The following is a 57,671-nucleotide window of genomic DNA, read 5'->3' on the forward strand; positions in this document are numbered from 1 at the left end:
CGGCAGCCCTGACCCCACCGGTCCCGAGGCCCTCTTGCGGGGCGCGCGAGAATGGAAGGTGGCCCGCTCCTCCCGGCGGGCAGAAGCGCCACCACGCACGCATGCACCAGGACGAAGGAGAAGACATGGCGGAGCCCACGCCGCGTCGGGACGAACCGCGGCTACGCCCCGCGCCCCTGCTGTTCGAGCCCACGGCAGCGGCAGCCGATCCGGAGCACTTCTTCGACCTGGAGTCGATCGACGATCCGCGGGTGCTGCTGGAGCGGGCGACGGAGCTGACGCTCGCGTTCCGTGCGGCGGCGGACCGGGCGATGGAGTTCCAGGCGATGGCGGCGGCCCAGCTGGCCGACCCCCGGCGCTTCGACCGGCTGACGGTCGCCGACATCGCCGAGCGGGCCGAGTGGACCGAGGACTACGCGAAGAAGATGGTCGAGTTCGGCCGGGACCTGCTGCGCGGGGGCGAGGGCCGGGACCGCATCGACCCCGTGTGAGGGCACCACGCCCTCCCGCTGCGACGCCCCCACCGGACCTCGGGTTCGCCCGGTCGAACAGACGCGGCATATGCCAGGCGGGCACGATACCGCCTCCCCGCCTCCCTGTCCCCGGTTTCCGCAACCCTGGGGGGTCGCCCCCTCACCGCCGGTAGACAGACGGCATGAGCAGTACACGCAAGGCCCCCGACCTGGGCGGCGTCATGGGTGCCACGGGTGTCACCCCGGACGGTGCCGCCTGGCTCGCCTCCGCAGGAACGTATCCGCGCAGCACCCTCTCGCTCTGGGAGGAGCGGCCGGACGCGCCGGTCGTGCTGCCCTGCGGCTCCGTCTTCGACGTGGTGAGCACGCCCTCGACCTTCGGGCGCCGGATGCTGGACCGGATGTGGGACGAGGGGCCGGGCTCCGGCCCGGTGGCCGGGTTCCGCGGCCGGATGCTGCTGTTCGCGGCGCCCGGCACCACCCAGCGGCTCCCCGCGCTGCTGGAGTGGGAGGAGTGGGACGCCCGCGGCAGGGGCCCCGGGGAGGCCGGCCGTACGGGTGAGGTCCCGCCGCTGCTGTGCCACGGCACCGGCGACGCGGTGACCGTGCCGGCCCCGGCTCCCCGCGCCGGCACGGCCCGCTCCGGCTCGCGCTGGCTGGTCGCCCCGGACACACGTCACCCCTGGCTGCCGGGCCCGGAGGTGCTGCTCTGGGCGGCCGTGCGGGCGGCCCGCGCGGCCGTGCGGATATCGATTTTTCCTCCCGCCGACCAGGGTGCTAATGTCTACGACGTCAGCAGGCGCCGCTAGCTCAGTTGGTTAGAGCAGCTGACTCTTAATCAGCGGGTCCGGGGTTCGAGTCCCTGGCGGCGCACGACACGGAAAGGCCTCTTGCCACGGCAGGGGGCCTTTTACGCGTCTGCGCCCACCCCCTCGCCGGCACCCCCGTCGCCGCCCCCGTCCCGGCCCACGCCGATCTGCACCGTCCAGGCCCCCGAGGCGGTACGCCCCTCCACCTCCACCCGTACGCCGTCCTCCGGCACCGTGAAGCTCTCGCCGAGGGCGACCGGGGCGTCCGCGAGGGCCGGGTAGACCGAGTCCCCCCGGCAGGCCTCCGTGTGCGGGTGGGCGTCGATCACCTGGATCGGGCCCTCACCGGACCGGGTCGTGCCGCGCACCCGGTAGACCAGCACCCCCGACCGGCAGGCGTCCGCGTCGTCGCCGACGGGCGCCCGCACCTCGAAGGCGAGCACGCTGTCCGGGCCGGTGCGCACCACCGCGAGCTTGGTGCCCCCGCCCAGCCCGAAGGCCGGCGCCCCGGCGGCGCCCGTCACCGGTACCCCGGGCCCCGCCGCCAGCGGTTCCAGCGTCAGCCGTACCGGCCCCGCGCCCTGTACGCACCGCACCTGCCGGGGCTCCAGCCAGCCCAGCTTCCACTTGTGCCAGCCGAACAGGTCCGGAGCGAGGGCGAACTGGCTGCCCATCAGGTCCCAGTCGCCGACGTGGGTGTCCCAGTCGCCCTTGCCGTCCGCGGGCCGGTGGTAGAGGTCGGGGAGGTCGAAGACATGGCCGGTCTCGTGGGCGAGGACCAGCCGGTCCGGGGGGTGCTCCTCGAACACGGTGACGACCCGGCGGATGTCGGTGCCGTCCGCCCGCAGCGGGGTGTCCAGGTTGACGACCTTCGTGGCGTCGGAGTCCACGCCGGGGGCGTCCGGGTCGGCGACGAAGTAGACGACGTCGTACCGCGAGAAGTCGACCCGCGGGTCGGCCGCGGCGAGCGCGTCGCGCAGATAGGCGGACCGGTGCCGCGTGCTCCAGTCGCGTTGTATGGCGTACGCGGTGGACGGGCGGGGCATACGGATCCAGTGGCGCAGGGCGTGCGGGTGCAGGGAGAAACTGCCGTAGGAGGCCCGGTGGAAGAAGTCGCTGGTGGCGGGGAAGTGGTCGGCGGTCAGCTTCTCGGGGGTGGTCAGGGGGTGGGAGTCCGGGAAGGACAGGAAGACCATGACCGCGTTCAGCCGGCCGGTCGGGCGGGGGTAGGCGGCGTTCCAGGTGTCGAGGCCCTCCGAGTGGTGCGCGTCGGTGCGGATCAGGGCGCACGGCGCCGCGGAGAACGACTCGGCGTCGGAGGGAGCGGTCATCATGGAGGTCGCGGCGAGCGCCGACATGGTGGTGCACACGGCTGCCGTGCCGCGCAGCCGGGGACGCGCCGGCGGACCGCCGGACCACGACCCCGCCCGGAACCCCGGCCAGAACCACGGACGGAACCCCGGACGGCCCAACCCCCTCAGAGCCTCACGACCGAGTCCTCTCAGGGGGAGCTGACGCGGCACGGAGACCTCCGGGAGACGGTTCACGGGACACCGCACCCAGCCTGTGGGGGTTTGCAGTCATACGCCCTGTTTATCTGCACCGGACGGGTGAGGAGGCGTGGAATCCGTTCACGGGCGACACCTCGAACCACTCACGGAACGTCACAACCGGTCGGAGGCCTGAAGAAGCCATCCACCTCCGAGCAGAAACGATCTGGCAGAGATGCGGGACCGTCCTGGACACTGGAGAGTGACTGGAAGGGCTTCAGGGAGACCTCTATGATCGGCACACTTTCCTGAGACATTCCTGAGGCTTTCCGGCACGGACAGCGATCGAGTGCACGGCGGGAGCGAGCGGTGAGCGGAACGTCCGAAGGGCCGACGCCCACAGCAGACACCAACCGACCGACCGTCACGGAGAGTGAGATCACCGCCCCGTGCCGTACCGGATGCGCCGGCCTCCCCCTGCCCCCGTCGTACCGCTCCGTCTTCGCGGCCGCTCCGCTCGCCATGGCCGTGGTCGGCCGTGACGGCCGGGTGATCAGCGCCAACGGCACGCTCGCCGCCCTGCTGGGCCGCGCGCCGGACACCCTGACCGGCGCGGTCGCCGCCGACCTGGTGGACCTCTCCTCCGACGCCCGTGCCTGGCACGCCTACCGCGACCTGCTGAGCGGCCGGCAGGGCCGGCTGCGCTGCACCCGCCGGCTCAAGCACCCCGAGGGGCACTCCCTGTGGGTGCAGGTGTCGGTCGCCCCGCTCCCCCCGGAGGAGGGGGCCGCCCACCGGGAACACGAGGCGCACGACGGACACGGCGCTCCCGGCGTGCTGCTGTCGGTCGCCGACGTCAGCGCCCGCCACGAACTCCAGGCCCGGCTAAGGCACTTGCAGATGCACGACCCGGTGACCCGGCTGCCCAACCGCACCCTGTTCTTCGAACGGCTGACGGCCGCCCTGGAGGCGGAGTCGTACCAGGAGAGCGGCACGGGCCGGATCGGGCTGTGCTCCCTGGACCTGGACGGTTTCAAGGCCATCAACGACGCCCTGGGCCACCGCGTCGGCGACCGGCTGCTGGCCGCCGTCGCCGAACGGCTGACGCTGTGCGCCGAGGAGGCGGGCCGGTCCCGGGGCTGCACCCCGCTGGTGGCACGGCTCGGCGGGGACGAGTTCGCGCTGCTGGTCGAGGACTCCACGGGCACCGAACAGCTCGCCGAGCTCGCCGAGTCGGTGCTCGGCGCGATCCAGGACCCGTTCGACGTGGCCGGCCAGCGGCTGTCGGTGTCGGCGTCCATCGGCGTGGTCGAACGGCACGCGGCCGGGACCACGCCCACCGCGCTGATGCAGGCCGCCGACACGACCCTGTACTGGGCGAAGGCCGACGGCAAGTCCCGCTGGACGCTGTTCGACCCGGAGCGCAACGCGCACCGCATGACCCGTCAGGCCCTCGCCTCCACGCTGCGTCCCGCCGTCGAGCGGGGCGAGTTCGCGCTGGAGTACCAGCCGCTGGTCGGCATGGAGGACGACCGGGTGCACGGGGTGGAGGCCCTGGTCCGCTGGAACCATCCGCAGTTCGGCACCCTGACACCGAACCGGTTCATCTCCATCGCCGAGGAGGACGGCTCGATCGTCAAGCTCGGCCGCTGGGTGCTGCGCACCGCCTGCCGGCAGGCCCGCAGCTGGCAGACCGAGCATCCCGACGAGCCGCCGATCTTCGTCAGCGTGAACGTGGCGGTCCGTCAGGTCTGGGACTCCGACCTGGTGGCGGACGTCGCCGAGACCCTCAAGGAGACGGGCCTGGCACCGCAGCTGCTCCAGCTGGAGCTGACCGAGTCCGCGGTGATGGGCTCCTCGGGCCGGCCGCTCCAGGCGCTGACGGCCCTCAGCGACATGGGCGTACGCATCGCCATCGACGACTTCGGCACCGGCTACTCGAACCTGGCCTACCTCAGCCGGCTCCCGGTGTCGGTGCTGAAACTGGACGGCGCCTTCGTGCGCGGTTTCCAGTACGAGGACCGGGCGGCGGCGCCCAGCCCGGCGGACGAGGCCATCGTCGAGGCGATGGTGCAGCTCGCCCACCGGCTGGGGCTGACGGTCACCGCGGAGTGCGTGGAGACCTCGGCGCAGGCCACCCGGCTGCGCCGGATAGGGTGCGACACCGGCCAGGGCTGGCTGTACTCCCGGCCGGTCCCGCCGGACCGCATCTCCGAACTGCTGGGCGCGCCGGAGGTTCAGACGGACGTCGTCGGCGATCCGGTCGTCGGCAACCCGTAGGCGTCCGCGACGAGTTCGTAGGACCGCAGGCGCACGTCACCGCTGTGCGCGTTGGCGGTGATCATCAGCTCGTCGGCGCCGGTGCGCTTCTGCAGGTCGTCCAGGCCTGCGCGGACCTCGTCCGGGGTGCCGTGGACGACGTTGGCGTTCCACGAGTCGACGAACTCCTGCTCCATCGGCGAGAACGGGTGTGCCTCGGCCTCCTGCGGGGTGGGGACCAGACCGGGGCGGCCGGTGCGCAGCCGGACCATGTTGAGCGCGGCGGCCAGCACCTGGCGCCGGGCCTCCTTCTCGTCCTCGGTCGCGAGCGCGGAGACGCCGATCAGGGCGTAGGGCTCGTCGAGGACGCCGCTCGGACTGAACGACTCGCGGTAGAGGTCCAGCGCGGGGACCGTGTTCTGCGCCGAGAAGTGGTGGGCGAAGGCGAAGGGCAGGCCGAGCATGCCGGCCAGCCGGGCGCTGAACCCGGAGGAGCCGAGCAGCCAGACGGGCGGGCGGTGCGGCGACTGCACCCCGCCGGGCGAGGTCGCCTGGACCGGGCCGGGGACGGCGTGGATCCGGCGGTAGGGGTGGCCGTCGGGGAAGTCGTCGTCCAGGAAGCGGGTCAGCTCGGCGAGTTGCCGGGGGAAGTCGTCGGCGCCCTCGTTCGGCCGGTCGGTGCGGCGCAGGGCGGCGGCGGTGGCACCGTCGGTGCCGGGGGCGCGGCCGAGGCCGAGGTCGATCCGGCCGGGGGCCATGGCCTCCAGCGTGCCGAACTGCTCGGCGATGACGAGCGGGGCGTGGTTGGGCAGCATCACCCCGCCCGAACCGAGCCGGATCCGCTCGGTGTACGCGGCGAGGTGGGCCAGGATCACGGCCGGGGACGAGGACGCCACACCCGGCATGGAGTGGTGCTCGGCGACCCAGTAGCGGTGGAAGCCGCGCGTCTCGGCGAGCCGGGCGAGATCCACGCTGGTGCGCAGCGCGTCGGAGGCGGTGTGCCCGGCGCCGACCGTGACCAGGTCCAGCACGGAGAGCGGAACGGGCGCCGAGCCGTGCGTGACGCCTCGTATACCGGCGCCTGCGGTGTCGTCTGCGGCCACGGTGGGGTGCCTCCTGTGTCGAGTGACGTTCGCCGCACCCGTAACAGGAGGCCGTCCCCGCTTATTCCCGGGCGGGCCGCCCCCTCCGCCCGCCCGGCCCGCGTCCGCCCGTCCCGCTCACGCCTGCACGATCGGCTCCCGCGTGAACAGGGCGCCCAGGCTCGGGGCGTTCACCCGGCGGTCCGCCAGACGCAGGGCCTCCCAGACGGTGACCTGGTTGGCGGTGAGGACCGGTTTGCCGAGCTCCTTCTCGAGGGCCGGGATGTGGGCGGCCGTGTGCAGGGCCGTGTCGGGGAGCAGGAGGGCCTGGGCGTCCGGGCGGTCGGCCGCGCGGGCGAGGGCGAACAGCTCGGCCTCGCCCCAGGTGCCGACCTCCGCCGCCGTGATGATCCCGGAGCTGGTCACCCCGGTCACCTCCACCCCGTCGGCCGCCAGGAACTCCACGAAGAGCGCGGCCACGTCGTCCGGGTAGGTCGCGCCGACGGCGACCCGCCGCGCCCCGATCTCCCGTGCCGCGTGCACGAAGGCGAAGGACGTGGAGGACGCGGGCATGCCCGCCGTACGGGCGAGGGCGCGCACCTGTTCGTGGGCGCCGTCCCAGCCGCGCACGAAGCTGCCGCTGGTGCAGGCCCACACCACGGCGTCGGCGCCGGTGAGCCGCAGTTCCCGGACCCCGGCCGCGAGCCGGTCCGCCGCGCCCATCTCCAGCAGGGCGTCGGCCCGGTGCGCGTCCTCACCGATGTCGGTGTGCACCAGATCCACCCGGACGTCGCTGCCCAGCAGTTGCTCGATGCGCGGGTAGTCGTCCTCGGCGGAGTGTCCGGGGTAGAGGAATCCCAGTGCGGTCATGTCCAGCCTTCCTGCTGCTTCTCGTCCGGCGCACCGGAGACGCCCTGCGCACCCGGCACGCCCTGCGCGTCCGACACGCCGTGCACGCCCCGTACGTCCGACGGCTCCTGGCCCTCCGGCAGTACGGAGCCGGTCGGCACGGAGCCCGTCGGTACGGAGCCGGTCGGCACCACCGGCCCGGCGGCCGGCAGTACGGAACCGGCCGCCGGGCCCGGCAGTGTGCTCCCGGCCCCGGTGCCGGTGCGCGCCGACGTGTCGATCAGCGCCTGATACGGTCCCACCGCCCGGGTACCCAGTCGGCGCAACGCTGCCCACATGGTCACCTGGTTGGCCGAGATCACCGGTATGCGCAGCTCCGCCTCCAGCTGGGGGATCACGTCGTAGGTGGGCAGGTTGGTGCAGGACAGGAACAACGCGTCCGCCGTGCCGAGCCGGCCGCGCACCGCCGCCCGCCGGGCCATGTCGGCCACCTCCCGGTAGGTGACCTTCCAGATCTGCCGGGTCAGGCCCATGTAGGCGCAGCCGGTGACCTCGACCCCGGCCTGCGCCACGTACTCCTCCAGCGCGCGGGTCACCGACCCGGTGTACGGCGTCACCAGTGCCAGCCGCCGCACGTCCAGCTCCACCAGCGCCTCCAGCAGCGCGCCCGAGGTGGTGACCGCGGGGACGGAGCCGGCCCTGCTCATCGCCTCGCACATGGCGCGTTCGCCCATGACCCCGCCGACGAAGCTGCCCGACGTGCAGGCGTACGCGACGGCCTCGGGGGTGACCTCGGTGAGGGTGCTCACGGCGTTGCGGAGGGTCTCGTGCTCGCTGATCATCCGGGCGAGGTCCAGGCTCACCTCGACCGGTACGTACGGCGTCCGGGTGACGTGCAGGGACACGTCGTCGGGCGTCCACCGCCACAGCTCGCGGTCCAGCGCGAAGTCGAAGGGGGCGACCACACCGACACCGCGCTGCGGGCCTGGTCCGCCGAGAAAGGAGACGTCCATGTCAGCACCGGCCTCACGGTGAGGGACGAGCACGCAACGGTTCGTTCGAACGACCGTGTTGACGACGGTAGGTTCGGGGTGCCAGCGTGGTCAATCAGCACATCTCAGACTTCCGGCCCTCCCGGGGAAAAGGCGGCCATGACCTCCCCCCAGAAAACCCCCTCGACGCCCCCCACGGCCGGCCCCGCGACCGCCGTGACCAGCCCCGGCACCGGCCCCGCGGCGCTCCCCACGCTGCTCGTCCTGGACGCCGTTCCGCCGCCCCGGCTGGGCCGGCTGACCGGCAGGGTCCGGATCGAGCACGCGGACGCCTCGACGCTCGCCGAGCGGCTGCCGTCCGCGGACGTGCTGCTGGTCTGGGACTTCGCCTCGCACGCGGTACGCGCCGCCTGGCCGGGCGGGGGGCCGAGGCCGCGCTGGGTGCACACGGCGAGCGCGGGCGTGGACCATCTGATGTGTCCGGAACTCGCCGCCTCCGACACGGTGGTCACCAACGCGCGCGGGGTCTTCGACCGGCCGATCGCCGAGTACGTCGCCGCGCTCGTCCTGGCGATGGCGAAGGATCTGCCGCGGACGCTGGAGCTCCAGCGGGAGCGGACCTGGCGCCACCGCGAGTCGCGCCGGGTCGCCGGGACCCGTGCCTGTGTCGTCGGGTCGGGGCCGATCGGCCGGGCGATCACCGGCACGCTCGAGGCGCTCGGGGTCACCACCGCGCTGGTCGGCCGCAGCGCGCGCGCCGCCTCGCGCGGTGACGGCGTCGGCGCCCCCGCCGCCGTGCACGGCGCCGAGGACCTGGACCGGCTGATCGCCGGCGCGGACTGGGTGATCGCCGCCGCGCCCCTGACCGAGCGGACCCGGGGCATGTTCGACGCCCGCCGCTTCGCCCTGATGCAGCCGTCCGCCCACTTCGTCAACATCGGTCGCGGCCCGCTGGTCGTCGAGGACGCGCTCGCCGAGGCGCTCCGCAGCCACCGGATCGCGGGCGCCGCCCTGGATGTCTTCACGTCCGAGCCGCTGACCCCGGACAGTCCGCTGTGGGACGTGCCGGGGCTGGTCGTGTCGCCGCACATGAGCGGGGACACCCTCGGGTGGCGGGACGAACTCGCTTCCCAGTTCGTGGAGTTGTACGAGCTGTGGGCCGCGGGCGAGCCGCTGCCCAACGTGGTCGACAAGCAGCGCGGGTATGTACCCGGGCACTGACCCGTCCGCCGGACCCCGGCACCCCCGACCTCACGGGAGCGTGGATGACCCAAGGCACCGACCCCACCGCCCTCACGTCCCGCACCGCCGTGCAGCTCCTCGACGGCTACCGCACCGGCGCGTTCGGTCCCGTGGAGGTGACCCGCGCGGCGCTGGAGCGGGCGGAGGCGATCCAGCCGCAGGTGAACGCGTTCGTCCGGCTGCTGTCCGACCAGGCGCTGGAGCAGGCCGCCGCGTCCGAGGGCAGGTGGCGGCGCGGCGAGCCGCGCGGGCTGCTCGACGGGGTGCCGGTCACGGTGAAGGACATCCTGCTGCTGCGCGGCGCCCCGACCCTGCGCGGCTCGTGTGCCGTCGACCCGGCGGGACCCTGGGAGGAGGACGCGCCGTCGGTGGCGCGGCTGCGGGAGCACGGCGCCGTCCTGCTGGGCAAGACGACGACCCCCGAGTTCGGCTGGAAGGGCGTGACGGACTCCCCGCTCAGCGGGGTCACCGGCAACCCGTACGACCCGGCGCGCACCGCGGGCGGGTCCAGCGGGGGCGCGGCGGCGGCCGTGGCGCTGGGCGCGGGGCCGCTGGCGCTGGGGACGGACGGCGGCGGCAGCGTCCGCATCCCGGCGGCGTTCTGCGGGATCTTCGCGCTGAAGCCGACGTACGGGAGGGTGCCGCTGTATCCGGCGAGCGCGTTCGGCACGCTGGCGCACGTCGGCCCGATGACGCGGGACGCGGCGGACGCGGCACTGCTGATGGATGTGATCGGCGGGCCGGACTCGCGCGACTGGTCGGCGCTGGCACCGGCACCCGGCTCGTTCCGGGAGGGGCTGGACGGCGGGGTGCGGGGGCTGCGGGTGGCGTACTCGCCGTCGCTGGGCGGCCAGGTGGCGGTGGCCCCGGAGGTGGCGGCCGCGGTACGCCGGGCGGTGGAGCGCCTCGCCGCGCTCGGGGCGTACGTGGAGGAGACCGACCCGGACTTCTCCGACCCGGCGGACGCCTTCCACACCCTGTGGTTCTGCGGGGCGGCGCGGGTGGTGCAGCACCTCACCCGGGAGCAGCGCGAGCTGCTGGATCCCGGGCTGCGGGAGATCTGCGCGGCCGGGGCGCGCCGGTCGGCGCTGGACTATCTGGCGGCGGTCGACGTCCGGATGGACCTGGGCCGGCGCATGGGCCGCTTCCACGACACCTACGACCTGCTGGTCACCCCGACCGTGCCCCGCACCGCGTTCGAGGCGGGTGTGGAGGTGCCGAAGGGGTCCGGTCACCGGCGGTGGACGGGCTGGACCCCGTTCACCTACCCGTTCAACCTGACCCAGCAGCCCGCGGCGAGTGTCCCCGTGGGCACCGACGCGGCCGGGCTGCCGATCGGCGTCCAGCTCGTGGCCGCCCGCCACGCCGACGCGCTGGTGCTGCGGGCGGCCCACGCGCTGTACGGGTCCGGGGTCACGCCCTCCGGAAGCTGAGGGTCTCCCCCGCCGCTCCGGTGCGCCACAGGTCGTTGCACCCCTCGGCCATCTCCGTGAGGCCCTCGACGACCTGACCCCAGACGATGCCGGGCACCCAGCCCACGTCGCCGTTCAGCAGCAGGTTGTTGCGTTCGTAGAACAGGGCCAGGTCCACGACCGTGGCGCCGGGGCCGACCTCGCGGTCGTAGCCGTAGGCCTTGGTGCCCAGTTCCGCGCCCGCGAAGGAGAAGTAGCAGAGGTCCCCCGGAATGGGCGTGACCGTCGGATTCTCCAGCGGTGGCTCAAAGGACGCGAACGGCGGGAAGAGCGCGTAGATCTCGTTGCGGGCGTATTTGGCGTGGTAGACGTCGCCGGACAGAGGCAGGGAGTCCCAGACGGCCGCGCAGGTGACCGGCGCCCGGTCGTCGAGCAGCCGGGCCGTACAGGTGATTCCGCGTTTGACCAGCGAGACCTTGACATATCGGTCAATCATGAGACCCATCGTCCCGCACCGGTCAAGACCGCACGACCGCCGAAGGGGGCCGAAACCGGCGGGAATACTCGGCATCACTTCGGGTAGCCGCGCCGCCATGGCTCCACCACTGGGAAAACCACTGAGACGACGCGAGGAAGCGTCCGTGTCCGCCGGACCCTCCCGCCGGTCGCTGCTCGCGGGGGTGGCGGCGCTCGGCACACTCGGCGCCGCGGGCTGTTCGCGCGTACCCACCGAAGCGAGCACGAACGGCGGTGACCAGCTCGAACGGCTCAAGGCGGCAGGGGTGGTCCGCCTGGGCATCGCCGGCGAGATCCCCTTCGGCTACATCGACAAGGACGGCGAGCTGACCGGCGAGGCGCCGGAACTCGCGAAGGTCATCTTCAAACGGCTCGGCGTGGACCGGGTCCAGCCCGTCCCCACCGAGTTCGGCTCGCTGATCCCGGGCCTGAACTCGCAGCAGTTCGACGTCGTGGCCGCCGGGATGTACATCAATCCCGAGCGCTGCGAACAGGTCATATTCTCCGACCCCGATTACCAGATGCTCGATTCGTTCATCGTGCGCAAGGGCAACCCGAAAGGGCTGACCAGCTACCAGGACGTCGTCGAGAAGAAGGCGAAGTTCGCCACCGGCACCGGGTACGCGGAGATCGCGTACGCCGTCGAGGCCGGGTACCCGGAGGGCGACATACTGATCGTCCCCGACCAGGTCGCCGGGCTGAACGCCGTGGAGGCCGGCCGGGTCGACGTCTTCGCCGGCACGGCGCTCACCACCCGCGAGGTGGTGAAGAAGTCCACCAAGGCCGAGGTCACCGAGCCGTTCCAGCCGATCGTCGACGGTGAGCCGCACACCGACGGCGGCGGCTTCGCGTTCCGCCCCACCGAGACGAACCTGCGGGACGCCTTCAACGCCGAGCTGGCCAAGCTCAAGGAGAGCGGCGAGCTGCTGCGGATCCTGCGGCCGTTCGGCTTCACGGAGGACGAGATGACGGATCTGACCGCGAAGGAGCTGTGCGGCGGATGACCTCAGGACTCTGGGAACTCGTACTCAAGGGCGTCTGGGTCACGATCCAGCTGCTGGTGCTCAGCACGCTGCTCGCGACCGCGGTCTCCTTCGTAGTCGGCATCGCGCGCACCCACCACTCGAAGTTCGTCCGCTTCCTCGCGGGCTTCTACACCGAGGTGTTCCGCGGCACCTCGGCGCTGGTGATGATCTTCTGGGTGTTCTTCGTGCTGCCCCCGGCCTTCGGCTGGCAGCTGGTGCCGCTGTGGGCGGGCACGCTGGCGCTCGGCCTGACCTACGGCGCCTACGGCTCGGAGATCGTGCGCGGTGCGCTGGCCGCCGTCGACCCGGCCCAGGTCGAGGGCGGGATCGCGCTCAGCTTCACACCCGCGCAGCGGATGCGGCTGATCCTGCTGCCGCAGGCGGTGCCGGAGATGATCCCGCCGTTCTCCAACCTGCTGATCGAGCTGCTCAAGGGCACCGCCCTGGTGTCGATCATGGGCATGGGCGATCTGGCGTTCAGCGGCAACCTGGTGCGCCTGGCGCTGCAGGAGAGCGCCGAGATCTACACGTACATCCTGGTCATCTACTTCGTGATCGCCTTCCTGCTCACCCGGATCATGCGCGGTCTGGAGAAGAAACTGAAGGCCGGCGTCGGAAAGAAGCCCGTGCCCGATCCCAAGACGGACCTGAAGCGGGCCGAGACGACCAACGTGGGGGGTGCGGTCCGATGAAGTGGGACTGGAGCGCCGTCTCCGAATTCATGCCGTACTTCTGGGACGGTCTGCTGGTCACCCTGCAGATCCTCGTCCTGGGCTCGCTGATCTCGTTCGTCCTCGGCCTGGTGTGGGCCCTGCTGATGCGGGTGCCGTCCCGCTGGGTGACCTGGCCGGTCGGCGGCGTGACGGAGTTCATCCGCAACACCCCGCTGCTGGTGCAGCTGTTCTTCCTGTTCTACGTGCTGCCCGAGTGGGGAGTGACCTTCTCGGCACTGACCACGGGTGTCGTCGCCATCGGTCTGCACTACTCGACGTACACGATGCAGGTCTACCGCGCGGGCATCGAGGCCGTGCCGGTGGGCCAGTGGGAGGCGGCGACGGCGCTGAACCTGCCGCTGCGCCGGACGTGGACCGCGGTGATCCTGCCGCAGGCCGTGCGCAGGGTGGTCCCCGCGCTCGGCAACTACGTCATCTCGATGCTGAAGGACACGCCCCTGCTGATGGCGATCACCGTGCTGGAGATGCTCGGTGAGGCCCGCCTGTTCTCCCAGCAGCACTTCCAGTTCACCGAGCCCCTGACGGTGATCGGCTTCGCCTTCATCGTCATCTCCTACCTGGCCTCCCTTGCCCTGCGAGCCCTGGAGCGACGCCTTGTCCACTGACAGCACCCGGCCCGGCCCCCACCCCGTCGAGCCCGAGAGGACCCCCGAGCCGGACGTCGGCACCACGCGCGCCGCGGCGGGTGCCGGCAGTGAGCTGATCCGGCTGGAGAAGGTCACCAAGCGGTTCGGGAACAACACGGTCCTCGACGACCTCGACTTCTCCGTGGACGCCGGCAAGCACGTGACCCTGATCGGGCCGTCCGGATCGGGCAAGACGACGATCCTGCGGCTGCTGATGACGCTGCTGAAGCCCGAGGAGGGGACGATCACCGTCGACGGGGAGCAGTTGTTCCCCGCGCCGGAGAATCAGGTCCGCGAGATCCGCAAGAAGATCGGCATGGTCTTCCAGCACTTCAACCTGTTCCCGAACATGACCGTGCTGCGCAACATCACCGAGGCGCCGGTGACCGTGCTCGGCATGTCCAAGGACGAGGCCGAGGAGCGGGCACGGGAGCTGCTCGAGATGGTCGGGCTGACCGAGCACGTCGACAAGCACCCCTCGCAGCTGTCCGGCGGTCAGCAGCAGCGGGTGGCGATCGCGCGGGCGCTGGCGATGCGGCCGCAGGTGCTCCTCCTCGACGAGGTGACCTCGGCGCTCGACCCGGAGCTGGTCGCGGGTGTCCTGGACGTGCTGCGGGACATCGCCCGCTCCACCGACATCACGATGCTCTGCGTCACCCACGAGATGAACTTCGCCCGGGACATCTCCGACCGCGTCCTGATGTTCGACCAGGGCCGGATCATCGAGTCGGCCCCGCCGGAGAAGCTCTTCAGCGAGCCCGAGCACGACCGGACCCGGGAGTTCCTCAGCGCGGTCCTGTGACCACGGGGGCATCCCCTTGCCGACCGTGCCGGGCCGGCGCCCCGAGGGCGCCGGCCCGGCACGGTCGGAAGCACCCCTCACGAGCGGGTAGTATTTTCCGCGTCGCCGACCGCGGAAGCGGACGGCGGGAGTCATGCGCCGCTAGCTCAGTTGGTTAGAGCAGCTGACTCTTAATCAGCGGGTCCGGGGTTCGAGTCCCTGGCGGCGCACACTGAAGGGCCTCTCGTGGGAGCGAGAGGCCCTTTGACGTGCCCGGAAGCGGTCTCAGAAGGTGACGTCCGAGCAGGCGTAGAACGCGTTGCCCGTGTCGGCGACCGACCACACCGCGAGGATGACGTGGCGCCCGCTCAGCCCGGACGGGAGCGTGCCGCTGTGCGAGAGCGTCTGCGGCGGGCGCTGCCCGTTGTAGGGCACCTTCAGGAACGGGGTGAGGTCGAGGTCGGAGCGGGCCAGGTTGTGGTTCTGGTTCCAGCCCGGCCTGGTGATGTAGTAGGAGAAGTCGCTGGTGGCGTGCATGGCCGTGAACTGCCACCGGAAGGTGTAGTTCTGGCCGCCCGAGACCCTGGTCGTCGGCCAGGCGCCGCCCGAGGGCGTCTTCGGGCCGTCGAGCTGGGCGAACGGCGTGTTGCCGGCCGAGCAGAGCCGGCCGTCGGCGGGGCCCGAGCCGGGGAAGCCCTTCGGCCCCTCGACGCTCTGCGGCTCCCACTGGATGGCGCCGCAGTGGGTCACGCCGCCGCTCTGGCAGAGCTTCTGCCTGCTGACGGGCAGGTCGGTGTAGCCGTGGCCGCTGGCACCACCGGAGGAGAGCACGAGCGCTCCGGTCGTGGCCAGTCCCACCGCGGCTGCGTACAGCTTGGTCCGTGTGCGCATGCTGCCGCTCCTGGAGGACGTGGGGGGAGTTTCAGTGAGCCGGTGCAGGTAGGTCTAGACCAAGTCTCAGAGTATGACCGCCGATTGAGCATGTCCATACCAATAACGCAACCCGTTCGGCACTTTCCCCACCCGGATCACCCCGCCCCCGCATCACCCCGTCCCGCACAGAACGCCACCGTCAGGTCCTTCACCAGCGCCTTGCGCTCGTGGTCGTCCAGCTCCACCAGGCCCCGCAGGGTCAGCCGGGTCACCGTGTCCTCCACCGAGTCCACGACCGAGGTGAGCACGCTCGCCCGGTGCCGGGCGTCCAGCGCGGCGATCCGGCGCCGGTGCATCGCGGCGGCCACCTCGGGGGCGTACTCCACCCGGACCGGCCGCACCGCGAACACCTCGATCCCCACCGGTCCGGCGTCCGCCGCGACCAGCCGGGTCAGCGCGTCGTGCGCCGCGTCCGCCGCCCCGTCCGTCCCGCCCGGCGCCTCCACCGGGACCCGGAGCAGCGCCGCCTCGACGCACTCCCGCACGTACGCCTCGTGGTCCTCGACGCCCAGCGTGGCCCGCGCGGTGTCCCGCACCCGCCACACGACCAGGACGACCACCCGCAGCGCCACCCCGCCGCGGTCGGCCGCCTGCATCGGTTCGCTGCGCCAGTGCCGCAGCCGTACGTCGACACGGCGGCGCAGCAGCAGCGGGTTCACCCACAGCAGACCGGTGCGCCGGACGGTTCCGCGGTAGCGTCCGAACAGGCCGAGCACCCAGGCCCGCCCGGTCCGGCCGCGCGCCAGCCCGCCGAACCCGAACAGGCCGAGCGCCCCGGCCGCCGCGTACGCCGCCCACTGCGCGGGCCCGAGGCCGGCGGCTCCCGCGGCTCCCGTGTACGCCGGGAGCCCGAGCGCGGCGGCCGCCGACGACGGCAGGACGCCCGCCCACCACGAGGTGGCCACGCACCCGGCCACCCCGCACGCCCCGGCCAGCGCCCCCGCACCCCCGGGCAGCACCCGGGCGGGCCGCTCCGCCAGCTCGGGGTCGACCCGCGGCACGGACGGCCGGGCCGGCGCGGCGGCCGGACGCCGCAGCCGCGGCTGCTCCCCCGTGCCCTGGCGGCGCCCGACGACCGCGGACCGCAGCCGACCCGGCGCCGGGTCGGGGCCGTCCCGGAAGAGCAGATGGACGGGGATCTCGGTGGTGCCCTCGGTGCGGATCACCCGCACGGTCCGCCCCGCCGCCGAGCGCCCGCTCGCGGGATCGGCCCCCTCGAACACCGGAGACTCCGTGCGGTCCATGCGAATCCCCTCACAGTTCCGGCCACATGCTCGATCACACACCCTGTGGGATACCTCACATTTGCACACAAATGTCAGCTTCTCAACTGTCCACAGGGCGTGCACTCTGACGGCCCGAAGGATGCAAGCGCGCCGGCGCGGGCGCCGGCGGCGGGCGGAATCCGGGAGCGCGCCCCGGGCGGCGGTCGGGAGCACCCCGCGGGGTCCGGTAGAGTTGCCCCGTCAGTGAGCGCCGCTAGCTCAGTTGGTTAGAGCAGCTGACTCTTAATCAGCGGGTCCGGGGTTCGAGTCCCTGGCGGCGCACCGGCAGGACGGGCCCTTCATGACCGAGGGGCCCGTCGCTTTTTGGCCGGAAAACCTCTCGTTCCCGCTGAACGGTTCCTCTTCGCCGCCCGTATGGAACAAGGGCCCCACGCGACCCTCCCAGCGGTCACAATGGGATCGTATGACCGGTGAGCACCGGATGTCACACCTTGCGATCATGGTGAAACCCGTACAGCCTGGTTCCTTCACGACGCCGCGGGTCCGCGGCCGTTGGGGACCCGGCACCGGTTGCGGACGGTGCGGGGCGGGGGAACCCGTTCCCCGGGCCGTGCCGACGGGGATGCGCCGTGCAACCGGACGGAGCCCTGCGCCGTGTCTATATGGTGTGGATGACGTGGTGACAGCGGTCCGCCACTGACACGTCCGTGAAGGTCGAGGGGGACCGGGAGCGGGCGGAAGAAAGCGACGAAACACGCGGCTGGACCGCGTGTGGGGGGATGACACTCATGACGTCGACGCCGTCGGGCGCCCGGAGGGACGACGACCCGTCCCGGACCACCCAGCTCAGGGTGCCTGCGCACCGGACCGGAAACACGGGCGCTTTCCGCCGGATCAAGAAGACGCTGCCGAAGTACGACTACGAGCACTACAGCCGGCTCTCGGGCCCCCTCACCCAGCCCGATCCGGGCAAGCCGTACCAGGTGCAGTACCGCTCGCTGATCTCGCAGGAGCCGCACCGCATCCGCATCGCGCTGATGCTGGCCGCGGCCCCGCTGCTGTCGGTGGTGCTGCTGGTGTGGCTGCTCCAGCCCGCGCACTGGACGGAGCGCGACTACCCGGCGTTCGACTGGCTGCCCGCCCTCGACGTCGTGATGCTCGTCTCGATCGGTCTGATCGAGCTCTTCCGCTGCATGAACGTGCTGTCCAACGCGCACGCCACGCTGGTCGCCCGCGACCCGGTCCCCGTGGTGCCCGAGACCGGCACCCGGGTCGCCTTCCTCACCTCCTTCGTGCCCGGCAAGGAGCCGCTGGAGATGGTGACGAAGACCCTGGAGGCGGCCGTCAGGATCCGCCACCGGGGCACCCTGCACGTCTGGCTGCTCGACGAGGGCGACGACCCCGAGGTGAAGGAGGTCTGCGCGCGCCTCGGCGTGCACCACTTCTCCCGCAAGGGCGTCGCGAAGTGGAACCGGCCCAAGGGCCCGCACCGCGCCAGGACCAAGCACGGCAACTACAACGCCTGGCTCGACGCGCACGGCGACGACTACGAGTTCTTCGCCTCGGTGGACACCGACCACGTCCCGCTGCCGAACTACCTGGAGCGGATGCTCGGCTTCTTCCGCGACCCGGACGTCGGCTTCGTCATCGGCCCTCAGGTCTACGGGAACTACGACAACTTCGTCACCAAGGCCGCCGAGTCGCAGCAGTTCCTCTTCCACGCGCTCATCCAGCGGGCCGGCAACCGCTACGGCTCCCCCATGTTCGTCGGCACGTCCAACGCCGTGCGCATCAAGGCGCTCCAGCAGATCGGCGGTCTGTACGACTCGATCACCGAGGACATGGCGACCGGCTTCGAGATGCACCGCGCCAAGAACCCGGCGACGGGCAGGAAGTGGCGCTCGGTCTACACCCCGGACGTGCTCGCGGTCGGCGAGGGCCCCAACGCCTGGACGGACTTCTTCACCCAGCAGATGCGCTGGTCCCGGGGGACGTACGAGACGATCCTCAAGCAGTACTGGAAGGGCTGGTACTCGCTGCCGCCGAGCAAGCTCTTCAACTACACCATGATGATCATCTTCTATCCGATGTCGGCCCTCAACTGGATCCTGGCGGCACTGAGCTGTGCCCTGTTCCTGGGCCTGGGCGCCTCGGGTGTGAACATCGACCCCGCGGTCTGGCTGATGCTCTACGGCAACGCCTCCGCGCTCCAGATCGGCCTCTACGTCTGGAACCGCCGCCACAACGTCTCCCCGCACGAGCCGGAGGGCTCCGGCGGTGTGGCCGGTATGGTCATGTCCGCGCTGTCGGCGCCGCTCTACGCGAAGGCACTGATCGACTCCGTCCTGCGCCGCAAGAGCAAGTTCGTCGTCACGCCCAAGGGCGACTCGGCCAGCCCGGACACCTGGTTCGGCACCTTCCGGTACCACTGGTACTTCATCCTGATCTTCGGTGGCTCCCTCGCCGCCGGCTTCGTCTACGGACACTCGCACCCGGCGATGGTCATCTGGGCGACGTTCGCCCTGCTGATCACGGCCGCGCCCATGTTCGCCTGGCGGCACGGCATGCGCCAGGACAGGAAGAAGCCGCCCGGTGCCCATGCGTCGGGCCGGCACCCGGACGACCGGCCGGCGGCGGACCCGCCGAAGGACTTCGCCCACGAACCGGCGACACAGCAGTTGCAGGCACTCCCGCGCGTCCGGCAGCAGCACGCCGCGCACGGCCGGCCGGACCGGCCCGGCCGGTCCGCCTCCCACGGCGGACCGGCGGGACCGGGAGAGCCGGGAGAGCCGGAGGCCTCCGCGGGACCGGAAGGCCCGGGTGGACCGGGTGGAGCGCCAGGTGCCGGGGACGGCTCCGGCAACGACCAGACGATGCAGATCGCCCTTGGTGGACTTGGGGGACGTAAGGAATGAACGACCGTGCAGGCCGCCGTCGTGCCCGTCGGATCGCGATGGGCACGGCGGTGGTGCTCGCGCTGGCCGGCATGAACGGGCCGTGGCTGTACCGCGAGGGGTCCGAGAAATACCACCAGTACAAGATCAACCAGCCGGAGTACAAGGCGGAGAACGGCCGCTGGGAGATCGTCGAGTTCCCGGAGGAGTACCGCCAGAACACCATTCACGCGGCGCTGCTGCGCACCGGCAAGGTGCTGCTCGTCGCGGGTTCCGGCAACAACCAGGACAACTTCGACGCCAAGCGGTACGACACCCGTATCTGGGACCCGGTCAAGGGCACCATCAAGAAGGTGCCGACGCCGACCGACCTGTTCTGCACCGGCCACACCCAGCTCGCCAACGGCAATCTCCTGATCGCCGGCGGCACCAAGCGGTACGAGAAGCTCAAGGGTGACGTGAAGAAGGCCGGCGGCCTGATGATCGTCAACAACGAGAACCCGGACAAGCCGATCACCCTGCCCGCGGGAACCAGGTTCACCGGCAAGGAGAACGGCAAGACCTTCGTCTCGAAGGACCCGGTGCTCGTCCCCCGCGCGGAGAAGAACTTCGACCCGGCGACCGGCGAGTTCCTGGGCACCACCCCGGGCGTCGGCCGGATCTACGTCGAGGCGCAGGAGGAAGGCGCCAGGTACGAGACCGGCACCCAGGACAACTACAGGGTGGCGGGCCTGACCGGCGAGGACGCCAAGAACACGTACGGCATCGCCGAGAAGCTCGCCCTGGACAAGAAGGACTTCCAGGGCATCCGGGACGCCTTCGAGTTCGACCCGGTGGCGGAGAAGTACATCAAGGTCGACCCGATGAAGGAGGCCCGCTGGTACCCGACGCTCACCACCCTGAGCGACGGGAAGATCCTCAGCGTCTCCGGCCTCGACGACATCGGCCAGCTCGTCCCGGGCAAGAACGAGGTCTACGACCCGAAGACCAAGGAGTGGACCTACACCGAGGAGGTCCGCCAGTTCCCGACCTACCCGGCGCTGTTCCTCATGCAGAACGGCAAGATCTTCTACTCGGGCGCGAACGCCGGCTACGGCCCCGCCGACGTGGGCCGCGACCCGGGCGTCTGGGACGTGGAGACCAACAGGTTCACCAAGGTCCCCGGCCTGAGCGACGCCGACATGCTGGAGACGGCGAACACCGTGCTGCTGCCCCCGGCGCAGGACGAGAAGTACATGGTGATCGGCGGCGGCGGGGTCGGCGAGTCCCGGCTGTCCAGCGAGAAGACCCGGATCGTCGACCTCAAGGCCGACAGCCCGCGCTTCGAGGACGGCCCCTCCATGGACAAGGGCACCCGCTACCCGCAGGCCTCGGTCCTGCCCGACGACAGCGTGCTGATCGCGGGCGGCTCGGAGGACTACCGCGGGCGCGGCGACTCCGACATCCTCGAGGCGCGGATGTACGACACGGCGAAGAACGAGCTCAGGCGCGTCGCCGACCCGCTGGTGGGCCGCAACTACCACTCCGGCTCGATCCTGCTGCCCGACGGCCGCGTGATGTTCTTCGGCTCGGACTCCCTCTACGGCGACAAGGCCAACACCAAGCCGGGCACGTTCGAGCAGCGCATCGAGATCTACACGCCGCCGTATCTCTACGGCGAGAACGAGCAGCCCGACCTGTCGGGCGGCCCGCAGACCGTCGCGCACGGCGAGTCCGGCACCTTCACCTCGAAGGACGCCGCGTCGATCAAGAAGGTCCGGCTGATCCGGCCGAGCGCCTCGACCCACGTCACCGACGTGGACCAGCGCTCCGTCGCCCTGGACTTCGAGGCCGACGGCGACCGGCTGACGGTGACCGTGCCCGAGAGCCGGAACCTGGTCCAGGCGGGCTGGTACATGCTGTTCGCCACCACCGCGGACGGGACACCGAGCAGGGCACAGTGGGTGCGGGTGCCGTAGCGGCCGGCCGGTCCGCCCGCATGCGCCGAGGGGCGCCCTCCCTGACGGAGGGCGCCCCTCGGCGTGTGTGCGGCGGGTGGGGGGGTACGGCGGGTGGGGGGGCAGCCTCAGTCGCCGGCCCCGGCGAGGTCCAGCGCGTACTCCTCCCACCACTCGCCGGCCTTCGGGCCGCCCTTGCACTCGCCGTCCGACTCGCCGGGCCGCTTCACCCACAGGTAGGCGTCCACCAGCGGGTCCGCCGTCCTGGTCGTCGGCGGCTCGCCGAGGGCGCGGCCGGGCGGGTTGCACCAGCGCTCGTCCGCGTCGCCCCCGGTGTACGGGCCGTTGCCGTTGCGGCTGGTGTCGATGACGAACGGCTTGTCGCCGACCTTGGCGGAGAGCTGCTTGCCGTAGGCGATGGAGTCCTCGGTGGAGTAGTAGTTGGAGACGTTCACCGAGAAGCCGTCGGCCTGGTCGATACCGGCCCACGTGAGCGGCTCGTGGATCTGGTCGGGGTTGCCCCAGCCGGCGTTGCCCGCGTCCAGGTACACCGTGGTGTTCTTCAGGCTCTTGAGCGTGGCGACCGCACCGCTGAGGACGTCGTAGCGCTCCTCGTGGAACTGCTCCGGCGTGCAGCCGTCGACCAGGTGGAGCACCGCGTCGGGCTCCAGGATCACGGTCGCCGCCCGGTCCCCGATGCCCTTGGCCACCCCGTCGACGAAGGCGCGGTAGGCGTTGCCGTCGGCGGCACCGCCCTGCGAGTACTGGCCGCAGTCGCGGTGCGGGATGTTGTAGAGGACGAGCAGCGCGGTGCGCCCCGCCTTGTCGGCGGCCTCGGTGAACCCGCGGGCCTGCTCCTCCGGGTTCTCCGGGCTGATCCACTCGGCGACGGGCTGCTCCGCTATCGTGCGGATCTGCTCGGCCTCCGCCTTCTTCCCTTCCTTCTCCAGACCGGCCATCTGCCGCGCGGCGGTCCCCTCCGGGTTGACCCAGAAGGGGTTGGCGCCCTTGGGCTGCTGCGTGATCTCCGCGCCGGCCGCCCCGTCCGGGCCGCCGTCGCCCCGGCCGTCGCCGTCACCGGAGGAACACGCTGTCATCAGCAGCGCCGCCCCCAGTACCGCTGCGGACGCCCGCCTCCCGGCGAACGCCCCGACCCCCCTGCTGCCGTACATCCAACCCCCCCTTGGGTGCACTTGTTCCGTGTGTTCCGAGGTGCTCCGGGTCCCAATCCTGACATACGTCCCGCGGCCGTCACGGGGCCGAGCCGTTCTTGTCCGCGAGCTGTTGCCGCCGTCGTACTGTGGTGGGTCACCTGGGGCGATCACCGGACGCGACCGGCAGGAGGCTCGGCCTCGGCCGGCCTCCGGGCCGGGTCCGGGCCACCCTCCGGGCCGGGTGAGCGGGGACGTTCAGGCCGTCGTACCGGTCAGGTAGGCATAGACGACCACGTTGGCCGTGTAGCGGTCGCGTGCCGCGTCGAAGGTGCCGCCGCAGGTGACGATGCGCAGTTCGGCCCGGCCCGAGCGGCGGGGCCCGTAGGCCTGCCGGGCGTCGAACCCGTCCCGGTCGATGACCTGGATGTCCTCGACCGTGAACTCGGCGACCCCGGCGTCCTCGCGGACCACCCGGATCTTCTGGCCGGGCCGCAGGGTGCTCACCTTGTAGAACACGGCGGGCCGGGTCTCGGTGTCGACGTGCCCCACGACCAGCGCGGTGCCGGGCGCTCCGGGCGTCACCCCGCCCGCGTACCAGCCGACCGCGTCCGGCCGGTCGAACGGCGGCGGATCGAGGGCACCCCGCTCGTCCAGGCCGCGGGAGACCACCGGCGCCCGGACGTCCAGGCCGGGGATGTCGAGGCGCTGCGGCTGCGCCTCGCCCAGCGGTCGGTGCGCGGGCGGAAGGTCCACCTGGGGCGGCCGGCCGGCGGCCGCCATGTCACCGGTGGAGGGTCCGGCCCCGCCGGGGCGCAGGCCGGTCACCTCCCGGCCGCACAGCCAGAGCACGAGCAGCAGCACCGCCCAGACCACACCGGTGAGCAGCCGCCCGGGGCGTACCTGTGGGGCCGGGCGCATCTCGTCGTGATCGGACACCGTCGGCCGCCTCAGCCGGTCGTCGTTCCACGGTTCCGGCGTACGCGGCCGCGTACGGCGGCTCCCGCCGCGGCTGCCGCGAGGAGCAGTCCGGTCAGCGTCTGCGCGACGCCCGGCCCGTCCTCGTCGGCGCCGGTGGCGGCCAGCGGGGAGGTGCCGCCACCGCCCGCGTCGACGGGGGCGACGGGCGAAGCGGGCGCGGCCGGCTCGCTCGCTTCGGCCTGCTCGGTGGGCCGGTCGCGGGCAAGGGCGGGGGCGGGGGCGACCGTGATCGTGCCCTGGCGGGCCCGCTCGCCGCAGTTGACCAGCACCGGGTACGTCCCGGCGGTGAGCGTGGAGCGGACCCGGCTCTCGCCGACGAGTACGCCGTCGGCGACGGTGAGCCGGACCTCGGAGACGAACGCCGAGGACACGGCGACCGCCGTCCGCTCGGCACACTCCGCCACCTCCAGGGTGACGTCGGTGCCGGGGGCGGGGGTGGTCGGCGTCACCGAGACGCCCGTGTCGCCGTCCACCGCGTACGCGGTCGGGGTGAGCACGGTGACGGCCAGGACTCCGCCACAGAGAGCGACTCGCAGTGAACCCATCGTGGACCTCCAGATACCGGGAGCCTCCCCCGCCGGGCGGGGCGCCGCACGCCCGAGGGTGCGGCGCCTGCTCCGTACGGGTGACGTCGGAGGGGGCCACTGTGCATAGCATGAGGTCATCCCCCCGGCCCACGAGCGGTACACGAACGGTAGGAGTCCCCCTCCATGACAGAGCGCAAGCCCATCGAATCGTGGCTCACCGACATGGACGGGGTGCTGATGCACGAAGGGGTGCCGGTCCCCGGCGCGGACGCCTTCATCAGGAAGCTGCGCGACTCGGGGCGGCCGTTCCTCGTCCTCACCAACAACTCGATCTACACGGCCCGGGACCTGCACGCCCGCCTGAACCGGATCGGGCTCGACGTGCCGGTCGAGAACATCTGGACCTCCGCCCTGGCCACGGCGACGTTCCTGGACACCCAGCACCCCGGCGGTACGGCCTACGTCATCGGCGAGGCCGGCCTGACGACGGCCCTGCACGACGCGGGCTACATCATGACCGACGCCGATCCCGACTTCGTGATCCTGGGCGAGACGCGTACGTACTCGTTCGAGGCCCTGACGAAGGCCATCCGTCTGATCGACAACGGAGCCCGGTTCATCGCCACCAACCCGGACAGCACCGGGCCGTCCCCCCAGGGCGCGTTGCCCGCGACGGGTTCCGTGGCCGCGCTGATCACGAAAGCCACCGGGAAGGAGCCGTACTTCGTCGGCAAGCCGAACCCCCTGATGATGCGCACCGGCCTGAACGTCATCGGGGCGCACTCCGAGAGCAGCGCCATGATCGGCGACCGGATGGACACGGACGTGCTGGCCGGGCTCGAAGCCGGGATGGAGACCTTCCTCGTCCTCACGGGCCTCACGGCGAAGGACGACATCGACCAGTACCCCTACCGGCCGACCAGGATCGTGGATTCGATCGCGGACCTGGTGGACCTCGTCTGAGACGACGGCAGCGGCGCCGCCGGGACGACGTCAGCGGCGCCGTCGCCCCAGCAGTACGGCCACGCCCCCGGCGGCCAGCAGCAGCGCGGTGGCCGCCAGGGCCGTGTCCAGCCCTCCGAGCCCGGTGCCGGAGAGTTCGTGGGCGGACGGGGGGTCACCGTCACGGGGGGCGGGAGAGGCGGGGTCCGTGCCGTCGGGGCCGGGGCCGGCGCCGGTGCCCGGGGCGTCGGCTTCCGGGGCGGACTCCGTTCCGGCGCCCGCCCCGGCGCCCGTCCCGATGCGGAAGCGGTACTCGTCCGACTGTCCGACCCAGTCGCCGTCGTCCTCGCGCCGCTGGACGACGGCGGCCGTGGCGACGACCTCCCCCGCCACGGTGTCGGACGTGAGGGCGAGCCGCAGTTTCACGGTGAGTGTCCGGCCGGCCCCGACGGTGAACCCCTCGAAGCCGGCGTCGTCGTCGGCGAGGGCACCGACGAGTTCGTCCTCGTCGGTGGTCTCGAAACGGACGGTGTGCGGCAGCTCCCGGTCCTGCGTGTAGAACTCCAGCAGCGGCTGCGAGGCCCGCAGCACCCGGTCGTCGTCGACGAGCACGACGACCGGGTGGATGCCGGCGCAGGAACGGCCGGTGGTGTTGGTGAGCTCGAGGTACCAGGTGCCGAAGCCGCCACCGGCCCGGTAGGAGTCGGGGCCGCCGTGGATGCGGGTGGTCAGCGGGAAGTCGGACTCGCCCGCGGTGGCGCAGGCGGGTGGCGGTGCTTCCGCGTGGGCCGGGGCCGCGCCGGGAAGGACCACGGCCACCACCGTCAGGAACAGGGACGCGGGCGTGCAGAGTCGCATGCCCTGTGGCCTTGCCGTTCGCCCGGCGGACACCACGGCAACGCCTCCGAACACCCCCGCACGGCGGCACGGTTCCCCCCGCTCGGCGGAGCCCGCCGGCCGTCCCTGCCCGCCGGCCGTCCCTACCCGTCGCCCCGTCCGAACACCGGGGCCAGGACGCACTGGGCGGCCCCCTCGGCGACCCGCTGCCCGCTCCCCCGGCGCCCTGTCCGGTTGTCGCCGGGCCCGGCGCCGTGCCCGCCCTCGTGCCCGGCGCCCGAGGCGGTCCGTACCGGGACGGGGGTCTCCCCGGTGCGCCGGGCGCGGGCCTCCAGGACCTCGCGTACGCCCCGTACGAAGGTCTCCGGGGCCGTCTCGACGATCCGGCCGCCGAGCAGGACGCGGTCGATGTCCAGCAGGCCGACCAGGTTCGCCGCGCCGGCGCCCAGGACCCGCGCGGCCTCGTCCGTGTCGCCCCTGGCCACCGCGCCCAGGCACAGGGCCTCGATGCAGCCCCGGTCACCGCAGCCGCAGGGCGGCCCGTCGAGCTGGAGGACCTGGTGACCGAACTCCCCCGCCCCGGTCCGCGGTCCCCGGTGCACGCTGCCGCCGATCACCAGCCCCGCCCCGAGCCCCGTACCGAGGTGCAGGTAGGCGAAGGAGCCGCCCTCGCCGCCGACGGCCAGGCCGAGCGCCGCCGCGTTGGTGTCCTTGTCGACGACGACCGGCACGCCCAGCCGCTTCGACAGCGCGTCCCGCAGCGGATACCCGTCCCACTCGGGGAAGCCGGTCACCCGGTGCAGCACGCCCCGGGTGTGGTCCAGCGGTCCGGGCAGTGCGATCCCGGCACCGAGGAGGGAGAGGCCACGGCGTCCGCGCACGGCCCGACCGTCCCGCAGTTCCTCGACGGCTCCGGCCACCCGGGTCAGTACCGCCTCCGCACCCGCGCCCAGGTCCAGGGGGGTGTTCCGCTCCCCCACGACCGTCCCGTCGAGGTCGACGAGGACGGCCCGCAGTTCGTCCCGGTCCAGGTGCACGCCCACCGCGTGTCCGGCCTCCGGCACCAGGCGCAGCACCGTCCGGGGCTTGCCCCCGGTGGACGCCCGGCGTCCCGCGTCCGCTGCGAGGCCGTCCGCCCGCAGCCGGGCCGTGATCTTGCTGACCGCCTGCGGGGTGAGTCCGGTCCGCTCGGCGATTTCGAGGCGGCTGATGCCCTCCGCTCCCGCGGTCCGCAGCAGGTCGAGCACGAGCGCGGTGTTGTGGCTGCGCAGGCCGAGCAGGTTGACCCCGCCGCCCGTCATGCCCGCGCCGCCCGCCCCGCCCCTGCCGTCCGGTCCGCCGTTCGTCCTGTTCACCCGCCCATTCTCTCCCGCGCTTGCACTTTCGCAACAGCGTTGCGAAAGTGGGGCCATGACTGGTACTCCCCTTCGCGTCGGCCTCGTCGGCTACGGCCTCGCGGGCTCCGTGTTCCACGCCCCGCTGATCGCCGCGACCGAGGGCCTCGCCCTCGACACGGTGGTCACCTCGAACCCCGAGCGGCAGCGGCAGGCCCGCGCCGCGTTCCCGGACGTCCGTGTCGCGGCCACCCCGGACGAACTCTTCGGGCGCGCCGACGAGCTGGACCTGATCGTCATCGCGTCGCCGAACAGGACGCACGTGCCGCTCGCCACCGCCGCCCTGGAGGCCGGCCTGCCGGTCGTCGTCGACAAGCCCGTCGCCGGTACGGCCGCCGAGGCCCGCGGGCTGGCGGCGCTCGCCGAGGAGCACGGCCTGCTCCTCTCCGTCTTCCAGAACCGGCGCTGGGACAACGACTTCCTCACCCTGCGCAAGCTGCTGTCCGAGGGCGCGCTGGGTGACGTGTACCGGTTCGAGTCCCGCTTCGAGCGCTGGCGGCCGAAGCCCAAGGGCGGCTGGCGGGAGTCCGGCGACCCCACAGACATCGGAGGTCTGCTCTACGACCTCGGCAGCCACGTCGTCGACCAGGCGCTGGTCCTCTTCGGACCGGTGACCTCCGTGTACGCCGAGACGGACGTCCGCCGCGACGGCGCGCAGGCGGACGACGACACGTTCCTCGCGCTCACGCACGCGAACGGCGTCCGCTCGCACCTCTACGTCTCCGCGACCACGGCCCAGCTCGGCCCGCGTTTCCGCGTCCTGGGCTCCGGGGCGGGGTACGTCAAGCACGGTCTCGACCCCCAGGAGGCCGCCCTCCGCGACGGCCTGCGCCCCGGGGCCGGTGCCGACGCGGGTGCCGGGTGGGGCATCGAGCCCGAGGAGCTGTGGGGCCGCGTCGGTTCCGGGGAGTCCCCGGTGACCGGTGGCGGCCGCGTGGAGCCGACCCTGCCCGGCGACTACCCCGCGTACTACGCTGCCGTGGCGAAGGCACTCCTGGAGGGCGGCCCCAACCCGGTGACCGCTCAGGAGGCCGCCGCCGCGCTGGACGTCCTGGAGGCGGCCCGCCGTTCGGCCGACGAGAAGGTGACGGTGACCCTGTGACGCAGCCCGGACCGCCCCCCGCCCCCTCCTCCCCCTCCTCCCTCACCGTCGAAGAGCTGGAGGAGCAGGAACGCCGTCTGGTCCTCCGCCGGTTCGGCCACGAGGACGCCTGGGCGCTGGGCTCGCTCCTCGTCGGTCTGGCCCGGGAGCGGCAGGCCCCCGTCGCCATCGACATCCACCGCGCCGGCCAGCAGCTCTTCCACGCGGCACTGCCCGGTTCGACTCCCGACAACGACGCCTGGATCGCCCGCAAGCGGCGGGTCGTCGAGCGGTACGGCTGCGCGTCGTACCTGGTGGGCGCCCGGTACCGGGCCAAGGGGACGACGTTCGAGGAGTCGTCGCGCCTCGACCCGGACACGTACGCGGCACACGGCGGTTCGTTCCCGATCATCCTCGAGGGCACGGGGGTGATCGGCGCGGTGACGGTCTCCGGCCTCCCCCAGCTCCAGGACCACCTCATGGTGGTGGAGGCCCTGACCCGCTTCCTGGACGCCGGCGCCACCTGACCCGTCCGACCGGCCGCGCGCTCCCCGCCCGCCCAGGGAGGGACGGAGGGGAGCGCGCGGCTGTGGGGCTGTACGACTGCGCGGCTACGCGGCGCCGAACACCTGACGCTGCCTGCCCAGTCCGTCGATCTCCAGCTCCACCACGTCCCCGGCCCGCAGGAACGGCTTCGGCTCCGGCTCCCCCAGCGCCACCCCCGCCGGCGTGCCGGTGTTGATGACGTCTCCCGGGTACAGCGTCATGAACCGGCTGACGTACCGGACGACCTCGCCCACCGGGAAGATCTGCTCGGCGGTCGTCCCGTCCTGCTTCAGCTCGCCGTTGACCCACAGCCGCAGCGCGAGGTCCTGCGGATCGGCGACGTCGTCGGCGGTGACGAGCCACGGCCCGAGCGGGTTGAACGTCTCGCAGTTCTTCCCCTTGTCCCAGGTTCCGCCCCGCTCGATCTGGAACTCCCGCTCGGAGACGTCGTGCGCGACGGCGTACCCGGCGACATGCGCGAGTCCTTCCTGCGCCGACTCGAGGTACCGCGCCGTACGCCCGATCACGACCGCCAGCTCGACCTCCCAGTCGGTCTTCGTGGACCCGCGCGGCACGAGCACGGTGTCGTGCGGCCCGACGACGGTGTCCGCCGCCTTGAAGAAGATCACCGGCTCGGCGGGCGGCTCGGCCCCCGTCTCGCGGGCGTGGTCGTGGTAGTTCAGCCCGATGCAGACGATCTTGCCGATCCGTGCCAGCGGCGGTCCGGTGCGCAGCCCCGCCGCGTCGAGCGCGGGCAGCCCACCGGCGTCGGCGGCGGCCCGGACGCGGCCGAGCGCCGCCTCGTCGGCGAGCAGCGCCCCGTCGATGTCGGCGACGAGACCCGACAGGTCCCGCAGGGTCCCGCCGGCGTCGAGCAGCGCGGGCCGCTCCTGTCCCGCCGGACCGACTCGCAGCAGCTTCATGAGACGTCTCTCCCTCGATAGCGGGTCCGCCCGACGGACACGGCCCGGATACGGCGGACGCCGCCAGGCACAGCCATCGGAGGACTGGTCGATCCTCCAAGGACGGCGTCCGGTCCGCAAGCCCCTGTTCACGTACTGGACCGGGCCGGGTGCGGTGGCCGGGGCGGCGTCACCGGTAGAGCACCGCCCGCTCCACCACGCCCCACGCCATGCTGGTGACCACGTACAGCGCGGCGGCCAGCGGCACGACGGCCACGGTGACGAGCGTGAAGAACGACAGGAACGGCATCACCTTGACCACCGCGCCCGTCCCCGGCACGGCGACGGGTCCCGCGCCGGTCGGGGCCGGGTTCGCCGCCATGGACTGCTTGGTGAGCCGACAGCTGAAGGCGGCGACCGCCACCACGACCGCGAACAGCCCGGCGTACACGAGCCCCGCCCCGCCGAGCGGGCCCCCGTCCTCCAACGCGTCGGCCCAGCGGCCGCCCAGCGGCGCGGTGAACAGCTCGTGGCCGAGCAGTTCGTTGGGCCGTCCACCGATCGTGGTGTTCGAGAACAGGTAGAACAGCAGGAAGAAGGCGGGCAGTTGGAAGAGGCTGGGCAGGATGCCGGCCAACGGCGACACCCTCTCCCGGGTGTGCAGCTCGAGGAGGGCCCGCTGGAGTTTCTCGGGGCTGCGGCCGTACCGGCGCCGCAACTCGGCGATCTTCGGCTGGAGCCGGGTCCTCGCCTTCTGCCCGCGTGCGGCGGCCCGGGACAGGGGGTGGACGAGGAGCCGTACGAGCGCGGTGAACAGGACGATCGCGGCGGCGGCCGCGGAGAGGCCGAACAACGGCTGGAGCAGGTCGGCCAGGTGCCCGACCAGGTGGGCGAAAACGGACATGGGTGGTGAGCCCTCCGGGGGTCTCGTCGTGCCGGAACGGAAGAACGCGATGACGGCATGGCGACCCGCACGCGGGCACGCACGGTGAAGGGACGGAAAGCCCTGGAAGGGCGGAAAGCCCTCACGGACGGCCGATGGGCCGCCCCGCAACCGGGTGTGTGTCGTGCCCTTAAGCGGCGGTCGCCAAGAGGGCGTGCCCGGGAGCTCTGGGCCGGGTGCGGCCCCTGGCGTCGGGGTCGCGCTGGGGCAGGAAGGCGGTACGCCGGTCACGGTCGCGTATCGCCGTGCGCACCCGGGTGGGCGGCACGACGGGAGCGCAGCGCGCGAGGACGACGGCGCACACGGTGAGCGTGGCGGCGGCAGCCGTGGTGGCGGCGAGCGCGACGGTGCCGGAGAGCCCGGAGAGACCGCCGGCGACCGGCAGCACGAGCAGGAGGACCTGGAGCAGCGGGAGCAGCACGGCGACCGCGGCGAAGGCACCGCGCAGGCCGCCACGGCCACGCGTCGCGGTACGGATCACTGACGTCCCCTCCCCCTGTCGCCCCGCACCCGGCCGGACCGAGCGCGGTCCTGCCGCCTCCCCCGCTCCAACGTCCGGTACCGGCACAACAGTTCCGCAGGCTTCGCCCACTTCCGTACGCCCCGGCACGCCTCCGCACGCCTCCGTCGGACGCCCGCCTGAACGGCACCTCGGTGGGCAGCTGCGGCGCATCGCCCCGGCGCGACCGCCCGGCCCCGGGCCCGCCCCCGGGGAGGCCTCCGGCCCGCGGCCGTCTCCTCCCATGTCACCGGTCGGCAGTACGGTGTCCTCCATGCGCCCCGACACGCCCGCCGAAAACGTCGACCACACCGCAGAAGCGGCACGCCTGGAGCGGACCGCCGGCCTGTATCCCCAGGACGCCGAAGCCCTGCTGCTACGGGCCGCCGCCCATCTCGAACTCTCCGGCGACCGCCCCGCCGCGGCCACCCTCTACGACCGGCTGCTGGCCACCGACGCGGAGCTGGAGAACCCGTACCTGGTCCGCGCCCTGAAGGCCTCGAACCTCTGGGAGTACGGCCACGAGGCGGAGGCCCGCGCCGTCATCGACGGCATCCGCACCGCGGCCCCGCGCGACCCGGCCCCCTGGGTGATCGTCGCGGAGTCCCTGGAGGCCCATGACGAGCTGGAGCAGGCGCACGAGACGTTCACGGAGGCGGTACGCCTGCTCCTCACCGACGTGCCGGAGCCCCCGGCCGCCGCCCACCCGCTCCTCTTCGGCCGCCACCGCGTGCGCAGGATGCTGGGCGCGGCGCACGACGAGTGGGACGCCCTGGCGGACTCCGTGCACACCCTGCCGATCACCCTGGACGAGCTCCACGACCCGAAGCGCGTGTGGTCGCTGGGCTCGGAGAACCCGGCGGAGCTGGAGGCGGAGATCAGCCGCCTGCGGGCGGAACTGGGCGCGTACCGGACGGCGCTGTCCCGCCCCTTCCCGGTGGCGGTCCTCCACTGGCCGACGGACGAACTGGCCGAGCTCCTGGGGGCGTACCCCGCCCTGGCCGGCGAGTACCCGTCGCACGAGGAGCACCTGGCCACGATAGAGACGGCCCTGCGCGAACTGGCCGCCTCGGGCACCCCCAACCTGGGCATCGTCACGGGCACCGTCCCCTCGTACGAGGCCTTCGCCGCCTCCGAGGGCACCGCCCCCGACGACACCGACCTCCTCCCGCAGTACGCCACCACCCTGGCGGCCCGGGGCCGCGCCCTGCCGTGGCCCCCGCCGCGGTCGGCCGCCTGCTGGTGCGGCTCGGGGCGGACGTACGGGCAGTGCCACGGCACGACGGAGGCGTGAGGGGGCACGACGACGGGGGGCACAGCGACAGAGGCACGGCGACAGGAGGAGCACGGCGCCAGGGGGGTACGGCGCCAGGGGGGTACGGCGCCAGGGGGATCCCATTGACAGGACTGGTTAATGAGATTAGCTTTTAGCTAATCGAGTTAGCCGAGCCTGGAGGCCGCCATGACCGAACACCTCGCCGTCGACGGCGGCACGCTCGCTTACGAAGTGGCGGGGTCCGGTCCGCTGGTCGTCCTCGCGCACGGCATGGGCGACAGCCGCGCCGCGTACCGCGCCGTGATCCCGCAGCTGGTGGCGGCGGGGTACCGGGTCGCCGCGGTCGATCTGCGCGGCTGCGGCGAGTCGAGCGCCGACTGGCCGGCCTGGAGCCGCACCGCCGTCGCCGGCGACCTGATCGCCGTCATCCGCCACCTGGGCGGCCCGGCCGTGCTCGTCGGCCACTCGTTCTCCGGCGGCGCCGCCACCATCGCCGCCGCGCGGGAGCCCTCGCTGGTCACCGCGGTGGTCGAGCTGGCGCCGTTCACCCGGGGGCAGTCGCTCCGCCTCGGTGACCTGCGGGTGCGGCGCTTCCGCCGGGGCATGCTGCGGCTGCTCGGCGCGGGCGTCCTCGGCAGCGTGCCGCTGTGGCGCTCGTACCTCGACGTGGCCTACCCCGGCGCGAAGCCGGCCGGCTGGGCCGAGCGGCTCGGCCGCATCGACTCCCTGCTGCGCGAGCCGGGCCGGATGAAGGCCCTGCAGGGCATGGGCCGCAGCGCCCCGACCGACGCCGGCGCGCAGCTCGGCGACGTCCGCTGCCCGGTCCTGGTCGTGATGGGCACGCTCGACCCCGACTGGGCCGACCCGCACGCCGAGGGGTCGGCGGTCGTCGACGCCCTGCCCTCCGGCCTCGGCCGCCTCGAGATGATCGAGGGCGCCGGTCACTACCCGCACGACCAGTTCCCCGACCGGGTGGCGTCGCTCGTGCTCGCCTTCCTCCGCTCGGACGCCGCCCGTGCCTAGGGCCGGCCTGGACCCGGCGGCCGTGGTCGCGGCCGGTGCCGCCCTCGCCGACGAGGTGGGCCTCGCCCACCTGACGATGGGTCTGCTCGCCGAGCGGCTGGGCGTGCGCACCCCGTCCCTGTACAAGCACGTGGGCGGCCAGGAGGACCTCAACCGGCGCATCGCGGCCCTGGCGTGCACCGAGGCCGCCGACGCCGTCGGCGACGCGATCCGGGGATACGCGGGCCGCGACGCCCTGGCGGCCGCGGCCCGCGCCTTCCGCACCTTCGTCCTGGAGCACCCCGGCCGGTACGCCGCGACGATCGGCGTGGAACCGTCCGGCCCGGACGACCCGGTCGCCACCGCGGGCCGGCGGCTGCTGGACTCGTTCACGGCGGTCCTGCGCGGCTACGAGATCGAGGAGGCCGACGTGGACCACGCCCTGCGCCTGCTCCGCAGCCTCTTCCACGGCTTCGCCACGCTGCAGGTGGCCCGTGGTTTCCAGTGGAGCACCGACGTCGACGAGAGTTTCGAGTGGCTCGTCGCCTTCACCGACCGGGGCCTGCGCGCCCTGTGAGAGCGCCTCCGCCGCCACCCCCGCGGCCGGACCGCCGTGGCGCCCGCCGCCCGCGCCTCGAGCACCGTGTCGGCGGTGCCACCGCCCCAGCCGGTCGGCCCGTTCGACGAGCACGGCGTTGGCCGCCGCGTACGCCTGCCGGCCGGCCGTTTCGCACGGGTGGACGAGGACCTCCCCGGCGGCTTCGAGGAAGTGGCCGAAGAGGGCGGCCCGGTCGGGCCCAGACCGGTCGGGAAGATCCGACTCACCGGCGAGAGCATCACGTCCTTCTGCGAACAAGCGAATTCACACCAGCCGATGGTTCCGGAACGGGTCAGCGTCGGGGGCCGGGTTGAGGGTGCGGAGACGAACGGCGGCTCTCGGGAGAGGCGAGGGGGGCGGGGACAGCGCCGTGGCGGCGTTGGCGTCGGCTGTACTCGGTGATGGCCTGCCACAGGTCTCGTCGGTCGTTGTCGGGCCAGTAGCCAGGGGTGAAGTACCGCTCGGCGTAGGCGGCGTGCCAGGGCAGGAAGTTGGAGGTGCGCTGTTCGTTGCCGGTGCGCCACAGCAGGTCCACGTCCGGCATGTCGGAGTGGGGCAGAAGGCGGGCGAAGTCGTCCTCGCCGAGGAGGTGGGGGTCCACTTCACCTTCTCGGGCTGCCCGGGCCAGTGCCGCGGCGGTCCGGGTGATCTCGTCGCGGCCGCCGTAGTCGAGGCACAGGGCAAGGGTCAGTCCGGTGCGGTTGCGGGTGCGGTGCTGCTCGCGCCTGAGGGCACGGACGAGGTCCTCGGGCAGTTTGTCGGGACGACCGGACCAGCACTGGCTCACGTCCAGGTCGCGGAGGGGCCCCTCGTCGAGTTCGCGTCGGACTGCCTCCAGGATCGTGGCGATCTCCCCTGTGCCGCGTTTCCAGTTCTCGGTGGAGAACGTGTAGAGGGTCAGGTGGCGCAGCCCGATCTCCAGGGCGCCGTGAACCATCTCGTGCACGGCGGCGGTGCCGACGCGGTGGCCTTCGTGCCGGGGCAGGCCGCGCTGCTCGGCCCAGCGGCCGTTGCCGTCCATGATGACCGCCACGTGGCGGGGCATCCGGTCGGCGGCGATCCGCGGGGGCCGAACGCCGTCGCGGTGCGGTGGCGGGGGCCGGAGACCGGCGTCCTCGGGCGCCTGGCCCGGATCGCTCGACTCCACCGCGGGGGGCCGGGGGCCCGGCACGGTCAGGGGGGTCAGGCGCCAGGCCAGGGCCGCGCGGAGGTGGGCGGGGGCCAGTACGCGGGCGCGGGCCACGGCGGAGGGGCGTGGGGAGCGCTTCAGCAGGGTGGGGCCGGCCGCGTTGATGGCGTCGAGTTGGGCGCGCATCAGGTCGGCCGCCGTGTCGAGCACGGTGGCGGGGCCCGGGTGCATTCCTCTCGTCATGGCGGGCTTGGTCACCCGTCGGCGGGCCAGGGCTGTCAGTTCGGCGATCAGGGCCGCCACGGCTGGACTCCAGCGCCCCTCGACCAGATCCGCCTCTGCGCCGGGGAAGGGTTCCAGCGCTTCCTGCGGCAGGAACAGGTGGCCCTGGGCGAGGTCGGTGCTCAGGTCGGTGAGGATGTCGGTGAGCTGGGCGCCGTCGATGAAGTGTTCGTAGTCGGCCTGCCGGTCCAGCCGGAGCGTCATCGGCGCGCCGGCCTGCTCGAACAGGTGCCGTACCTGGTCGACCCAGGGCACGACTCCCTCGGTGCACCCGGCCCGCCACGCGGCCCAGTCGGGGAAGCGCGGACCGTGGGCGTCGTCCCGTGTCCTGGCCATCGCGCCCTGCAGGCTGGTCAAGTCCAGATGCCACCGTCCTGCCGTGTCCACCAGGGCATACCGGACCGGGTCGGTGCTCGTGCCCGCCCGCGTGTCGTGCTTCAGTGCCCTGGTCCACGCCTCGACGCGGGCCGCGCGCCGGGCCGGCCCCACATCCGGTTGGTCCGCCGGGTCGTCAAGGACGCTGGCGGCCGCCCAGAGTGCCCAGCATGCCGGGCGCAGGATGGCCGGCATCAACTGGATGAGGGCGTGGATCCCGGGATCATGCTGCCGTGTGGTGCGGCGGCACAGCCGGTACGCCGCACGCAGGGCGGGGTCCTCGCCCTGCAGCGCACGGGGGGTGACCCGGCTGCGCCGCGCGTGTCCGGCCGTGTCGAGGGGCGCGGGGGCGGGGGCGGGCTGCGGTGTCGTGCACATCTCGGGACGTGGACCTCAGGGTGCTTCCGTGGTGGACGCCGTAGCCGAGGGCGCGGCAGCGTGGCGCCGCGCGGGAAGGCAGGAAGTACCGCCTCCCGGCCCGGGCTCAGTGGGCTGTGGGTCGGCGGGCAGGGTGCTGCGGGTGCTCCGACGAAAGCCCATCAGGGCGATCAGGGCCGCTCCCGCGAACCAGGTGAACTGGATGGCCAGGTGCCGCGGCACCTGGTTGGTGGAGAATCCCGCCGCCGTGCCGGCCTGCATGGCTCCGTAGGAGGGCAGGTAGCGCATGATCGGGTTGTCGGTCCCGGAGCTCGTGATCGGGTTCTGCAGTGCGAGGTCGATGATGCTGGTCATCACGAGGGCGAACATGCCCTCGACCTCCCGGCGCAGCACGGAGCCGAAGCCGACGCCGAGGGCGCCGTAGGTGAGGCCGGCGCTGAACAGCGCGGCGGCGAGCAGCAGAGGTTGCCGGGGTGTCCATACCAGGCAGGTGACCGCGGTGGCGTAGGCGGCGACCGTCGCCGAGATGAGAGCCAGTGCGGTGGCCTTGGCCAGGACGAGATGGATGCGGGGGTAGCCGGCCATCGCGAGCCGGCGGTCGAAGCGGTTGCCGGAGAAGGTGGCGGCGAACATCATGAAACCGGTGATCAGGGTGACCGCGTTGAGTGCGCCGCTGATCTCGGTCAGTTCGTTGCCGTGGGGCGTCAGCGTCTCCCCGGTGGCGTGCAGCCGCATGAGGGCCGGGGTGTCGGGCATCACCAGATAGGCGAGGGTCGTCCCCAGGGGGACGAACAGGATCACCAGGACCACGGCGAACCGGTTGCGGCCGTGCTCGGTCAGCGCGAACCCGGTGGCGAGGGCAAACCGGGTCAAGTGAAACCTCACGCGGCAACCGCCTGGTCCGGGCGGAGGAGCCCGTCGTCCAGACGCCACAACTCATCCAGACGCTCTGTGTCGTACGCCAAGTGGGAGACGACCAGTACGGAGCGTCCCGCATCACGCAGCCGCACGGCAAGGTCCCAGAACCGCTGGTAGGTGTCCCAGTCGAACCCCTGATAGGGCTCGTCCAACAAAAGCACCTGCGGATCGTGCATCAGCGCCAGCGTCACGTTCAGCTTCTGCCGCGTCCCGCCACTGAGGACCCCGGCCCGCTCATCGGCGTAACCGGCGAATCCCAGCACGTCCGTGATCTCCTCGGCATACCGCAGATCTGGCAGGCGGTAGGCCCTCTGGAAGAACGTCAAGTGCTGGCGGACAGTCAGCGCGTCGTTGAGAACCACGTGCTGCGGGCAGTAACCGAACCGGCCACCATGACGGACCGTGCCGCGTGAGGGCCGCAACCCGCCGGAAAGGATCTTCAGCAGCGTCGACTTGCCGGCGCCGTTCTCCCCCGACGATCCCGCACAGCCTCCCTGTCCCGAGCCGCATGTCGATGCCACGTAGGACCACACGCCGACCGTAGGCATGGTGCACGACCTCCACGCCCGCACTTTCCCACACCCGTAATCGGCCCCCTGCACCTGCCACAACGATCACGGTGCCGGAACGACACGGATGAACGACGCCCACGACCCAGCCGTCGAAGGAGTCGGCTGCGCGCCTCCGTGCCGGAGAGCGTCCCTGTCCTGTGCCCAGCCGGGCCCGGGTGGTGATCCTGGCGTACGACACGGGGCTGGTGGCGCGGCCGGTACCGCGGACCCGAGCCGCCGGCCCGCACAATGTCTGCCGGTGCTTCACCGCCGGTGGGCGGGAGGGGTGTTGGTGTAGGTGTGCCCCGTGGGCGCGGTCCAGGTGCTGACCCCTGAGTGCGGATCACGCGTGACCTTCCACCCGGGGTGATGCGTCTTCAGCCGATGATGGCGACGGCACAACGGCTGAAGGTTCTCCGGCACCGTCTGCCCGCCCCGCTCCGGATGCCGGTGGTCGAACGGCCGGACGTGGTCGAGGTCGCACCGGTGAGCGGGCATCCGGCAGCTGGGGAAGGCGCAGTACTGATCCCGGGCGATCACGTGCCGCTCTGTCTCGGCCGTCGGCCGGTAGACCGTCGGGTCGGTCTTGACGAGGAGCCCGGATTTCGGATGCGTCAGCAACCGCCGCCAGACGGTACCCGGCGCGAAGGCGATCTCCCGGGCCTGACCGGCGGTGATGGGCCCATGCCCCTTCAGCTCCGCCGGCCCGTCCTCCGAGCCCAGCAGGATGTCGAACGGCACCGTCACCTGCACCACGGCCGCCGCCCGCCCTTCGCCGCCGCCCGTGACCCCGGGCTGGTTGACGACAAGGTCGAACAGCGCGTCCGCCCGTTTCTGGTCCAGCGTCCGCCCATCGTCTCCGTAACCAGCCGCACGCGCATCGACCGCCTGCTCCATCAGCGCGGCCTGCTGGGCGGGCACCACGGCACCGAACAGCGCCATGCCGTCGTCCTGCGGATACCGCACGACGTGCCGCGCCTTCACCCGCTCCTGATGACGCCGCTCCGCACCTTCCGGATCGGCACGGAGGATCTCGCGGCGCAGCGCGGCCTTGGTCCGCCCCACCGTCTGGGCCGGCATCCTCGCGGCCAGGACCGACTCCACGCGGCGTGCCACCTCGTCATCGAGACACTCCAACTGCTCGGCGACCGCCTGCGCCTGGATGTAGGAAATCCGCCCGTGGGCCAACAGCCTCGTCGTCTCCTCGTGCCGGGCCGCCAGCAAAGTGGCCGCCCTCAGACGCCGCCCGGCCGCCAGATGGGACAACCGCAATGCGCACGCCACCTCCTCCACGGCCCCGTCCCAGGTAGCGGCGAAGACGTCGTCCAGCTTGCCGCCGGCCTCGATGACGACCGCCTCGGGAACATCGCTGTGCTCGGCGATGGCCGCCAGTACCTCGACCTGCTTGGCCTGCAACCACGCCAGGTGCTGCTCCAGCACGACAAGCGCGTCGACCCGCCCACGCGCCGACAGACGCGCCACCTCCAGCCCACCGAGCCGCCCCGCGCTCTCGGCCGCAGGCCCTCGCTCCCGCAGCTCAGCCACCCAGCCGTCCAACGGCCCCTGAAGGACCACTCCTCCCCAAGAGGCAGAGGCCTCCCCCACCAGATCGTCCACGGACACGCCACTCACCCCCAGCACGGCATGAACAAGACAGCCCACACGAACGACAGGGCCGGAAGCCCGCCTCCAGCGGACGGGATCGACCACTCCATACTTGCTCACTCAGAGTGATAGCAACAGGTCAAAGGCCACACTCGATAGAGTGAACCCTCACACCGAGACCCCAGGGACCGCGCCCGCCCGCCCACGCCCGCCTCCTCGCGGACTCCGGCTGGACAGAAAACCCACTCGGCCCCCATGAAGGGGAACACGCCGGCAAAATACTCATGTGGCACAAGCACCTCCCTCCTCTCCCGCCGTATCCGCCCGCATGAGCCGCCAGGGCTCCCGCGACACGGCACCAGAGGTGGCGGTCCGAAAACTGCTGCACGCCGGAGGGCTCCGTTACCGCGTCAACGCACCGGTGATCGGAATGCCCCGTCGCACCATCGACATCGTCTTCCCCAGGGCCAGGATCGCGGTGTTCCTCGACGGCTGCTTCTGGCACGGCTGCCCACAGCACGCGACGAGCCCGAAGTCGAATGCCGAGTGGTGGCGGGCCAAGCTCGACAAGAACATGGCGCGGGACCAGGAGACGTCCGAGCACCTACGGGCCGCCGGATGGACAGTGTTGAGGTTCTGGGAGCACATACCGGCAGAAGAGATCGCGGCGACGGTACGTGCGGCGGTGGAGCACGAGAAGCGGGTCCGGGGACGGCCGACCCAAGGGGGAGCGGATGGTTGATCGACTGGGGTTCGTGGACGTCTGTTCCGGTGCGGGCGGGATGGCGTCGGGGCTGGAGAGTGCGGGATTCTCGCCGGTGCTCCTGCTCGACAACAAGCACCAGGCATGTGAGACGCTCCTGGCCAATCGACCGCACTGGAACGTGGTCTGCGAGGACCTGATCGAGTTCCTTCCGGAGGAGCATCCGGAGACCCTCGACGTCGATCTTTTGTCGGCCGGTCTGCCGCGGGTGAAGTCCTCGGCTGCTTCCTACCCCTCTTCCACGCGTCGGCAGCCACTCCCGCACCTGGGCCTCCGTCCGCTCCTCATCCCTACCGAGAAGCGGACGCCTCCCGCGTGACCTTTAGCGTGTTCGACCAGCGCCCTGCTTCTCCCAGTACGTCCGGTGGTAGCAGAGGTACTCCTGCTGGACTCGGTGACTGTCCTTCAGGGTCAGCTTCGGCAAGAGCCTCACACCCGACGCATCTGCACGCACGATGACAGACCAGTCCTCGCCTATCGTGATCGCACCAATATCGAGCCGCACATGACAGTTCGGGCAGAGGCACAGGATGTTGCGCTCGACATCGGGGCCATGATGAGGCTTCCCCAAAGGCCGTATATGGGCACCCTCGCTGTACGGCTTGCCGTCCGGCCCGACCAATTGGAGACCGCACAGCTGGCACTTGCCCTCGTAGAGCTCCTTGATCCGCTCTGCGGCAGCCGTATCCCGGATCAGACGACGCACCCGCATGCTGCGCGATCGCGGGAACTTCTCCACGTACTGCCGCTCTTGCTCGTCCTCGAGCTCTGCCAGCACATCAACGACGTGACGTTCGAGCGGTGTCTGCACTTGCTCACGATCCAGCAAGCGGCGTAGATCGAACTGACAAATGTCAATCGGTGACCCATCAAGGGCCGGACGTTTGGAGGTGGCCGTACGAACGTCCGTGATCACGTACAGGCCGTCGTACCTGTAGGAGTCGAACGGTGAGTACCTCGGGTCTCCTTCGTATCCTCGGATCACGCGTATGGGGTGCCCCCGCTCGTAGCTGAGCCGGAGCGCAGCGTTGTCCTCATACGACCACGACTGGCTTCGAAGCAGCCTGCCGCTGGGATCCTTGTCCTTGTTTTTGGAGGCCCCGGTGTACCGGATCCAATCCCAGTGATCTTCGTCGTCCTCATACCCTCCATGCAGGACGATCGCGTCTCCGACCTTGCTGCCGTCTTCATCCTCGAGCCAGGAGATGCCTCGCTGGTTCGTTTGGTGCAGTTTCGCCCGCATCACGTCCAATCTCCGATGGAAGACCGCACCCACAGGAACACCGTCTACGTGCCCGATGACTCGTTCGATTCCCATCCACCCATACTTGAACGAGAGTGATCGACTTTGTCAACTACGTTTTGAATAAGCTGTGTTGAGAGCATCAGGATCTACCCTCTCGGACCGACCCTGCCCGGAGGTCAGAGCTCTCTGTTACACAAGAGCTCGCTGCCCCGAGCGCTCAAAGGAGCCCACGTGTCCGAGTTGGAGGACCTGGACCACCCCGCGCCAGGCCTGTACGAGCAACTGATCACGCTCCGCTTCGAGCAGAAGCTGAAGGAGCTCTCCCAACTCGGCTGGCGCCCGGTGAGTGACGCAGTGGGCCCCGAGTCGGCCCCTTACTTGCTTGCGCGACACATCTCTCACACCGTGCGCCGCGTCCTACAGAGCCTGCCCGTTGAGGATCGCGTGCACGCGGCCAATCACATCCTGGAATCCCTCGGCACACTCAAGGGAGCGCAAGAGTGGGTGGACCTCGTCGCGGACGGCCCGCGGCAACTCCTGGCGATCACACAGCAGGAAGCACCCGGAGTCTTCGCCGTGCGCCCCGGCATCCCTCTCTCCGATACCGCTCTCCTGACGAACTCCCCGGAGGACCCAAGCCTCGGTTTTGAACTGCGCGCAGAGCTCGCCACTGCCGACCGCGTGGACCTCCTCTGCGCCTTCGTCAAGTGGCACGGGCTGCGGGTCATCGAGCGGTCCTTGCAAGCAGCCCACGACCGGGGCGTACCGATACGAGTGTTGACCACCACGTACATCGGCGCCACCGAAAGGCGAGCCCTGGACCGCTTGGTCGAAGATTTCAATGCCGAGGTCAAAGTCAACTACGAGACGCGATCGACCCGACTTCACGCCAAAGCATGGCTGTTCCAGCGAAACAGCGGCTACCACACGGCGTACGTCGGGAGCTCGAATCTATCGAAGGCTGCACTCCTTGACGGACTTGAGTGGAATGTACGCCTTTCCTCCGTAGCCACACCCGAGGTGATGCGGAAGTTCGAGGCAACGTTCGAGTCGTACTGGAACGACCCGTCCTTCGAGACGTACGAACCTCACGCCGATGGCGCTCGCCTTCAGGAAGCACTGACAGTGGCCAGTGGCGCATCGTCAGCAGACCGATCCATCACATTGTCCGGCCTCGAAGTGCGACCGTACCCCTATCAACGGGACATGCTTGAGCGACTTGACGTCGAACGTGAAGTACACGATCGCCACCGCAACCTCTTGGTAGCCGCAACAGGCACGGGTAAGACGGTCATGGCCGCCCTGGACTACAAGCGCCTCCGCCAGAAGCACGGCCGCGGCCTACGCCTCCTCTTCGTCGCTCACCGCAAAGAAATCTTGCAGCAGTCCTTGCGGACCTATCAGGACATCCTGCTCGACGCGAACTTCGGAGAACACCTGCACAGCGGGGAGATTCCGGAGCGTTGGACGCATGTCTTCGCAAGCGTCCAGTCACTCAATGCAAGGGCGCTTGATCGCCTCACTTTCGATCACTTCGATGTCATCGTAATCGACGAGTTCCATCACGGAACCTCTCCGACATACCGGAAGATAATTGATCACTTCCAGCCCATAGAGCTGCTTGGCCTGACTGCGACACCCGAGCGTATGGATGGCAAGAACATCCAGGACGAGTTCTTCGACGGCCGTATCGCGGCCGAGATGCGCCTGTGGGAAGCACTGGACAACAAGCTTCTGTGCCCCTTCCACTACTTCGGCATCAGCGACAACACCGATCTGAGCGCCGTGGAGTGGAAGCATGGAGCGTATGACGCGAAAGCGCTCAGCAACGCCCTGACAGGCAACAAGATTCGTGCTGGTCTCGTCGTGAAGGCCGTCGGGGACAAGGTTTTGGACCCTGGCCGTATGCGGGCGCTGGGGTTCTGTGTCTCCGTCGCCCATGCCCACTTCATGGCAGAGTCCTTCCGCTCCGCAGGTTTCAGCGCCGTCGCCGTCTCCGGGGAGACGCCGGCCGACCAGCGGCGGGAGGCTCTCACCGACCTGAAGGCCGGAAAACTACAGGTGATCTTCTCGGTCGACCTCTTCAACGAAGGCGTCGACCTGCCCGATGTCGACACCCTGCTCCTACTCCGCCCCACGTCGAGCGCAACCGTGTTCCTCCAACAACTCGGCCGTGGTCTTCGGCGCTCTGACAACAAGGCAGTGTTGACGGTCTTGGACTTCATTGGGCAACACCGCAAGGAGTTTCGCTTCGAGAACCAGTTCCACGCCCTGACGAACCTGACGCGCAAGAGGCTGTTGGACCACGTCGCGCACGACTTCCCTCAACTCCCCTCCGGCTGTGAAATCATGCTGGAGGAGAAGGCAAAGCACACCATCATCGCCAACATCAAGGGCCAACTCGGTGTCAATGTCACCACGCTGGCTCGTGAAGTGGCTGACTACGCAGAGCCCGATCTGAACCTCTATCTGAAGGAAAGCGGACGGGAGATCAATGAGGTCTATCGAGGGAACGGAAACTCCTGGACCGGGCTGCTCCGCCGTGCCGGCTTGATGGACCGCGAGACGCCCGAGGGAGAAACCGCACTCCTCAATCGAGTACCTGCCTTCCTCCACGTCGACGATCCGCTACGCGTGGCCGCATACACGCGCATGCTGAAAGATGACGCCCCTGCCTACAGCGACCTTGATGAGCAGGGGAAAGCGTATGCACGCATGCTTTTCTTCCAGCTATGGCCGCTGGGTGGCGTGACGAGAAAGGGTTTCGCGAGGTACGACACTGGCTTTACTGCCCTCCGTAAGCAACATGCTGTTCGCAGCGAACTGCGCCAAGTACTGGCATACAACATCGCCCACACCGAGCACGTACCCATCCCTCTCCTCGGCGCTGCCGGCGACCCTGGCATCCCGCTGACTGTGCATGCCTCCTATAGCCGCGAAGAGATCCTTCCCGCCCTTGGCCAAGCCAATATCGGAGGCTTCATGCCGGGCGACTTCCGCGAAGGAGTGAGATGGTGCGAGTCCGCAAATACTGACGCTCTCCTCATCACGCTCGAAAAAGACGAGAAGGACTTTTCACCACAGACTCGCTACCACGACTTCGCGCTGAGCGAGACCCAGTTCCACTGGGAGTCCCAAAACCAGACCTCAGAAACATCCGCTACGGGGATGAGATACCGGCATCACGTCGCCCAGGGCAGCCAGGTGTTGCTGTTTGTCCGCCGCTACAAGACCACAGACATCGGCGGCGCTCAGCCGTGGATACTGCTAGGCCCTGCTGAGTACGAGAAGCACGAGGGCAGCAAGCCCATGGCTATCACTTGGAAGGTGAAGCACACCATCCCGGCGGACGTGCTGTCATACGCCAAGGCGGTAGCTACGGGTTGATCTTCACCTGGAGGAGTGGATCTCATCCACCTAAGCAGCAGGGCTTGATCAAGTTCCGTTGAGGTCGGGCTTGTAGGTGATGCCCAGGATAGGGAGGGCTCGTTCGGGTTGGTCGCGGATGGTACGGGTGGTCTTCGCGATGTTGGTCGCTCCGAGGGCTTTGAGGGCTCCGATCGCGAGGTTGCGGAGGGTGGCCATGGCGCGAGGTGCGTTGCTGGCGTGGACGGTGGAGGCGTCTTCGGCGAAGGTGCGGTCGCGGATGTGGTGCTGGGCTTCCACGGTCCAGTGTCCGCGCAGGTGGGAGGCGAGTTCGGCCGGTTTCGCCTGGTGGACGTCGAGGCTGGTGACCGCGTAGACGGTCTCGCGGGTCTCCTTCCTGCCGGCCTCTTTACGGCGGCGGTGGACGCGGAGGGCGAGCTTCGAGTGGGGGAAGGCGATGCCGCCGAGGTTGTCGGCGATGGCGAGAGTCTTGATCGAGCGGGACTCGCGACGGCCGTGTCCCTTGTTCGAGGCGGTGTGCTGGATGGCCACCGCATGCCGGTCCAGACCGTCCAGCTGGGCCCAGGCGGTGGGCTGATTGGATTTGATCACGGCCACGTAGTGCGCCTTCTTGGTCTCGGCCAGCCAGGCGACGTTGGCCTTCACGGAGTGCAGCGCGTCGAAGGTGACCACGTCTCCGTCCAGGTCGAGCGGCGTGAGCAGGGGCTGGAAGTGCCGTGTCTCGTTGGTCTTGGAGCCGACCTCGGCTTGGGCGAGGGTGACCGGGCAGCCGTGGGTGACGGCGGACAGCAGGTGCCGGTGGGGCTGGTCCAGACGGGCTGAGCCCCGCAGCGCCTTGCCGTCCACGGCGATCACCCGTCGTCTGCCCGGGGCTGCGGCGCTATGGCGGTGAGCCAACCAGGCGCCCACGGCCGCATCGAGTGCGTCGGCGTCGAGACGCTCGAGGACCCTCCCGATCGCCGACCTGGACGGCGCATGCCGCCACCGCAGCAGGTGACGGCGCACGCCGAGCGCGGCGAGCAACCCGGCGTCGGCGCGGGCGCCCCACTCGGCGAGTTCGTCGATGGTCCGGGCTCCCGAGACCACGGCGGCCGCGCAGACCAGCAGGATCGAGGTCAGCGAGTACCAGCGGCCCCGCCGGGAGCGAGGATCGGGCACCGCCTCCAGGAAGATGCGCAGGTCAGACGTGTCGTCCGGATTGAGCGGCCCCAACTTGGCCAACACAGCAGGGATCGGGGAAGATGAGACAGCGGACACGGGAACCCTCTTGATCACTCGGCTTAGACACCTGAATGATCACGGATCCCGTGCCCGCTCTGCCATCCGCTCCAACCTGCGGTTTCCTCAAGCCAGTTGGGCGATCCCGGGAACTTGCGCAAGCCCTGCCTAAGCAGCCTTCGCTTCGTAGTGCATCTGAGCCCGGTCCAGCACGTCATCCGGGTCCAGGCCGCGCGCGGAGGTCCAGTGCAGCAAGTCGGCGATCAGCTCGATCGCCGACTCCTCCAGCACCGATTCGCGCCGTCGGCCCTCTAGGACGACACCGCCGCGCCTCCGATAGCCCTCCAGCGTCTCAACTGCACGCTCCACACGGCGGCACGTGACCTCGGGGCCCAGCTCGATCTCGCACCAGACCGCCTTACCTAGCGCCGTGACGGCGGTCCCCCAGTCCGCCGCCATGGCAGCGAGGAGATGCAAACCACGGCCGCACTCCGCGTCACGGTCAGCGCCGCGCATGGCAGGCAGTGCGTGGCTCTTGTCGTGCATCTCGACGCGCAGCCGGTCGCACTTCCACTCCAGGATCAAAGTGGCCAACGTGCCCTCGCCGACGTGCTTGATGACGTTCGTCGCGAGTTCCGTGACGAGGAGCCCCGCCTCATCGCCGGCCGCGGGCACACCCCACTGGTCAAGTTGCGCGGCAGTGATCCTCCGCAGCAGCTGCACCTCCGCCGGCAATGCGGCAAAGGGCAGGACACAACGGTGCTGACGGTTCCCGGCATCGATACCAGGCATGGGTGTTCCTCCCTCCCGGCCACGCTCATGCTGCGCCTGCCGTATCCGTACGGCTGCATTGCGTAGCGGTCCGGATGCGAGAATGACACAGAGAACTCTCACTGTGTAACTTCTCATGAACCTCTATCGGGTGAATTCCGTAGTGAGCGAGCCGCTGCGCTGCCTAGCCTGTTCAGGCCCCGAGCGGCTGCCCGGGGTTACGCACAGAGGAGTCCCATGCCCGTCAGGACCACCACGCGCCGTCGGCAACTAGGCGCGATGTTGCGCAAGTTGCGCGCCCGCAAGGGGATGACCCTTGAGGAAGCCGGACGGCTGGTAGGCGTATCGAAAGCGACGGTCAGCCGGTACGAGACCCAGGCGGGCCCGGTCAAGTGGATCGTCGTCGACGCGCTGTGCCGTGAGTACGGGGCAGCGGGCGCCGAGCGGGAGGCTGTCGTACCTGAGTTCCGCAGAAATCTGAGCCGATAGGCCAACGGCACCAACAAACACGCAGGTCAACGAGGTCGCGACTGGGGCAACAGTCGAGATCGCCTAGGGCAACGCCTGGCACTCAGCAGTGCCTTTGAGCTGTGCCGATGGTGTTAGCCTCTAGGTCATGTACTTGCGCACCGTGACCCGGAAGAACAAGAACGGGTCGAGCGTGCGCTACCTGCAGCTGGCCCACAACGAGTGGGACCCGGCAGCCCAGGTCTCCCGCCGCACCGTGCTCTACAACTTCGGCCGCGAGGACCAGGTCGACCGCGACGCGATCGCCCGCCTGATCGCCTCGCTGTCCCAAGTCCTCACCCCCGGCCAGGCGATGGCCGCCACAGCCCCACCGGAGCTGACCTTCACCGAGTCCCGGCCGCTCGGCGGGACCCACGCCCTCGACGGCCTGTGGCGTCGCCTGGGAATCGACGCCATGATCCGGAAACTGATCAAGGACCCGCGCAGTCGCGAGCGGACCGAGCGGACCTTGTTCGCGCTGGTCGCCAACCGGGCACTGAAGCCGTCCAGCAAGCTGGCCGCCTCCCACTGGGTCAACGACGACGTCGCCATCGCGGGTCTGCCCGAGGTCGACGACGACGCCTGCTACCGGGCTATGGACCGGCTGCTGACCATGGAGAGCAAGCTCGCCGAGCAGGTCTACTGGGCGGTCGCCGACCTGCTGAACCTCGAAGTCGACCTGCTGTTCTTCGACACCACCTCCACCTACTTCGAGACCGGCCAGGCCGACGAGCCGCTCGCCCGCAATGAGTACGGACGGTGCCTGCCGCAGCCCGATCCGTCGGCCACCGGTGACGCGTCTGCCGACGGCGAAGACCCTGCCCACCTGAGGGGATTCCGCGCTTTCGGCAAGAGCAAGGACCACCGCGACGACCTGCCGCAGGTCATCATCGGCATGGCCGTCACCCGCACCGGAATCCCGATCAGGGTCTGGTCCTGGCCCGGGGCCACCAGCGACAGCGCGCTGATCCGCCAGGTCAAGGACGAGCTGAAGGAGTGGACTCTGGGCCGGGTGGTCTGGGTCGCCGACCGCGGCTTCACCTCCGCCGCCAACCGCCGCTACCTGCAACGCGCCGGCGGCCACTACATCCTCGGCGAGAAGCTCCGCACCGACTCGCCCGAGGTCAAGGCCGCGCTCGGCCGCCAGGGCCGCTACAAGACCCTGGCCGACAACATGCGCATCAAGGAGGTCAAGGTCGCCGACGCCGACGACCGCTTCGTCATCTGCCACAACCCCGACCAGGCCAAGCGCGATGCCGCCACCCGCGAGCAGTTGATCGCCCAACTCGCCGACGTCATCGACGGATCCGACAAGCTGTCCCGCACCAAGCGCGCCGAGTTGCGCGGCAGGCTGTCGACGAAACCCGGCCTGAATCGCTACCTGCGCGTCACCCCCGGCGGGCTGCTGCGGATCGACCGGAGCGTGGCCAAGGCCGAGGAGAACCTGGACGGCAAGTACCTTCTGCGCTCATCCGACCCGAAGCTGTCCGCCGAGGACATCGCACTCGGCTACAAGCAGCTCCTGGAAGTCGAGCGCGGCTGGCGGGACATGAAATCGATCATCGATCTGCGGCCCGTCTACCACCGCCTCGAAGACCGGATACGCGCCCATGTGCTGCTGTGCTGGCTGGCCCTGCTGCTGATCCGCATCATCGAGACGACCTGTGACGACACCTGGTCCAACCTGCGACTCCAACTGGAGCGGCTGCACGTCGGCACGTTCACCGGCCCGGCCGGGACCTTCCGCCAGCGCACCGAGGTCACCAAGGCCCAGCAGACGATCCTGACAGCGCTCCAGGTCCCTGCCCCGCCCCGGATCCTCGAAGCCGCCCCACCGGCCTGACCAGGCACAACGCAACCGCCTAGGCACACGCCCCGGCGGCGCTGCAGCATGCGTTTGCGCAGGTCAACCCACAGATTCGCGACCTAGGCCGCGAAGAGTTCTGCGGAACTCAGGGTCACGGTCCATGCTTTCCAGGAGTGATGTGACTGAACCTCGCGGCAGGTCACCCGCTGCACGGCCTGGTGGCGATGCTTGCCTGATCAGGGCCTGATCAGGGCCTGATGGTGAGGTGAGCTGAGCGGTGCCGGGAAGCGGCGCGGCGGTGGGCGGGCAGTGGATGGCCCGGTCGACTGCGGCGGAGGTGCGGCCGAGGGGTGTCCATGGTCCAGGCGGAGGCACCGGACTGCTTGCGGCTGGTCTGGTTTCTGGCCGCAGGTGACCTCGCTGAGTGGCCTTGTGCGGGCGTACAGCCGCCTGACGGGCCGTCCGGGCGGCAGCGTCCAGCCTTGCCGAGGATGGCGCAGTCCGGCCACCTGGCGCAGCATCAAGTCACCTGCGCATGAGGTATTTTCGAAACGGCCCCTTCACCAAAGCCCCACATGTCAGACTGACCGGCGCATCCTGCGGGGTGCACCGCAAGTCCATCGCCTCTCCGGACCGCGGGAGAAGCCGGAGACCTGGCGTCCATGCACGTGGGAGGGGAACAGTGGCATCTCAGGATTCCTTGCTCAAAGTCTACGGGGACCGGTCGTACCGGCACGTGACCATGGCCCGGCATCAGGGCACGACTATCGCGTTCGCGATGGACGCATCCCGCCGGGTCGTCTACTCCGTGCTGGACCTGTCCGGACCGCCGGCCAAGGGCGAAGCGGACACCGCGTACTGGAGCGAGAATCCGGCCGAGCTGCCCTTCCCCAGGGAACTGGCCGAGGTGGGGCACGCCGTCGCCGGTGCGACGTTGATACCGACGGTCAAGCGGGGCGGGGCCGAGGCGGCCGCCGCAGAACGGCCGACGGCCGTGGAGACGGACCCCTTCCTGTCCACCACCGCGCGGCTGACCGCGGACACCCCGTTCCACGTCATATCCGATGGCACATACGTGGTGGTCCTTCGGCAGTCGGTCAACGAGACGCACCCCGACGCGGTGTTCAAGCTGACCGGTGGCGGCTCCTCCGGGGACGCGTCCCGCAACGACTACGTGCTCAGCGGCACGAAGAAGGTGCCGCTGGTGCGCGACACCCTGCTGTGCGACCGGTTCCTGCTGGTGGACGGCAAGCTCAAGCCGGTCCTGGAGGTGCGCTACAAGCGCAGCCGGCACGCCACCCTTCCCGAGTCCGCCAAGGACAGCCTGGGCACCGAGGACATGGAGGGCCGCCCTTTCTACGAGCCGACCCAGGAGCTCTCCTTCGTCCGGAACCTGACTCAGGGCCGGTTCGCCGCGGTGCTCGTGCCGACCGCGATCAGCGGCGTGCAGCGCTGGCAGTTGTTCGCCCACAACGACGCCACCGGGCGAATCGACTCCTTCAGTATCGAGCAGGGCGCGCAGGGCCTGTTCAACACCCAGGGCACCCGCTTCTACACCAGCCCGGACCCGCTCCACCGGGACGCAGTGTTCGAGCGAAACCCCGGGAACTGCCCGTTCACCGGGCGTGAGCTGGTGCCGGTGACGGGCAGCGGCGGGCAGGCCGAGACCGAGCTGCGGCTGGCCGGCACCGACCCCCACGTCGACCTGGGCGATCCGGCGGCACTGCGGTTCGGCGGGAAGCCGTATTCAATCGAGGCGTGGGTCAAGCCCGCCGAGCTCGACGGCCCCGTGCTGGCCAGGGGTGCGGCGTACCAACTCGCCCTCAGCCCTGACGGAACGGTGTACCTGGCACACAACGCCAACCCGTGGCTGATCAGCTCCAGCGACAAGATCAGCAAGGACGTGTACAGCCACATCGCCGCCACCTTCGACGGCCAGACCGCGCGGGTGTACGTCAACGGGAGTCTGTCCGGCAGCGGGGACATGCCGTTCGTCGACGAGGCCGGCGCGGTCACGCTGATCGGCAAGAAGGTCCACCAGGGCCGGACGATCGGCTACTTCAAGGGTGCCGTCGACGAGGTCCGGATCTGGAACCGGGTGCGTTCCGCCACCGAGCTCACCGAGGACATGAACCACAGGCTGATCGGCAACGAGCCGGGCCTGGTGGCCTACTACCGCTTTGATGAGGGCACGGGCACCACCGCATACGACCAGACGGACAATGCCCTGCACGGCACGCTCAGCGCCGATGCGCAGTGGACCGGCTCGGACGCACCCGTCGGTGACCATCCCGGGGTGCGGCGCGACAGCTTCGTGCTCAAGGGGCGCTCGGTGGTGTCCGGCATGTCGGCGGTGCTGTACCACCAGCAGGAGAATGCCGTCGCCGGGTATCGTCCCGACCCCAAGCCCGCCAAGCGGCAGGCCCGGGTGATGCTGGCGTTCTCCGCCAAGTACGGCCAGAACCCGTGTCTGGCGAGCCTGGACTTCGCGGTGGGCCGCGACGGCCGGCTGGCCCAGGCACCGGACGTGCTGGACCCGGCGGTGCTCAAGCGGCCGGCGAAGGGCCAGGACTCGGAGCAGATCAGCGCCCTCCAGCAGGTGATCAGGCGGCTGGAGCCTGAGGTCGACGCACTGCCGCCGGAGATCGCCCGGCGGGACGCCACCGCAGGAACGGTGGCCGAGCGGCAGGCGGAACACGACCGGCTGAAGGCGAGTTTCGAGGACCTGGAGCGACGCTACCTCGCGGAGAAGGATCTGGTGACCTCCTGGATTTACAACGTGGATCTCAAGACTCCGCGCGTGGTGAAGGACGCGACGGTGCAGCGGCTCTACGCCGTCCCGAGCTCGTCGAACGAGGCCCGGGTGCTACTCGTCCCTGCCAGCACGACCGGCCAGTGGATGACCTGGCGGGTGGAGGCCGTCAGCGATAGTCAGGACGGCCGGCCCTGCTACCTCCTGGTCTCCCACGATCGCAACGCGGACCTGCGCGTCGCAGGCGACTCGACTGCGGAGAACGCCCAGTTGGTCACGGTTCTCTCCCGTGAGTGGAGCAACCCTTCCGAGCAATTCCAGCTGGTTTTCGAGGGTGAGTACGTTCGCATCGTCAACCGCAGGAGCCGCCTGGCGATCGGCCTACCCTCCGCCGCCCAGAATCAAATCCCGGTTCAGTCGAGCGAACACCTCAAGGCGGACTCGGGCCTGTTCCGTCTGACGCGCCTGTCCATGCGCTACGGCCTGGACGTGCACTACGTCGCGGCCAAGGAGAAGATGGACGCCGCACGCGCCCTGCTTCAGGAGGCGAGGACCGCTAAGCAGCGGGTCGCTGAATTGCAGCTCACGCTGACCGCCAAGCAGGCGGAACTGCAGGACGCCCGGGACCGGTTGGCCCGTATGTCGCACGCTTTGCAGGGCGACGACGACCTGACGGTGGCGATGCCGCTGCTCGCGGTCGACTGCACCGGCCTGAGCCTGTCCGGGGGCCTGCTCGAATTCGCCCGCGGCACCGACCGGCCCGCCCTGCTGGACAGCGGCACCGGAAACGTCGTGCTGTACTTCCGCGGGTCCGACGACCAGTTCTTCGCCGTGTACTACGACACCGCCGTCGTCCGCGGAGCCCGGACGCTGGCCGGGGACGGCGGCACACTCTCCTTCGTCGCCCGCGACCCGGGCATCGCCCTGGACTCCGCCACCATCAAGGTCGCCGACGGCGACGCCCCGGGCCGCTGCGACCTGACCCTCACCATCGGCACCGACACCGAGACCTGGAAGTCCCTGCCCCGCAAGGCCGACCAGATGGCGGCCGCCCTGGCAGGGAGCCCCGGCCGGCCGGTGACGGTCGGCGCGGTCGCCCGCGTGTCCGGCAGCACCGTAGAGCTCACCGGGGCCACCACCACCCTGGTCCCGGCCAAGGCCCACCTCATGATCGGCAGCACCGGGTACGCGGCGGACGCGGATGTCCCCTCCGGCTCCACGACACTCACCCTCACCACGGCCGGCACGGCGATCAAGCCCGGCGACAAGGTCAGCCTGGTCGGCTACGACTGGGCCCGGGCCGAGTCCACCCGGCCCGGGGCCCTGCTGTCTACCGGATCCCGGCTGATCTCCTTGATCACGGGCGGAGTCGACACCGTGCCCAACGGCACCGCCAAGGCGAGCATCACCGGCCGCGGCTGCCGCTGGCGGGCCGAGATGCCGGGCCGGGCCTTCCTGTTCGACGGCAAGGACCAGTACCTGACGCTGCCCGCCGCCCATCTGCCAAGCGTCACTCCGACCGGCGACCTGACCCTGGAAGCCTGGGTCAACCCTGAGGCAGGGCAGGGCCGGATCATCCACGCCAAGACGGACAAGTCCGGCTACGCGCTGGCACTCACCCCCGCGGGCCTCCCCGTCAAGCAGTTCGTCGGCGACACCGCGACCGAGCTGACCGGCTCGCTCGACCTGTCCCACCGCGACTTCACCGTCGAGCTGTGGGCCAAGCGCAACCAGTCCCGGGGCCGCCGCGAGCCGCTGCTGACCCACGGCACCCTGCAGGGCCAGGTGGACCAGACCCTGCACCTGTACTACGAGCCGAACGACACCTTCGGCTTCGGGCTGTTCAGCGACGACCTGACCACCGCTCAGTCCTACCCGGACCTGGAATGGCACCACTGGGCAGCGGTGTACAAGCATGCCACCCGTGAGCAGATCCTCTACAGGGACGGCACCGAGGTCGCCCGCCGCACCGCCACCGGCGCCTACACCGGCAACGGACCGCTGGTCCTGGGCCACCAGCGCTTCACCGGTGCCTACCTCGACGGCCAGATCGACGAGGTCCGCGTCTTCGGGCGGGCGCGCACCCAGCAGGAGATCTCCGCCGAACGCCACCAGCGACTCTCCGGCCGGGAGCCCGGACTGCTCGGTCACTGGACCTTCGACGGACCGGCCGGCCCGGCCTCACCGATCAAGGGCTACCAGGTGGTGGCCCGGGTGAACGATCGAGTGTTCCGGTCCGCGGAGCGCTTCCCCTGCAACGAGTGGGCGCACCTCGCCGCCACTTTCTCCCAGTCCTGGGCGTTACGCCTGGACGGTGGCGAGGGCCTGTCGGTGGCCCCGCAGGCCGCGCTGGACGTCCTGGAGGACCTCACCATCGAGGCATTCGTCCAGATCGAACGGCTGGACACGCCGATGGGGCTGCTCGCCAAGGGCACCGTCGTCAACGGCGGCCGGGAAGGTGTCCCGTACCAGCTGAGCGTCCTGGCCGACGGCAAGGTGGAGTTCGCCTTCGCCGAGGCCGACGGCAAGGCCGTCCGGTACACCTCCGACCGGGCCGTCACGAAAGGCGTCTTCCAGCGCATCAGCGTGGTGCGGCAGCGCCGCACGCCTGACACCTCCGTCACCGCCCCGGCGAGCGCGAACCTCCAGCCCGAGCAGGACATCCGCTTCTACCTCGACGGCGTGCCGGTCGGCAGTCACCTGTACCGAGGCCCTGGCGCGCAGTCCAACAGCGGCGTACTGGAGATCGGCCGCAGCTTCCGTGGCGTCCTGGGCGAGGTGCGGCTGTGGAACTCCGCGCGGCAGGCCGTCCAGCTCGGCCTGCCGGTCACCTCGCGCGAGAAGGGACTTCTTGCCCGCTGGGCCTTCAACGAGAACACCGGCAACGTTACCTTCGACGCCTCCGGCTCCTTCCCGGCGAAGCTGCGCGGCGCCAGCTGGACCCGTGACCCGGACCCCGAGGCCAGTCCGCTGCGGCTGTACCGCAACGGCGAGCCGCTGTCCGAGGGCCCGATCACCGCACTGGACACCGGCGCCTGGGGCGACCCCCAACTCACCCTGGGCGCACGGCTGGACGCCGGCAAGCCCACCGAGCTGCTGGGTGGAACGCTGGAAGAGGTGCGGATCTGGCGCACCGCCCGCACCCGGGAGCAGATCTCCGACAACCTGTTCACCCGCCTGCACGGTGGCAAGCAGGACCTGCTCGGCTACTGGCCCTTCGACCGGGACTCCACCACGCCCGGCACCACCCAGGTGCGCGACGAGGGCCTGCGCGGCAACAACCTGGGACTTTCCGCCAAGCGGCCGCGCATCCTCCTCTCCACCGCGCCGGTGTCCACCGACACCGCCCAGGTGCGCTCGGCCCTCGCAGACGTCCGCACCCCCTTCCACGACACCATCGCCGGCACCCCCGGCGCCACCGAGTACGCGGACCTCCAGTTCGACGCCAAGGGCGAAGCCCTCGGCGTCCTCAAACGCTGCTACGGCTTCGTCCGCAACGGCCGCTGGCACCTGGTCACCGGCTACAAAGTCGGCGACCTGACCACCGAGTGGGTCGGCCAGGCCCAGTTCGACCCGCAGCTCATGGGCTACGTCGAGGGCGCCCCACCGGTGCCCTCGGAGAACCTCACCGACAAGGCGGACGGCTACGCCGGAGCCTCCACGGTGGAGTTCGCCGAGGCCGACCAGATTGTGCAGAGCCTGTCCTCCAGCAAGACCCGCAGCGTGAACGCAGCCTTCAACTTCGCCCTGGGCATCGAGACCGACGCGAGCGTCATGACGATCACGGCGCCGCTGGGCTTCGGCACCGCCACCCCGCTGGCCGAGGGCCAGATGAAGCTCGGCGTGTCGGGCAGCCTGGAATACGCCAACACGTGGAGTCAGGACACCAGGGTCAGCCAGGGCAGGAACACCGCCCGCAAGACCAGCCTGGCGCTGACCGGCCACACCGAGGATCCCGCCAAGGTCCTGAACGCCGCGATCGGCCGGCGGTACGTGCCCGCCAACACCGGCCTGGCCCTGGTGCAGTCACAGACCGCCGACGTCTTCGCGCTGCGCCTGGCGCACACCGGCGCCCTGGTCGCCTACCGGATGCTGCCCAACCCCGACATTCCGCTGGACTGGAACGTCATTCACTTCCCGATCAACCCCCGCTACACCAAGCAGGGCACTCTGGACGGTGCGGTCGGCTTCGACGACCGGGGCAAAGTCCTTGATCCCGACTATCCCACCGCCGCCAACTACGGCGAGTACAGCTACTTCAAACCCCGGGACGCCTACGCGCTCAAGCGTCGGATCACCCGCGACCAGCAGCGGCTGCACGCCTTCTACGAGTCGATCTCCACCGAAACGCACCACCAGGACCCGACCGGGGCCCAAGCCACCGCACTGCTGGACTCGATGGGCATGTCCGCCGGGCACAAGGAGAGCGGTCGCAATATCGCCGGCAGCGCCGCCGCCAGCGGCTTCTCGCACCGGGACCTGGTCAACAACTACGTCTGGACCGCGAAGGGCGGCTTCTTCGCCGAGACCACCGAGGCCACCGACGCCGTCAGCGAGACCACCTCTGGCTCCTACGCCTTCAGCGGCAAGTTCGGCGCCAGCTTCGAGGGCAGCTTCGGCGCCCTAGGACTCGGCTGGTGGGGCCAGCTGGACGCCTCGGTGGGCGGCGGCCTCAGCACCACCAGGGCCAAAGGCAAAGACGCCTCCCGCTCCTTCGGCCTGAACGTCCAGTGCGCGCCCTCGGGCGACCTTCAACGCCGCGACAAGGACGGCAAACCGGTCTACGACATCGCCGGCAAACCGGCCCTGGTGCCGGGCAAGGTCGACGCCTACCGCTTCCTCACCTTCTACCTCGGCGAGAACAGCGCCAACTTCGACGACTTCTACCACAAGGTGGTCGACCCGGCCTGGCTGTCGGGCAGCGACGCCCCCGACGCCGCCGCGCTGCGGCAGACCCGGCAGAACTCCGCGAAGCCCCCGTGCTGGCGGATCCTGCACCGCGTCACCTACGTCAGCCGGGTGCTCGCTCCCGTCCCGCCGCCCGGGGCGCCGCCTCTGGACAAGGCCATGCGCGCCGAGAACATCGACAGCAACTACGAGCTGATCAAGCGCCTCGAACCGTACGTCCGCCCCGCCGCCACGAGCGCCGCCACCCTCGCCACCGCCACCCGCGACACCCTGGCCACCCAGTTGCCCGAACTGCTCCCCCACAGCACTGAAATCATCGACTACCTCAGCCGCTACTTCGGCATGGAGAACTGACAGCCGCCCGGTCCTCCGACATCCCGGAGGGCCGGGCCCCTTACCGTCGCGGCCAACCACACCCGAAAGCCCGCAACCACCTGGAATCCCCTACGGCGCTGTCCACCCAGCCAGCCCTGAAGGACAGCTGTCAGCCCCGCAGCGTACGTCCGGCCTCGCTGCAAAGACCCCCTCTGTTCGACAGAAGGCCGCGCAGACGCCAGCAGAGCTCATCGAAGCCTCTGACTGACCTCACGGCGTACGTTCCAGGCGCCCTGGCGCGGTCGCCCGGTGTACCAGCGGGCCGTCTCCGGCTTGGCCCCACCTGCCGGCACCGGCCGGTACATGGCCGCCTACGGCACGAGTTGGGGCATCGCCGGCATCACTGCCCCCCTCGCAGGTACACAGCTCCTCCAGCACGCCGGTGTGACCGCCTTGTGGATCACCATGGCAGCCGCCTGCCTCGCTCTGGCCGCGATCCAACCCGGAAGATTTCAAGTCCAGTGAGACGGTCGTGACGCTATGAGGTTTGTGGTGCGGGCTCGCGACGCTTGGCCGGGTCGTTGATCCACGCCTGCTGGGGTATCCGGGGTGGTCGGGGGCGGCGGCCGAAGCGTTCGGGGTGGCGGGCGTATGCCTCGGCGAGGGTGACGGCCCGCTGGTCGCGGACCTCCTCGGCGGTGCCGAAGTGCACGCTGGCGGGCGTGTGCCGGCCGATGCCCGAATGCCGGTGCTCGTGGTTGTAGTACGCGATGAACGCCTCGAACCACTCGCGGGCATGG

General features: G+C 70.7%; 43 protein-coding genes, 3 tRNA genes and 3 pseudogenes (1 of these 49 only partly in view). 26 read left to right on the forward strand and 23 right to left on the reverse strand.

The genetic code is table 11. From position 1 onward, the window contains the following. Positions 1-125 precede the first annotated feature (125 nt). The 3 genes from TU30_RS17620 (at position 126) to TU30_RS17630 (ending at position 1,346) form a co-directional block, all read left to right on the forward strand. Positions 126-491, forward strand: a complete 366-nt coding sequence (locus TU30_RS17620) for a hypothetical protein (protein WP_042171069.1) — start codon at positions 126-128, stop codon at positions 489-491. Positions 492-655: 164 nt separating this feature from the next. Next, a complete protein-coding gene (locus tag TU30_RS33220) occupies positions 656-1,282 on the forward strand; it encodes a bifunctional DNA primase/polymerase (RefSeq protein WP_062192905.1) in 627 nt (208 codons plus the stop codon). Continuing rightward, positions 1,273-1,346, forward strand: a tRNA-Lys gene (locus TU30_RS17630). The genes TU30_RS33220 and TU30_RS17630 overlap by 10 nt, the downstream gene beginning before the upstream one ends. Positions 1,347-1,383: 37 nt before the next feature. On the opposite strand, the gene TU30_RS17635 is transcribed toward TU30_RS17630, so the two are convergent. Further along, on the reverse strand, positions 1,384-2,805 hold the full coding sequence (locus TU30_RS17635; RefSeq protein ID WP_078878349.1) for a M6 family metalloprotease domain-containing protein: 1,422 nt from the start codon (positions 2,803-2,805) through the stop codon (positions 1,384-1,386). A gap of 336 nt (positions 2,806-3,141) precedes the next feature. On the opposite strand from TU30_RS17635, the gene TU30_RS17640 reads away from it, so the two are divergent. Next, a complete protein-coding gene (locus TU30_RS17640; RefSeq protein ID WP_042171078.1) occupies positions 3,142-5,052 on the forward strand; it encodes a bifunctional diguanylate cyclase/phosphodiesterase in 1,911 nt (636 codons plus the stop codon). Here TU30_RS17640 and TU30_RS17645 read toward each other — a convergent pair. The 3 genes from TU30_RS17645 to TU30_RS17655 all read right to left on the reverse strand — a co-directional run bounded on the left by TU30_RS17645 (position 5,010) and on the right by TU30_RS17655 (position 7,975). Next, on the reverse strand, positions 5,010-6,134 hold the full coding sequence (locus TU30_RS17645) for an LLM class flavin-dependent oxidoreductase (protein WP_042171080.1): 1,125 nt from the start codon (positions 6,132-6,134) through the stop codon (positions 5,010-5,012). The two genes, TU30_RS17640 and TU30_RS17645, sit on opposite strands and share 43 nt — an antisense overlap. A 117-nt stretch (positions 6,135-6,251) precedes the next feature. Continuing rightward, complete coding sequence (locus TU30_RS17650; protein ID WP_042171082.1) at positions 6,252-6,983, reverse strand: aspartate/glutamate racemase family protein; 732 nt, start codon at positions 6,981-6,983, stop codon at positions 6,252-6,254. Further along, positions 6,980-7,975: an aspartate/glutamate racemase family protein gene (locus TU30_RS17655; protein WP_042171402.1), complete on the reverse strand. Its 996-nt coding sequence runs from the start codon at positions 7,973-7,975 to the stop codon at positions 6,980-6,982. The genes TU30_RS17650 and TU30_RS17655 overlap by 4 nt, the downstream gene beginning before the upstream one ends. Positions 7,976-8,113: 138 nt before the next feature. Between TU30_RS17655 and TU30_RS17660 the strand changes: the two genes are divergently transcribed. Further along, positions 8,114-9,175, forward strand: coding sequence for a D-2-hydroxyacid dehydrogenase (locus TU30_RS17660; RefSeq protein WP_078878333.1), 1,062 nt, complete (start codon positions 8,114-8,116; stop codon positions 9,173-9,175). Positions 9,176-9,219: 44 nt separating this feature from the next. Further along, the gene (locus TU30_RS17665) at positions 9,220-10,629 is read left to right on the forward strand and encodes an amidase (RefSeq protein WP_042171083.1); all 1,410 of its coding nucleotides are present in this window, start codon (positions 9,220-9,222) and stop codon (positions 10,627-10,629) included. Here the strand turns inward: TU30_RS17665 and TU30_RS17670 are convergent. Continuing rightward, positions 10,610-11,104, reverse strand: a complete 495-nt coding sequence (locus TU30_RS17670) for a DUF3830 family protein (RefSeq protein ID WP_042171404.1) — start codon at positions 11,102-11,104, stop codon at positions 10,610-10,612. The two genes, TU30_RS17665 and TU30_RS17670, sit on opposite strands and share 20 nt — an antisense overlap. 97 nt (positions 11,105-11,201) lie before the next feature. Here TU30_RS17670 and ehuB point away from each other — a divergent pair, with 97 nt between their 5' ends. From ehuB to TU30_RS17695, 5 genes are all read left to right on the forward strand, one after another. Continuing rightward, entirely contained in the window at positions 11,202-12,128 is a 927-nt protein-coding gene (ehuB, locus tag TU30_RS17675) for an ectoine/hydroxyectoine ABC transporter substrate-binding protein EhuB (protein WP_042171086.1), read from the forward strand. Beyond that, positions 12,125-12,841 carry an ectoine/hydroxyectoine ABC transporter permease subunit EhuC gene (gene ehuC / locus TU30_RS17680; protein ID WP_042171088.1) on the forward strand — a complete coding sequence of 239 codons (717 nt, stop codon included), beginning with the start codon at positions 12,125-12,127 and terminating at the stop codon, positions 12,839-12,841. The genes ehuB and ehuC overlap by 4 nt, the downstream gene beginning before the upstream one ends. Next, complete coding sequence (gene ehuD, locus TU30_RS17685) at positions 12,838-13,488, forward strand: ectoine/hydroxyectoine ABC transporter permease subunit EhuD (protein ID WP_042171090.1); 651 nt, start codon at positions 12,838-12,840, stop codon at positions 13,486-13,488. The genes ehuC and ehuD overlap by 4 nt, the downstream gene beginning before the upstream one ends. Before the next feature lie 94 nt (positions 13,489-13,582). Next, the gene (ehuA, locus tag TU30_RS17690; protein WP_042171406.1) at positions 13,583-14,311 is read left to right on the forward strand and encodes an ectoine/hydroxyectoine ABC transporter ATP-binding protein EhuA; all 729 of its coding nucleotides are present in this window, start codon (positions 13,583-13,585) and stop codon (positions 14,309-14,311) included. A gap of 135 nt (positions 14,312-14,446) precedes the next feature. After that, positions 14,447-14,520: transfer RNA gene (locus TU30_RS17695), tRNA-Lys, on the forward strand. Positions 14,521-14,575: 55 nt separating this feature from the next. Here the strand turns inward: TU30_RS17695 and TU30_RS17700 are convergent. Continuing rightward, on the reverse strand, positions 14,576-15,181 hold the full coding sequence (locus TU30_RS17700) for a lytic polysaccharide monooxygenase (protein ID WP_042171093.1): 606 nt from the start codon (positions 15,179-15,181) through the stop codon (positions 14,576-14,578). Between the two features lie 137 nt (positions 15,182-15,318). Continuing rightward, positions 15,319-16,467 carry an SPFH domain-containing protein gene (locus tag TU30_RS17705; protein ID WP_078878334.1) on the reverse strand — a complete coding sequence of 383 codons (1,149 nt, stop codon included), beginning with the start codon at positions 16,465-16,467 and terminating at the stop codon, positions 15,319-15,321. A gap of 229 nt (positions 16,468-16,696) precedes the next feature. Between TU30_RS17705 and TU30_RS17710 the strand changes: the two genes are divergently transcribed. The 3 genes from TU30_RS17710 (at position 16,697) to TU30_RS17720 (ending at position 21,301) form a co-directional block, all read left to right on the forward strand. Further along, a tRNA-Lys gene (locus TU30_RS17710) sits at positions 16,697-16,770 on the forward strand. A 467-nt stretch (positions 16,771-17,237) separates the two neighbouring features. After that, on the forward strand, positions 17,238-19,364 hold the full coding sequence (locus TU30_RS17715; RefSeq protein WP_042171409.1) for a glycosyltransferase family 2 protein: 2,127 nt from the start codon (positions 17,238-17,240) through the stop codon (positions 19,362-19,364). Beyond that, the gene (locus TU30_RS17720; protein ID WP_042171095.1) at positions 19,361-21,301 is read left to right on the forward strand and encodes a kelch motif-containing protein; all 1,941 of its coding nucleotides are present in this window, start codon (positions 19,361-19,363) and stop codon (positions 21,299-21,301) included. Before TU30_RS17715 ends, TU30_RS17720 begins: the two co-directional genes overlap by 4 nt. 107 nt (positions 21,302-21,408) lie before the next feature. On the opposite strand, the gene TU30_RS17725 is transcribed toward TU30_RS17720, so the two are convergent. From TU30_RS17725 to TU30_RS17735, 3 genes are all read right to left on the reverse strand, one after another. After that, a complete protein-coding gene (locus tag TU30_RS17725) occupies positions 21,409-22,452 on the reverse strand; it encodes a glycoside hydrolase family 6 protein (protein ID WP_042171098.1) in 1,044 nt (347 codons plus the stop codon). Between the two features lie 237 nt (positions 22,453-22,689). Further along, on the reverse strand, positions 22,690-23,352 hold the full coding sequence (locus TU30_RS17730) for a class F sortase (protein ID WP_042171411.1): 663 nt from the start codon (positions 23,350-23,352) through the stop codon (positions 22,690-22,692). A gap of 29 nt (positions 23,353-23,381) precedes the next feature. Then, positions 23,382-23,957, reverse strand: a complete 576-nt coding sequence (locus TU30_RS17735) for a hypothetical protein (protein ID WP_042171101.1) — start codon at positions 23,955-23,957, stop codon at positions 23,382-23,384. Between the two features lie 165 nt (positions 23,958-24,122). Between TU30_RS17735 and TU30_RS17740 the strand changes: the two genes are divergently transcribed. Then, on the forward strand, positions 24,123-24,902 hold the full coding sequence (locus TU30_RS17740; RefSeq protein ID WP_042171103.1) for an HAD-IIA family hydrolase: 780 nt from the start codon (positions 24,123-24,125) through the stop codon (positions 24,900-24,902). A 30-nt stretch (positions 24,903-24,932) separates the two neighbouring features. Here TU30_RS17740 and TU30_RS17745 read toward each other — a convergent pair whose 3' ends face one another. Both TU30_RS17745 and TU30_RS17750 read right to left on the reverse strand, forming a co-directional pair. Further along, positions 24,933-25,739 (reverse strand): hypothetical protein, encoded by an 807-nt coding sequence (locus tag TU30_RS17745; RefSeq protein WP_042171105.1) that lies wholly within the window; start codon positions 25,737-25,739, stop codon positions 24,933-24,935. A 122-nt stretch (positions 25,740-25,861) separates the two neighbouring features. Continuing rightward, positions 25,862-27,019: an ROK family transcriptional regulator gene (locus TU30_RS17750; RefSeq protein ID WP_107068493.1), complete on the reverse strand. Its 1,158-nt coding sequence runs from the start codon at positions 27,017-27,019 to the stop codon at positions 25,862-25,864. Positions 27,020-27,128: 109 nt separating this feature from the next. Between TU30_RS17750 and TU30_RS17755 the strand changes: the two genes are divergently transcribed. Both TU30_RS17755 and TU30_RS17760 read left to right on the forward strand, forming a co-directional pair. Next, on the forward strand, positions 27,129-28,214 hold the full coding sequence (locus TU30_RS17755; protein WP_042171110.1) for a Gfo/Idh/MocA family oxidoreductase: 1,086 nt from the start codon (positions 27,129-27,131) through the stop codon (positions 28,212-28,214). Beyond that, positions 28,211-28,720 carry a heme-degrading domain-containing protein gene (locus TU30_RS17760; protein WP_042171113.1) on the forward strand — a complete coding sequence of 170 codons (510 nt, stop codon included), beginning with the start codon at positions 28,211-28,213 and terminating at the stop codon, positions 28,718-28,720. The genes TU30_RS17755 and TU30_RS17760 overlap by 4 nt, the downstream gene beginning before the upstream one ends. 84 nt (positions 28,721-28,804) lie before the next feature. Here TU30_RS17760 and TU30_RS17765 read toward each other — a convergent pair whose 3' ends face one another. From TU30_RS17765 to TU30_RS17775, 3 genes are all read right to left on the reverse strand, one after another. Continuing rightward, complete coding sequence (locus TU30_RS17765) at positions 28,805-29,662, reverse strand: fumarylacetoacetate hydrolase family protein (RefSeq protein ID WP_042171115.1); 858 nt, start codon at positions 29,660-29,662, stop codon at positions 28,805-28,807. Between the two features lie 169 nt (positions 29,663-29,831). Next, positions 29,832-30,545 carry a membrane protein insertase YidC gene (locus tag TU30_RS17770; RefSeq protein WP_042171117.1) on the reverse strand — a complete coding sequence of 238 codons (714 nt, stop codon included), beginning with the start codon at positions 30,543-30,545 and terminating at the stop codon, positions 29,832-29,834. Between the two features lie 169 nt (positions 30,546-30,714). Further along, positions 30,715-31,032, reverse strand: a complete 318-nt coding sequence (locus TU30_RS17775) for a DUF6412 domain-containing protein (RefSeq protein WP_107068494.1) — start codon at positions 31,030-31,032, stop codon at positions 30,715-30,717. Positions 31,033-31,357: 325 nt separating this feature from the next. On the opposite strand from TU30_RS17775, the gene TU30_RS17780 reads away from it, so the two are divergent. From TU30_RS17780 to TU30_RS17790, 3 genes are all read left to right on the forward strand, one after another. Next, entirely contained in the window at positions 31,358-32,377 is a 1,020-nt protein-coding gene (locus TU30_RS17780; protein WP_042171413.1) for an SEC-C domain-containing protein, read from the forward strand. Positions 32,378-32,545: 168 nt separating this feature from the next. Beyond that, positions 32,546-33,382, forward strand: coding sequence for an alpha/beta fold hydrolase (locus tag TU30_RS17785; protein ID WP_042171124.1), 837 nt, complete (start codon positions 32,546-32,548; stop codon positions 33,380-33,382). A 22-nt stretch (positions 33,383-33,404) separates the two neighbouring features. Then, positions 33,405-33,938 carry a TetR/AcrR family transcriptional regulator gene (locus TU30_RS17790; protein ID WP_042171126.1) on the forward strand — a complete coding sequence of 178 codons (534 nt, stop codon included), beginning with the start codon at positions 33,405-33,407 and terminating at the stop codon, positions 33,936-33,938. 313 nt (positions 33,939-34,251) lie between these two features. Here TU30_RS17790 and uppS read toward each other — a convergent pair whose 3' ends face one another. The 4 genes and pseudogenes from uppS to TU30_RS17810 all read right to left on the reverse strand — a co-directional run bounded on the left by uppS (position 34,252) and on the right by TU30_RS17810 (position 39,302). After that, the gene (uppS, locus tag TU30_RS17795; protein ID WP_078878335.1) at positions 34,252-36,123 is read right to left on the reverse strand and encodes a polyprenyl diphosphate synthase; all 1,872 of its coding nucleotides are present in this window, start codon (positions 36,121-36,123) and stop codon (positions 34,252-34,254) included. A 15-nt stretch (positions 36,124-36,138) separates the two neighbouring features. Then, positions 36,139-37,008, reverse strand: a complete 870-nt coding sequence (locus tag TU30_RS17800) for a hypothetical protein (protein WP_042171129.1) — start codon at positions 37,006-37,008, stop codon at positions 36,139-36,141. Beyond that, positions 37,005-37,551, reverse strand: a pseudogene (locus TU30_RS17805) (ATP-binding cassette domain-containing protein). The gene TU30_RS17800 and the pseudogene TU30_RS17805 overlap by 4 nt, the downstream one beginning before the upstream one ends. Positions 37,552-37,856: 305 nt before the next feature. Beyond that, positions 37,857-39,302: an HNH endonuclease signature motif containing protein gene (locus tag TU30_RS17810; RefSeq protein WP_234307892.1), complete on the reverse strand. Its 1,446-nt coding sequence runs from the start codon at positions 39,300-39,302 to the stop codon at positions 37,857-37,859. Between the two features lie 223 nt (positions 39,303-39,525). On the opposite strand from TU30_RS17810, the gene TU30_RS17815 reads away from it, so the two are divergent. Continuing rightward, positions 39,526-39,939, forward strand: coding sequence for a very short patch repair endonuclease (locus TU30_RS17815; RefSeq protein ID WP_042171131.1), 414 nt, complete (start codon positions 39,526-39,528; stop codon positions 39,937-39,939). Then, a pseudogene (locus TU30_RS17820) lies at positions 39,932-40,186 on the forward strand (DNA cytosine methyltransferase); the annotation flags it as partial. The gene TU30_RS17815 and the pseudogene TU30_RS17820, both read left to right, overlap by 8 nt. Before the next feature lie 96 nt (positions 40,187-40,282). On the opposite strand, the gene TU30_RS17825 reads toward TU30_RS17820, so the two are convergent. Next, complete coding sequence (locus TU30_RS17825) at positions 40,283-41,278, reverse strand: YDG/SRA domain-containing protein (protein WP_078878337.1); 996 nt, start codon at positions 41,276-41,278, stop codon at positions 40,283-40,285. Positions 41,279-41,437: 159 nt separating this feature from the next. On the opposite strand from TU30_RS17825, the gene TU30_RS17830 reads away from it, so the two are divergent. Beyond that, positions 41,438-44,593: a DUF3427 domain-containing protein gene (locus tag TU30_RS17830; protein ID WP_042171135.1), complete on the forward strand. Its 3,156-nt coding sequence runs from the start codon at positions 41,438-41,440 to the stop codon at positions 44,591-44,593. A 48-nt stretch (positions 44,594-44,641) separates the two neighbouring features. Here the strand turns inward: TU30_RS17830 and TU30_RS17835 are convergent, their stop codons facing one another. Further along, positions 44,642-45,817, reverse strand: coding sequence for an ISAs1 family transposase (locus TU30_RS17835; protein ID WP_042171137.1), 1,176 nt, complete (start codon positions 45,815-45,817; stop codon positions 44,642-44,644). A 162-nt stretch (positions 45,818-45,979) separates the two neighbouring features. Beyond that, positions 45,980-46,603, reverse strand: a complete 624-nt coding sequence (locus TU30_RS17840) for an ATP-binding protein (RefSeq protein WP_042171138.1) — start codon at positions 46,601-46,603, stop codon at positions 45,980-45,982. Between the two features lie 216 nt (positions 46,604-46,819). On the opposite strand from TU30_RS17840, the pseudogene TU30_RS17845 reads away from it, so the two are divergent. The 3 genes and pseudogenes from TU30_RS17845 to TU30_RS17855 form a co-directional block, all read left to right on the forward strand. Further along, a pseudogene (locus tag TU30_RS17845) lies at positions 46,820-47,041 on the forward strand (helix-turn-helix domain-containing protein); the annotation flags it as partial. 157 nt (positions 47,042-47,198) lie between these two features. Beyond that, the gene (locus tag TU30_RS17850; RefSeq protein WP_042171144.1) at positions 47,199-48,932 is read left to right on the forward strand and encodes an IS1634 family transposase; all 1,734 of its coding nucleotides are present in this window, start codon (positions 47,199-47,201) and stop codon (positions 48,930-48,932) included. Positions 48,933-49,674: 742 nt separating this feature from the next. Further along, positions 49,675-56,910 (forward strand): LamG domain-containing protein, encoded by a 7,236-nt coding sequence (locus TU30_RS17855; protein WP_234307893.1) that lies wholly within the window; start codon positions 49,675-49,677, stop codon positions 56,908-56,910. Between the two features lie 499 nt (positions 56,911-57,409). On the opposite strand, the gene TU30_RS34200 is transcribed toward TU30_RS17855, so the two are convergent. Further along, a protein-coding gene (locus tag TU30_RS34200; protein WP_158719335.1) for an integrase core domain-containing protein crosses the window boundary here: on the reverse strand, positions 57,410-57,671 show its 3' portion. It continues 206 nt past the right edge of the window; 262 of the gene's 468 nt are visible here — the last part of the coding sequence; its start codon lies off the right edge, out of view — the gene reads right to left on this strand; the stop codon is at positions 57,410-57,412.

The organism is Streptomyces sp. NBRC 110035, assembly GCF_000829695.1.
In the GTDB taxonomy this organism is placed as follows: Bacteria; Actinomycetota; Actinomycetes; order Streptomycetales; family Streptomycetaceae; genus Streptomyces.

Bases quoted from the DNA above. Each gene is read 5' to 3' on its own strand.
- TU30_RS17650 (WP_042171082.1), bottom strand. From the start codon at position 6,983: ATGACCGCACTGGGATTCCTCTACCCCGGACACTCCGCCGAGGACGAC.
- ehuD (WP_042171090.1), top strand. From the start codon at position 12,838: ATGAAGTGGGACTGGAGCGCCGTCTCCGAATTCATGCCGTACTTCTGG.
- TU30_RS17735 (WP_042171101.1), bottom strand. From the start codon at position 23,957: ATGGGTTCACTGCGAGTCGCTCTCTGTGGCGGAGTCCTGGCCGTCACC.
- TU30_RS17825 (WP_078878337.1), bottom strand. From the start codon at position 41,278: ATGGGAATCGAACGAGTCATCGGGCACGTAGACGGTGTTCCTGTGGGT.
- TU30_RS17665 (WP_042171083.1), top strand. From the start codon at position 9,220: ATGACCCAAGGCACCGACCCCACCGCCCTCACGTCCCGCACCGCCGTG.
- TU30_RS17620 (WP_042171069.1), top strand. From the start codon at position 126: ATGGCGGAGCCCACGCCGCGTCGGGACGAACCGCGGCTACGCCCCGCG.
- TU30_RS17660 (WP_078878333.1), top strand. From the start codon at position 8,114: ATGACCTCCCCCCAGAAAACCCCCTCGACGCCCCCCACGGCCGGCCCC.
- TU30_RS17785 (WP_042171124.1), top strand. From the start codon at position 32,546: ATGACCGAACACCTCGCCGTCGACGGCGGCACGCTCGCTTACGAAGTG.
- TU30_RS17840 (WP_042171138.1), bottom strand. From the start codon at position 46,603: ATGCCTGGTATCGATGCCGGGAACCGTCAGCACCGTTGTGTCCTGCCC.
- TU30_RS17755 (WP_042171110.1), top strand. From the start codon at position 27,129: ATGACTGGTACTCCCCTTCGCGTCGGCCTCGTCGGCTACGGCCTCGCG.
- TU30_RS17700 (WP_042171093.1), bottom strand. From the start codon at position 15,181: ATGCGCACACGGACCAAGCTGTACGCAGCCGCGGTGGGACTGGCCACG.
- TU30_RS17725 (WP_042171098.1), bottom strand. From the start codon at position 22,452: ATGTACGGCAGCAGGGGGGTCGGGGCGTTCGCCGGGAGGCGGGCGTCC.
- TU30_RS17770 (WP_042171117.1), bottom strand. From the start codon at position 30,545: ATGTCCGTTTTCGCCCACCTGGTCGGGCACCTGGCCGACCTGCTCCAG.
- TU30_RS17850 (WP_042171144.1), top strand. From the start codon at position 47,199: ATGTACTTGCGCACCGTGACCCGGAAGAACAAGAACGGGTCGAGCGTG.
- TU30_RS33220 (WP_062192905.1), top strand. From the start codon at position 656: ATGAGCAGTACACGCAAGGCCCCCGACCTGGGCGGCGTCATGGGTGCC.
- ehuC (WP_042171088.1), top strand. From the start codon at position 12,125: ATGACCTCAGGACTCTGGGAACTCGTACTCAAGGGCGTCTGGGTCACG.
- TU30_RS17730 (WP_042171411.1), bottom strand. From the start codon at position 23,352: ATGCGCCCGGCCCCACAGGTACGCCCCGGGCGGCTGCTCACCGGTGTG.
- TU30_RS17670 (WP_042171404.1), bottom strand. From the start codon at position 11,104: ATGATTGACCGATATGTCAAGGTCTCGCTGGTCAAACGCGGAATCACC.
- TU30_RS17740 (WP_042171103.1), top strand. From the start codon at position 24,123: ATGACAGAGCGCAAGCCCATCGAATCGTGGCTCACCGACATGGACGGG.
- TU30_RS17750 (WP_107068493.1), bottom strand. From the start codon at position 27,019: ATGACGGGCGGCGGGGTCAACCTGCTCGGCCTGCGCAGCCACAACACC.
- TU30_RS17765 (WP_042171115.1), bottom strand. From the start codon at position 29,662: ATGAAGCTGCTGCGAGTCGGTCCGGCGGGACAGGAGCGGCCCGCGCTG.
- ehuB (WP_042171086.1), top strand. From the start codon at position 11,202: ATGGCTCCACCACTGGGAAAACCACTGAGACGACGCGAGGAAGCGTCC.
- TU30_RS17715 (WP_042171409.1), top strand. From the start codon at position 17,238: ATGACGTCGACGCCGTCGGGCGCCCGGAGGGACGACGACCCGTCCCGG.
- TU30_RS17705 (WP_078878334.1), bottom strand. From the start codon at position 16,467: ATGGACCGCACGGAGTCTCCGGTGTTCGAGGGGGCCGATCCCGCGAGC.
- TU30_RS17745 (WP_042171105.1), bottom strand. From the start codon at position 25,739: ATGCGACTCTGCACGCCCGCGTCCCTGTTCCTGACGGTGGTGGCCGTG.
- TU30_RS17655 (WP_042171402.1), bottom strand. From the start codon at position 7,975: ATGGACGTCTCCTTTCTCGGCGGACCAGGCCCGCAGCGCGGTGTCGGT.
- TU30_RS17815 (WP_042171131.1), top strand. From the start codon at position 39,526: ATGAGCCGCCAGGGCTCCCGCGACACGGCACCAGAGGTGGCGGTCCGA.
- TU30_RS17720 (WP_042171095.1), top strand. From the start codon at position 19,361: ATGAACGACCGTGCAGGCCGCCGTCGTGCCCGTCGGATCGCGATGGGC.
- TU30_RS17780 (WP_042171413.1), top strand. From the start codon at position 31,358: ATGCGCCCCGACACGCCCGCCGAAAACGTCGACCACACCGCAGAAGCG.
- uppS (WP_078878335.1), bottom strand. From the start codon at position 36,123: ATGTGCACGACACCGCAGCCCGCCCCCGCCCCCGCGCCCCTCGACACG.
- TU30_RS17855 (WP_234307893.1), top strand. From the start codon at position 49,675: ATGGACGCATCCCGCCGGGTCGTCTACTCCGTGCTGGACCTGTCCGGA.